Raw genomic sequence first — 45,693 nt, forward strand, 5'->3', positions numbered from 1 at the left:
GGATTATTTTAAAACTCATTTAATACCCCTTGTTAATAATGTTGCCGTTACTATCTCTTTGGTAAGTTTTTTTATTTACTTGTTGGCATAAATAATAATGAGGGGAGCCTATACCACTTATCTTACCCGCTGCTATTAATGCGCAATTTTCTACAATTTTCTTTACGTTGGTTATTTTTTGTGGCTTGGTAATTGCCATTGTTATGTTCTGCTTATTCTCAGATAAAATAAAATAATTATTTAGCTTAATTTTAATTTTGCGCACTGCGATTAAATCTGAGAATGCTTCCACTTCCAATAATGCATTACTCATTTGTTTATACCCTCTTTCTAAATCCTGTCTACCATATTTAAATAATTTAAATCTAGGATCGCCAAACTCATTGAGTTTTGTCACTAATTTCAATTTACCGTGAATAGATATTCCAAGATCGGCAAAATCATAAGCCACGTCGCCCACCTCAGGACCGAAGCCTATTACTTGCGCCATAGATTTATAGCCCTCACGGGTGAAGCCGTCAACACTTAAACTACGCTGGCCGTTATCTAACGCGTTCATTATGCCGTTACCTATCCCCGTTGCACCTTCATAAATATTATTAGCGCCATGAGCGATCAGAAAACCACCAAGTATACAGCCTCCAACAGAGCCACATAGGGCAAAACCGCCCATTATCTGTCCAACACCCCCAAATATAGATAAGCCATTAGATAGCCACTGTAGAGATTGTTCAGCAAGACTATCTTTTTCTTTCTTAATGTCTTGCTTACCTTTTTCATAGCTAATGCTACCATTTTCGACCCGTTTAACAAGGCTATCTGTGAAGTGCTCTACTTCACGCCGAAACTCTTGGCTAATATTGGGATAATATAAATGTTTTTCGCGAAGTTTATCGGCATAATTTATTAGGTCCTGTGCGTCTTGCTTAATATCCTTTCTTTGCTTATCGGTTAATTTCTCAGCACGACCGGATAGGGAAAAAGAGGTTCTGGAAATACAGCAATTTGGCGCATCAATATAAATATCACTAAAGGCGATGATTCTATTACTGCCAATCGGGCAGCCACAGGCAACAACACAGCCATCATAAGCCGCTTTTTTACCGTCTAAAATAAAATTATCTGCACCAGTGACGATAACGCCTTTACCCTCTTCACATTTTGGGCATGAAACCAGATCACCGACTACCGCGATCCCTTTTTGCCCATCAAAACTCATTGCCGAGGCTTGAATAATACGCCCGCCTGTAGTGGTAGCATTTCCTAATACTGCTACGGCTTTCGTCATGCTCTTTCCCCTTTATTTTTTCTAGTTTATACAAACAACACACTATAGTTAATCGTTAGCGTTAATTTATTTATTAGCGCTTAAAGCATGCGCGTAGTCAAGAATATTTTTTTAACTATTTATTGGGGTCTATTGTTGTATACTTTGCAGCAAAATTTTTTAGTTATACGATTGTTTATACAGATTTAATTTTCCCAAAATTTGATTTTAATAAAATCAATTGGGTGCGTTTTTCAATTAACCACTGCATAGGCGGTTTGGTGTGGGTACTTTTTTTGCTAAATTAGCAAAGTCAAAGTGAATTTTTTAAAATTATTTCATTTTGAATTGCATTATGTGTACATATTCGAGTACATTTAATTTAAATACTTAAATTAAAATGTAATTTATTCAAATACTTATCTATAGAGGTTTCATTATTGAATAGATAAAATTTAGTTTAATCATCATTCTATGTCTATCAAGGGGTACAAATAAATGTTTGAATCAGTCGAATTTTATGCGGGTGACCCGATATTGTCATTAGTTGAGGCGTTTAATACCGATAGTCGTCATGATAAAACTAATCTCAGTATTGGTTTATATTATGATGAACAAGGGATGGTGCCGAAGTTATCGGCGGTGAAATATGCAGAACAGCAATTACAACAATTACCCGACCAAGCACCGCTTTATTTACCGATGGAAGGATTGTTATCTTATCGGCAAGCTATTGCTAAATTGCTATTGGGTGAAGATCATCCTATATTACAGCAGCAACGGATTGCAACAATACAAACCTTAGGGGGATCTGGCGCGCTAAAAGTGGGGGCAGATTTCTTAAAGTCCCATTTTCCTGATTCAGAGGTATGGGTTAGTGATCCAACTTGGGAAAATCATATCGCTATTTTTAATGGTGCTGGTTTTAATGTTCACTACTATCCTTATTTTAATTGGCAAACTAGAGACATTGATTTTGAGGGGATGTTGGACTGCCTAGCACAATTACCACCAAAGAGTATTGTTCTTCTTCATCCTTGTTGCCACAATCCTACGGGTTGTGATTTAACGCGCGCGCAATGGGATCAATTAATTCCATTGTTAGTTAAACGTGAGCTCATCCCATTTTTAGATCTGGCTTATCAAGGCTTTGGCGAAGGGATTGACGACGATGCTTATGCGATTCGTGCTATGGCAAAGGCTAATTTACCTTGTTTGATCAGCAACTCTTTTTCAAAAATATTTTCACTTTATGGTGAGCGCGTTGGTGGTCTTTCTATTATTTGTGCGAACACGAAACAGACCAAACATGTCTTAAGTCAATTGCAAGCCACAATTCGCCGTAACTACTCAAGTCCACCAAGCTATGGGGCTAAGTTGGTGAGTACTATCTTAACCGATCCCACCTTATATCAATTATGGGTAAAAGAATTAAATGCAATGCGGGAGCGTATCTGTTTAATGAGAACCTTACTCACTGAATCACTCAATGAAAAACAGCCACAATACGATTTTGATTATTTAATCAAACAACGCGGAATGTTTAGTTACACTGGTTTTAGTCCTGAGCAGGTTGATGCATTACGTAAACAATATGGCATTTATTTGGTAGAGAATGGACGTATGTGTGTCGCTGGACTTAATCATAATAATATAAATAGGGTAGCAAATGCATTTGCTGCTTGTTAAATGGATATAAGAATAACAAAGGAGACGATAGATAAGTCTCCTTTTAGATCAACTATGCTGTAATCACTATATGATGTTTTCTGCTGGCGATCAAAAGCATAAATAGAAATGTAAGCATTGCTTATTTACTCTTTTTATTATACCGAGATGGCCAGATTTCAGAGGGATGTACGCCTATTGTATCGGCAATGATTTTTTCAGCTTTTGGCCAAGAATGGCTAAATGCATTACTTAAGGTTGATGGAGCATAACCCGTTGTCCTTGAAACTTCTGAAAGTGTCGTTCCTTTCTTTTTAATAGCGGCAATGATATCGGCACGGTGCCAGTCTTTTTTTTTCATATTTACCTCCGGTTAATGTTTAAGATATAACGATATTGGTTATCCATAAAAATAATAACATAAAATTCATAAATTGTGACTTATAGTCTGTGGTTTGATAAGCAACTAAACGTAATACTTATCAGATGAAAAACGCAAATAACATTCAGTATAAATTTGGCCAACAGGTAAAGTTGTTGAGAAAGAAGACAAATATGTCCCAAGAAGCATTTGCTGATAAGTGCGGTTTAGATCGTACTTATATTAGTGGTATTGAAAGAGGTGTGAGAAATCCCACTTTACAGATAATTAATACCATAGCTAAAAATTTAGATGTCGAATTAAGCACATTGTTTGATTTTGATAATAAATAAAGGTCAATTTTTTAATGTCATTCATATTAATAAAGATGGTTTATAACAATGCTTTTAATGTAAAGAATTACAGCTTTGTCCTAGGGTTTAATAAGAAAAAGTAAAACTGTTCTCAAAAGATGTAAAATAGAATTTTCCCCATTGAAATTGTTCATTTTTTTGTCGTATTATATTTAAAGACGATAACTAGTTTAACTTAGTTAGATTGGTTACGTCTGCAGGTTATAAAATGGATTTTTTATGGAAATAACCTGGTACAGGGACGTAGGAAATAGACTAAATGAGTTCGAATAAATTTAGTTAACCACTTAGCTTTTTGTTATTGTAGAGTCATAGAGTAGACTCATAATTTTATGGATGAAAATGCAATAATAAAAGTTTAATTATATGACTAGCTCAGAATTTATTGCAGTAAATAAGGATATTTCTGTAGTGAATTTTGAGCTATTATCCCAAATTTTCTTAAGCTGCTTACGCACTTTCATAAAAAGCTAATTGTTTTATCACGCATAAGCGTTAAGTCTATTATATTCATCTGACTGTACCTAAATCATCGCTTATTTAGTTGATAAGGATGCGTGTTATCGCTAATAATGAATTTCATTATGCCATAGATTAAATATTGCCGATTAAATCAGAATAAATGCCTTCCCGATTGTCAAAACCCTAAGGATATTTTCTATAAATATTCACTCAGGGTTTTAACGAATAAGTGTTTTTTAATTGTTTGTTGGCGCAAAACGGTTTTAATTATAATGTTATAGATAGATTGTTAATATCATCATTGTCTAGATTAATGGTAAACTAGTAGGATAAAAATAGGCAGTAACTATGCACATTCTCTAATGATAGAATGTCATAATGATATGAACGCATTATCATAGCGAATAAATTATTTTAAGATCGATATAAATAATTTAAATAAGGATTTATCTATGTTTTCTCATTTTACTCCATCCGTCACCAATCGTGTGACCAAAGCCGTGATTCCAGTAGCGGGACTAGGCACACGTATGTTACCTGCCACTAAAGCGATTCCCAAGGAGATGTTGCCCTTGGTTGATAAACCGCTGATACAATATGTTGTGAATGAATGTATTTCCGCTGGGATCACTGAAATCATCTTTGTTACCCATTCGTCAAAAAACTCTATTGAAAATCATTTTGATACCAGTTTTGAATTAGAAGCAATGCTGGAAAAACGCGTTAAGCGACAATTATTGGCAGAAGTACAATCAATTTGTCCTAAACATGTCACTATCTCTAGTGTACGTCAAGGTTTAGCCAAAGGACTTGGGCATGCAATATTATGTGCTTATCCCATGATTGGTAATGAACCTTTTGCGGTGGTATTGCCAGATGTTATTTTAGATGAATATAAGAGTAATTTAGAAAAAGATAATTTAGCGGCCATGATTCACAATTATCATGAAACCAAACATAGCCAAATTATGGTTGAGCCTGTACCGAAAGATAAAGTCTCCGCTTATGGCATTGTCGATTGCCAAGGACAGCGCTTATCGGCTGGGGAAAATACACGTATGTTTGGTGTTATTGAAAAACCCACTATCGACGAAGCCCCCTCTAATTTATCGATTGTGGGTCGCTATGTTTTATCTGAATATATTTGGCCATTATTAGCGAAAACGCCACCTGGTGCTGGCGATGAAATTCAATTAACAGATGGCATTGCCATGTTAATGAATTATAAAGACGTCGATGCTTACTGCATTAAAGGCGTAAGCCACGATTGCGGTAACAAATTAGGGTATGTTCAAGCATTTATTGAATATGCTGTGCGCCATGAGCACCTTGGTAACGATGTAGCTGCTTGGCTAAAACAATTAACATTGTAAAACCAATAAAATCGGTATCATTCATTTTTTTTAAAATCCTGATCGTTTTGATTATGGTAAAAACGATCAGGATATATTTAAGGTGGCGACAGCGGTAACGCAGAAGCGTGATGAATCAAATGTAATAATAATGTTACGTGGGCAGCTGAATTATTAAGGGCTGAGATATAATAAAAATCCGTACCACCAGACTGTATAAATTTTTCACGATTAAACGTTGCTATTTCTTCTAATGTTTCAACACAATCTACGGCAAACCCAGGACAAACCACCGCTACATGATGATTTCCCTTAGCTGCAAGCTCGGTTAACATTGTTGTCGTATCTGGTTTCGACCATTCCCCTTTGCCAAATTGTGACTGATAACTGTGCATTATCTCTAAATGATACCCATATTGCTGTAATTGCTGTTTAAGGATATGGGTTGTTAGCTCACAACGTGTTAAATAACTATCTTGCCTTTTTCTAATATACTTAATAGGTATACCGTGATAAGAGAGTAACAGGGTATCTGGTATACCATGCTGCTTAACATGAGCGACTATCGTATCGGTTAAGGCGGTGATATACAGTGATTCATTAGCATAATCAGGGATATATTCAATGTAAGGCGGATTCACCCAATTTGCTGTTATTTGTTTAATTTTGTTTAAAATAGGTAGCGTAGTGGTGGTCGAATATTGGGGAAACAGAGGAATAATTCTTATTCGGTCACAATATTTTAAGCATTCTATTTGTTCCATTAAGTTTGGTTGACCATATGTCATGGCAAGTTTACATGAAATATCAGGTAGTTGTGCGGCAACAGTTTGCGTCAGTTGTTGGCTGTAAACCCATAATGGCGATCCTTCCGATAGCCAAATTTTTTTGTAATTATTGATGGTGTTAGGGATTCGGCGTGGCAAAATAATTTTTGTTAGCAATGGCTTCCAAAACAACGCGGGTAAATCCACCACATGACGATCAAGTAAGAACTCGGTCAAGAATTGCGTGACAGCTGAGTAGGATAAGTTTTCTGGCGTGCCAAGGTTAACCAATAACACGCCAAATTGATGCGCCTTATTCATGAGGGATATAACGCCCAATTAATTCAAGTAATCGATTTAAGGCACCTTGATTTTGTTTTAAGATCTGATAGGCATTTTTACCCATCGCAATCGCATGATCTCTATTATCCAATAAGTGGGTGACTTGCTTAGCGAGTTCTTGAGGTTGATCGGAGACGATACAGAGCCCGCCTGCTTTTGCAAGTTGCTGGCTAATTGTACGGAAATTAAATGTATGTTGCCCCACTATAATGGGTAATTGATGTAATGCGGGTTCTAATGGATTGTGACCACCATGTTCAACCAAACTTCCCCCCACAAAAGCAATATCAGCTAAGGCATAAAGTTGCAATAATTCCCCCATCGTATCACCTATAATGACTTGAGTGTGTGGTGAAGGGGGCTGATTTTGGCTACGCAGTTGATAGCGTAACCCCATTGTGGCAACTAATTTTTCTACCTTTTTAAATCGTTCAGGATGACGAGGCACTAAAATCAATAATAGATCAGGATGGGTAACACAGATATGTTGATAAGCCTGTAGTAAGATTTCATCCTCGCCATGATGGGTACTCGCGGCAATCCATACGGGGCGGGTAAGTTGCCATTCACGCTTTAACTGCTCGATATGAGTGAGTTGCGAATCGGTAAGTGAAATATCAAATTTAATACTGCCCGTTACCGCCAAATGTGATGCAGGTAATCCAAGTTGAACAAAACGATTGCCATCTTGTTGGTTTTGCGCGGCAATTAAAGTAATTTTTTCTAGAATAGCTTGGGTAAACTTGCCAAATTTTGCATAACCTTTGGCAGAACGTTCCGATAACCGCGCATTAGCAATAATCAGTGGAATACTGTTTTTATGTAGTCCAGTAATAAAATTTGGCCATAATTCGGTTTCCATCACAATAGCAAGCTTAGGTTTTACTGTGCGTAAGAAACGATGAATGGCGCCCGGCAAATCATAGGGTAAATAAACATGACTAACGGAATCGCCTAATAAGGTTGTCACGCGTTCAGACCCTGTAGGGGTCATGGTTGTTACGGTGATCGGATAATCTGGATAACGTTGCTGCAATGCTTTAATTAAAGGGATAGCTGCAATCGTTTCACCAACCGATACCGAATGGATTAATATCCCATTCGGTATTACCTTATTATGACAAAAACCATAGCGTTCTAACCAACGTTGACGGTAATTGGGCGCTTTTAAACTACGCAATAATAAACGTAACCAAATTAAAGGCTGTATGATATAAAGTAATAAAGTATAAATCGTGAGCATAAAGAGTTTATTCTTGAATAAAATGTTGACGATAGTAAGCTAATTCAGCAATCGAATCTTTAATATCATCTAAGGCTTGATGGGTAGCGTGTTTAGTCAAACCCGTTAAGATTTCTGGTTTCCAGCGTTTAGCTAACTCTTTTAACGTGCTTACATCAAGGTATCGATAGTGAAAATAGGCCTCAAGCTTTGGCATATAGCGGTATAGAAAACGTCGATCTTGACCAATACTATTGCCACAAATTGGCGAACAATTTTCTGGTACCCACTGTTTTAAAAAATCGATCGTGTGTTGTTCTGCCTGCTGTTCGGTTACGGTACTTGCTCTGACTCTTTCTATCAGACCGGTACGCGTATGCGTATTGATATTCCAATCATCCATTAATGATAATTGCTGTTCTGATTGATTAATCGCAAAAACAGGGCCTTCTGCTAAAATATTAAGATTGGAATCGGTGACGATTGTGGCAATTTCAATGATCCGATCCTGCTCTGGTGAAAGTCCTGTCATTTCTAAATCAATCCAGATAAGATTGTTTTTACTATTAGAAGATAAGTTTGTCATAATTAACCGCTGTAGAAATTATCTTTTTTGTTGCAAGTAGTGTAGCATATCTACCACACAGTTTTAACATTTAACGTTGCCAAACCAACAGGATATTGTGAGTAAAAATAAATTATCAAAAAATCAGAAACGGCGAGTTCAAGCCAATCATGAACAGCGTAGAAAATTAACGTCTCAAGCATTACATAAAGAGCTAGCAGAGAAGGACGTCGCACCACCTGACACCTTATTTGGTGATGCCCATGAAGGATTAGTGATCAGCCGCTATGGCAAATTGGCGGATGTTGAAGATCGATTAGGACATATCCACCGGTGTAATATTCGCCGGACACTCCCTTCATTAGTGACCGGTGATCGAGTCGTGTGGCGCCCGAGTCTAGATGGTCACACCAATGGTATCATTGAGGCAGTTCAAGAACGTAAAACTGAATTTATGCGCCCAGACTTTTATGATGGCGTAAAAACTGTTGCGGCTAATGTTGATCAAATCATTATTGTTTCAGCAGTCGTTCCTGAGTTATCTCTCAATATTATTGATCGTTATCTGGTTGCATGTGAAACAATGCGTATTAAACCGATCATTGTTTTAAATAAAGTGGATCTTCTCTCCACCGATCAACGACAACGCATGGCGGATAAATTGGCTATTTATCAAGATATTGGCTACCAAACTTTATTCGTTTCAAAGCAAACTGGAGAAGGTATTGCAGAACTAAGAACACGACTCCAAGACCATGTTTCGATTTTTGTTGGGCAATCGGGGGTGGGTAAATCAAGCTTGATCAATTTATTCCTACCTGAACGGTTACAACCTGCCAATATTGGCGAAATTTCACAAGCATCGCGATTGGGTCAACATACTACCACTACGGCTAAATTATATCATCTAGTTGAAGGGGGAAGTATCATTGATTCTCCGGGGGTACGTGAGTTTGGTCTATGGCATTTAGAGCCAGCACAAATAAGTCAGGGATTTATTGAATTTGCCCCTTATTTAGGTACGTGTCAGTTTCGCGACTGTACTCACCAATACGATCCAGGTTGTGCGTTACAACAGGCTGTGGGACAAAATAAAATTAGTGCTACTCGCTTTGAAAATTACCATCGTATTTTACAATCGATGGCAGAAATCTTAGCTAAAAGTCATCGTCATTATAATAAATAGCGATCGTTTTTCAGGCTAGTATCACAATCAAGTAAACAGAGCGGAAATGAGTTATCCGCTTTGTTTTTTTATGTTCTCAATGTGACATCAGGCGTTGAGTGGATTTAAGCGCAATACCAATACTAATATAAGCCCAACCTTGAAAAATTAAATCTAGGCCCAAAAACAGACCTAAAACCCATACACTATTACTTGGCCATTCTACCACGATTAATAGTCCTAGAATAAAGGTAATAATACCAGAGCACAGTAACCATCCCCATTGCGGGATATGACGATTATGTAGCGCTCCCATAATTTGTACTGTCCCTCCCACTAAGAGCAATATAGCCATCATTAAGGTCAGCGCTGAAGACGCAAGGATTGGATTGTAAATGGCGACCACTCCTGTGACGATATAAAGTATGCCCATTATCGCCCAAAGTGCGGTTTGACCGAATCCTTTAATTTGAAAAGAGTGGACCACTTGGGTAATACCAGCAAAGATAAGTAAAAGCGCAATATAATAAACAGAAAATACCGTCGCAAAAAATTGATAAATCAGTGCAAAGAAGCCAAGGCATAATAAAATAGCCCCAATGACAATAAACCATCCCCACTTATTACCAAATGCTTCTGGCAACGTATCTTTTGTTAACGTAGTTCCTTTCATAACACATATTTCCTTATCAGTGTCCCTTTATCCATGATGAATCCATTTTACACCTATAAAAACAAAAAAAATGTTTTACTCTAAAAATTAAATGATAATTATTTGAAAACTAACGGTGATAAAAGCGTGACGTAAAAAACAGAGAAACGTATAAAAAATCACTTTTCACCTATTAATAGATAAGCAAAACAAATTTTGCATTCGTTATCCTAGGCTGGGATAAAATAAGTTGATGACGTTCATTAAATCAACAAAAAAGAGAATAAATAACCGAATACATCATTATAAGGTCTAGGATTAGCGAAAAATATCGCATTATTTATTGTCATATTAGAATTAATTTGTGATGATATCCAACAACTAAACTTAATTATTGATATTAATAAAATTAAGATACTTATTGGAAATATTAAAATAACTGATATTTGTTATGTACTTTAGCGTATGAGTTATTATAATAAACACTGTTTTTTATCTCTTGTTGTTTTTGGAACTTTAAATGGAAAACCAATCTAAATTTAAGACCAGTAAAGATATTATTTCTTACCTAGCTACACAATTCCCTCAATGCTTTTCAGTTGAAGGAGAAGCAAAACCGCTCAAAATTGGTATTTTTCAAGATATCGTCGCACGCTTAGATGATGAAACGTTATTTAGTAAGGTCAGATTGCGTGCCGCTTTACGTACTTACACATTAAGCTGGCGTTATTTACACTGCATTAAAGCTGATCAAGTGCGTGTCGATTTAGATGGTAACCCATGTGGTGTGTTGACGGCTGAACATGTAGAGCATGCAAGATTAAAATTGAAAGAAGGGAAAGATAAATTAAAAGCGCAACGAATTGAACAACAAAAAGCAGAAAAAGTCGCAAATAAAGGACAACGTACTACCAAAGTAGTTAAATCCGCAGCGAATAGTTCAATAAACAAAGTTAGCAAAAAAAGTAAAACAACATCAGGAAAAGCAAAAGACGCCGTTTCAATAGAGCCTGTTGATTTAGCCACATTACATGCTGGGGATCAAGTTAAAGTTAATTTAAGTAGCAAGCCTGTTGCAGCCATATTTGTCGCTAATGAGAAAGATAATGTGCGAGTAAAACTTTTATCGGGTATGGAATTAACCGTTAAATCGGAATATATTATTAAATAAGTTCAAACTATATCGTATAAAGTTGACTTTTAACGCGAGAAATTGGATGAAAAAAAAATTATTACAGATAATCGCTGGTATTGTGGGGTTATGTTTATTTTGTAATATAAGTTTTGCTAAAGACTATACTATTGAGCAATTACCCCAGTTAACCCAAGATCCGATACATAAAATCGTTTCTCGCCGTGTTACTAATTACTTTACTCAATCCCATTATCATCATTTCATCTTGGATGAGGATTTTTCAGAACGGATTTTTGATCGCTATTTTAAACAGCTTGATTTTAGTAAGGCTTTACTGACAGCGGCGGATGTTGCGCGATTTGAACCACAAAAAACAGTGTTTGCTCGCGAGCTTAAAACGGGTAATCTTACCACGGCTTTCAATATTTACAATTTCGTATTAAAAAAACGATTTTTACGCTATCAATATGCCTTATCGTTATTAGAAAAGCCAATGGATTTTAGCGATGATCAAACCATTGATTTTGATCGCGAAAAAATGCCTTGGCCAGTTTCTGAGCAAGAATTAGATGCTTACTGGCAAAAAAGAGTAAAGTTTGATGAATTAAGTTTAGCGTTAACGGGTAAAAATGAAAAAGAAATTCGTGAGATACTTCAAAAACGCTATCGTCAAGTACTTAAAATTTTAATCCAAAATAATAGCGAAGATGCCTTTCAGGTATTTATGAATGCCTTTGCTAGAGAAATTGATCCCCATACCAGTTATTTAGCGCCACGTAAAAAACGTGATTTTGATTCAGATATGAGCCTCTCTTTTGAGGGGATCGGCGCTACACTCAATATGGAAGAAGATTATGCAACAATTGTCTCTTTCGTTACTGGGGGACCCGCTGAAAAAAGTAAGCAATTAGCCATAGGTGATAGAATTATTGGTGTTGGGCAGAAAGGGAAACCGATTGAAGATGTCATTGGATGGCGATTAGATGATATTGTTGATCTCATTCGTGGTCCAAAAGGATCGAAAGTGAGGCTTGAGATCTTATCTGCTAATAGTAATGCCAAACCTAAAACAATAGAGTTAAAACGTGATACGATTCATTTTGAAGATAAGGAAGTTAAATCCTCGATTATTGAAACATCACGCGGCAAAGTTGGTGTACTTGAGATCCCAAGCTTTTATCTTGGTTTAACCGAAAAAACGACCCATTTATTAGCTGAACTTAAGGATAAAGTGGATAGCGTTGTTATCGATTTACGATCAAACGGCGGGGGATCATTAGGGGAAGTGATTACTCTGACGGGGCTATTTATTCAATCTGGACCTGTAGTACAAGTGAGAGATAATTTGCAGCATATTACCCAATATCAGGATCGGGATAATGTGGTGTATTACAATGGTCCTTTGGTCGTCTTAGTTGATCGTTATAGTGCATCGGCCTCTGAAATATTTTCAGCTGCACTCCAAGATTATGGTCGAGCAGTGATTGTTGGTGAAACAACGTTTGGTAAAGGTACGGTACAAACATTAAGAAATATTGCTTATCCTATTGATGAAAGAATCCATCCTGATTGGCCAGCCTTAGGTGGTGTACAGTACACCATTCAGAAATTCTACCGTATTAATGGTGGCAGTACACAATTGAAAGGCGTAAGCCCTGATATTGCCATGACCAATTCAGAACTGGCTTATGAAACGGGTGAACGGTTTATGGATAATGCATTACCATGGGATAGTGTGCCAGTCGCTAGCTATCATAAAATAGGGAATATTTCTGATATATTACCTGAGATGAAATTAAAGCATGAACAGCGCATAAAAGTAAATCCAGAATTTAATTATATTGAAGAGGATATTCAACGACTTAATCAACAAAAAGCGCATCAATATATATTCTCGCTTAACCAAGCAAAGCGAGAACAAGAGCAACATGAAAATGACCAACGAGAATTGCTTAGAGTCAATGCCCGTTTAAATAAGATGTCACTGCCGCCTATTGCTAGTATAGATGAGCTACCGAAAGAGTATAAAATTCCGGATGCTTTTTTAGATGAATCCGTAGAGATTGCGCTTGATTTAACAGAACACTATAAAGAATTAAAATAGCATAAAATTTAATCATGTAGGTGTAGTGGATTTTATTTGGTTAAATGCTACACAATCGCTATAGTTATAAAAAATTTGTTATGGAGTAAAGAGTTATGAATAAAGATTTAAAATTTGCCTTAATGACTGTATCATCTTTTATCATTTTGATGATTTTATTTGGGTCTCAGGTGGTATTACATTAATTAAGACACTTGACCAACGGCTAAGGAATCATTATAGTATGCGTCCTAGCAAGTCGCCTTATGACTATATATTTAATGAAAGAATTTAGGTGAGATGTCCGAGAGGCTGAAGGAGCACGCCTGGAAAGTGTGTATACGGCAACGTATCGAGGGTTCGAATCCCTCTCTCACCGCCATGTTTAAATAGGATTCCCTACTGGGGATCCTTTTTTCTTTATGGGGTTATCCTATAAATAATGATCATCATTGATGTATTATCCAGATAATATTACTCTTACTGCATTCGATTTTAACGACTATCCATATACAACAATAATTAAATAGGTTGATTTAAATTAAATCTGTAACACTTATCCTAAATGTTGTGCTAACTTATGCATATTTTCAATTAAATTGCTATTAAGTTAACCACTTATCTCAAGAGTATAAAATTAACTATAAGTTGTTAGAATGGCAACTTATATCAATGATTAGAGGATCTGTTTTATGTATCATCATCAAATAAAGGCTGAATTAAAACAAGCCAGTGACGTTTTAGATAAATTTTTAACCGATAACCATAATATTCAAACTATCCAAGAGGCGGCTCTATTATTAGCAAATTGTTTTAAACAGGGGGGTAAAGTGCTGTCCTGTGGTAATGGTGGTTCTCATTGTGATGCAATGCATTTTGCTGAAGAGTTAACGGGACGCTATCGAGAAAATCGACCGGGTTATCCTGCCATCGCTATTTCTGATCCTAGTCATTTATCGTGTGTTGGTAACGATTTCGGCTATCAGTTTGTCTTTGCTCGTTATATTGAAGCAGTCGGCCAATCTGGCGATGTACTATTTGCGCTTTCAACTTCAGGAAATTCTGCCAATATCATTAAAGCAATAGAAGCCGCTAAAAACAAAGGGATGAAAGTCATCACATTAACAGGGAAAGATGGCGGAACCATGGCAAATCTAGCGGATGTGGAAATTAGAGTTCCTCATTTTGGTTATGCGGATCGAATCCAAGAAGTCCATATCAAAATTATTCATATTTTAATTATGTTAATTGAACAAGAGATGGTCAAAGAATAGTAAATATATTTATAGTGAAAAATGAATCAATTCTTTTTTAAAAAGTAATTTTATAATTCGGTTTTGTTTAATGAGAATTTATCCGATATTACTATAATATTTAAGCGTACTTTATTATGTTTTTTATGTAACATTTATGCTAAATACCCATTTTTTGCATGATAATAAATGATACGCTTTTTTTACGTTAGCACTTAATTATTGTATCTAATTTGATATTTAAGCCGCTATGTTGGCTTATTCATTGCCTGTTAATAAATGGTGAACAATTATGATAATATAATTTTTGATTAAGAGTAATCGTAAAATGATGGGATATAAAAGGAAAAACTAATTTTATATCGGTATATCATTGCGTAATCTATATAACTCAAATACCATTTAATCATAGTAGATAAAAACTATTATTGACGATAGATAATAAAAAAAGACACCGAAGTGTCTTTTTTATTATCTAAATATACAAGGATATCTAAATTAGAATTGGTAGATTAAACCTAAACCAACAGTGTCTTTAGTATTCGCTTTACCAAAATCATCTTCATCTAACAAGTTGATTTTATAATCAACAATTGCAGTGATATTTTTGCTGAAGTCATAAGATGCACCAACTTCTATATATTTAACTAAATCAAAGCTCTCATCAACTTTAGCTTTGTGTTGTACATAAGCAATAGAAGGAGTTAAACGACCAACTTCAAAGTCCAGACCATATTGAGCAACAACTTCAAAACCACGATATTTTAGTTTGTAAGACTCATTATCTTCTTCGTCAATTAATTTATTTCTACCATCTACGTAAATAGCGGCAACATATAGGTCGTTAGCATCATATTTTAAACCCGCCCCCCAAGTTCTGTCATCGCCACCTCTAGCTTGAGCATATGCACCCGCAAATGATAAACCTGTATCTAAGATTTTATAATCAAAATTTGCACCGTATGCTTCTTGAATTCTAGCATCCGTTTCTTTCCAACTTACAATACCATTATCATCTTCATTAAGTCCGTATTTACCAGACGATTTTCCATCGGCATATTGTAAAGCGAAGTCGAAACCATCGACTAAACCAAATAAGTTACTATTGCGGTAAGTAACAACTCCACTTGTACGTTCTGAAAGTAAATATTGTTTACCAGAAGCATCACCACCAAATTCTGGTAATACGTCAGTATAAGAAGTAATTGCTTTAACAATACCGTCATTTTTACCGTAGTCGATAGAACCGATATCACCGAAGTTTAAACCAACAAAAGCGTAACGAGTTTCAACACTACCACCGTTCGCTTTAGTATTCCATTCAGCACGACCATAACCAGATACGGAATCAGTGATTTGAGTTTCACCCGTAAAACCTAAACGTGCTTCAGTTTTGTCACCTTCGCCATCAATCTTATTATCTCTATCAGTAATATGGTTTACAGCTTTTACACGACCGTTGATGTTTAATTTGTTACCGTCTTTGTTCCATACTTCGATAGAAGCGTTTGCCGCACCCGCTACTAAAAGAGCAGGGATAGCGATAGCTAATAAATTACGTTTCATTTTATACCCTCGTTAATGTTTATTTAAGACACCTGCCACTGCTCTAATTGCGAGTTTGGTGTCTGTTATAAGTAGGCAATAACCAAAATTTATTCTGAGTTACTGCCATTTAGTTTCAGTGCTACACGTTATATTGATTTTACATTAAAATCAAGAGAACTTTTCTAAAAAACCGTTGTCTAATACTAAAGTGAGTATATTTTGTCTATTTTTTAGACACAAATTAGGAGTTTAGCGTTAAAAGTTGGCATTGCGTGGCGTTCTTGGGAATGGAATAACATCCCGAACATTTTGTATTCCTGTGACATAAGCAATAAGCCGTTCAAAACCTAAGCCAAATCCTGAATGTGGCACGGTGCCATAGCGACGTAAGTCACGGTACCACCAATAATCTTCTTTATTTAGCCCCATTTCAAGCATACGCTGATCAAGTTGTTCTAAACGTTCTTCACGTTGTGAGCCCCCAATAATTTCGCCTATACCTGGGGCTAACACGTCCATCGCGGCTACGGTTTTACCATCATCATTCATACGCATATAAAACGCTTTGATATCTTTTGGATAATTTTTTACGACCACTGGTGCTTTAAAATGCTGTTCTGCCAGATAGCGTTCATGTTCAGAAGCGAGATCAATTCCCCAACTAACAGGGTTTTCGAAAGGATGACCACTGGCTAATAAAATTTCAATGGCATCGGTATAATCAACTTGAGCGAAATCGGAGGTAATAAATTGCTCTAATCGAGTAATGGCTTGTTTATCAACGTGCTGTGCAAAAAATTGCATATCATCAGCGCGCTGTTCTAACACCGCTTTAAATACAAATTTCAGCATTTTTTCGGCTAATTCAGCAATGCCACTTAAATCGGTAAAGGCAACTTCTGGCTCGACCATCCAGAATTCAGCTAAATGACGGCTGGTATTGGAGTTTTCAGCACGGAAAGTCGGACCGAAGGTGTAGACTTTAGATAGCGCACAAGCATACGTTTCGGCATTTAACTGACCTGATACGGTTAAGAACGCTTCTTTGCCAAAAAAGTCTTGATCAAAATCGATCTCGCCAGCTTGGTTTTTGGGTAAGTTTAGCAGATCTAATGTTGATACGCGGAACATTTCACCCGCGCCTTCGGTATCCGATGCGGTAATCAGTGGTGTTGAAAGCCAGAAAAATCCTTGCTGATCAAAGAATTGATGAATAGCTTGGGCTAATGTGTGTCTTACACGTGACATCGCACCGATAATATTGGTTCGGGCGCGTAAGTGAGCAACATCACGGAGGTATTCGATGGAATGGCGTTTGGCTGCCATTGGGTAGCTATCAGGATCATCCACCCAACCTACAACTTCAACCACTGATGCTTGTAATTCAACTTGTTGACCTTGACCTAATGATTCTACAATCTTGCCGGTGACTTTAACAGAACAACCGGCAGTTAAACGTAAAACGTCATGTTGATAATTGCTTAACTTGTCTTCAATTACTGCTTGGATAGGGTTAAAACATGATCCGTCATAAACACTAAGGAACGATAATCCTGCTTTTGAATCACGGCGAGTTCTTACCCAGCCTTGTACGGTGACGGTACTTCCTACCGCTATTTTTCCCTGTAATACATCAATTACTGTTGCAATAGACATAGAAAACTCTCTTTTTAATTATGGATAAACATTAATTTAATAAAATAGTTGTTAGTGCGGTATTACCTGAAATGCTTTTTTTAGTGCATTAATAAAAGCAACATCCTGCGAAATAGTTTTACCTGGACTATCGGATAATTTTGCCACAGGTTTGCCATTACATTCAACGAGCTTAATAACGATATTGAGTGTTTTAGTATTAGCGTTTTCAGTAAGGGGAAGATCGCAAGTCAAATGACCGCCAATACCAAAAGCCAATTTAACGCGCTTATGGAAATGGCGATAAATGGTTAACGCTTTTGTTAAATTTAAGCTATCGGAAAAAACCAAGGTTTTTTCCGTTGGATCAATACCTAAATTAAGATAGTGTTGAATGGCACTTTCTCCCCACGCAATCGGATCGCCAGAATCGTGGCGCAGACCTTGATAATGAGTAGCAAATGGCATATCAAAGTCTCGTAAAAATGCTTGCATAGTAATACAATCGGTTAAGGCTATGCTGAGATGATGGGCATACTCATCTTGCCAAACTTGCAGGGCTTGACGTTGACAATTGCCTAAATGTTGACTGATTTGTTGATGAGCCTGAAACCACTCATGCGCTTGAGTACCTACCGCTTGTAAGCCTAGCGTATGGGCTAAATGATAATTACTCGTACTATTGAAATTAGGGAAATGTTGTTTTAAATAATCAATTACAGCCTGTTGAACCTTAAATGAGTAGCGACGTCTTGTTCCAAAGTCCATCACATTAAAGCCAGATAAATCGAGATCTGTGCTCTGGCTATGAAATAATTTAAGTTTATTTTCTAAGTGTGCGACTGCCTCATTCACTCCTATGTCTGGGGTACGATCTTTATGTACCACTTCACTAATCACCGCAAGTAAGGGCACTTCCCATAAAATCACCTCTTTCCAGCGTCCTTCAATACGGATATGCAATTGATCATTGATACTTTGAATATTAACCAGACGGGGATTATAACGATAAGATTTCAGCCAATTTAGATAGTCTTGTTTGAAATATGGGAGTGAAGATAAATAGTCATATTCCTCATCAGTTAACCTAAGCGATTGCATTAAATTCACTTGTTGTTGAATTTCTTGCACATAACTGCCAAGTAAATCATCGCTACGACAACGAAATTCAGCAGCGACCGTCACATCAGGATAATGATGATAGACCGCTTGTTGCATATGTAATTTATATGCATCAGTATCTAAAATTGATGTTAATATCGGAACGGATAAGTTCTTTTTATTATTGATAAACATGAGTAATTTATTAAAAAAACAGGATCGTTTATTGATTATAGCAGAATTAATTTTTTCGCGTATATTTATCACTTATTCTAAACATTTTTAGCTATAATTAAATAATTCGTCGTTCAATAACTGAAAAATGAGTGTGCAACATGAACCATAATTTAACCCCAGCCAAGTATCGATTAGACTATACGCCACCAGATTTTACCATTACCGATATTGATTTAGATTTTAATCTAGCGCCAGAAGTGACTACGGTGATAGCCCGAAGTCGCGTGATCCGAAATAGCCCTCAAGCGCAAGATCTGATCTTAGATGGGCAGGCGCTAACGTTACTTTCGGTCAATATTGATGAGCAGCCTTGGCATGACTATCAACTAACGCCGAATCAACTGATTATTAAAGATGTCCCTGACACCTTTACATTAACGATTGTTAATGAGATCCAACCTATTAATAATACCGCTCTTGAAGGATTATATGTCTCTGGTGAGGCACTCTGTACGCAATGTGAAGCCGAAGGGTTTCGACATATCACTTACTATTTAGATCGCCCCGATGTATTAGCCCGTTTTACAACGCGAATTACAGCCAATAAACATCACTATCCTTATTTACTTTCCAATGGCAATCGTATTGCGAGTGGTGAATTAGATAATGATAGGCACTGGGTACAATGGCAAGACCCCTTTCCAAAACCAAGTTATCTTTTTGCTTTAGTCGCTGGCGATTTTGATATTTTACGCGATACATTTACCACGCATAGTGGGCGCGACATTGATTTGGAAATTTATGTAGATAAAGGTAATCTTGATCGTACTTATTGGGCGATGCAAAGCTTAAAAAATGCCATGAAATGGGACGAGCAGCGTTTTGGCTTGGAATATGATCTCGATATTTTTATGATTGTGGCGGTGGATTTCTTTAATATGGGCGCCATGGAAAATAAAGGCTTAAATATTTTTAATTCTAAATTTGTGTTGGCGAAAGCAGAAACCGCTACCGATGAGGATTATTTAGGCATTGAGTCGGTGATTGGTCATGAATATTTCCACAATTGGACCGGTAATCGTGTTACATGCCGTGATTGGTTTCAATTAAGTTTAAAAGAGGGGCTAACGGTTTTCCGTGATCAAGAATTTAGTTCTGATCTCGGCTCACGAGCGGTGAATCGTATTAATAATGTCCGTATTATACGTGGTCCCCAATTTGCCGAAGATGCCAGCCCTATGGCCCATCCAATAAGACCGGACAAAGTCATCGAAATGAATAATTTTTACACGGTGACTGTCTACGAAAAAGGATCAGAAGTGATCCGTATGATGCATACGCTATTGGGTGAACACGCTTTCCAAGCTGGTATGAAACTTTATTTTCAACGGCATGATGGCACGGCTGCTACTTGTGATGATTTTGTGCAAGCCATGGAAGATGCTTCTGGTATAAATCTAACCCAATTCCGCCGTTGGTATAGCCAATCGGGTACGCCTGAATTATTTGTTACAACCAAATATGATGCCGAATTACAACACTATCACTTAACGGTTAAGCAACTGACTAAGCCCACCCCCGATCAAACGCAAAAGCAAGCGTTGCATATTCCTTTAGACATAGAGTTATACGATGATCATGGTCAACCTATTGCTCTGCAATTCCAAGGTCAGTCAATCGATTCTATTCTTAATATTACTGAAACTGAGCAAACATTTATCTTTGATCAGATTCCAACTCAGCCAGTTATCGCTTTATTACGTGAGTTCTCAGCGCCAGTTAAACTGCATTATGACTACAACGTCAAGGAATTAATCTTTTTACTTCAACATGCAACGAATGCCTTTACTCGCTATGATGCCGCACAAAGATTGTTTTATCACTCTATCGATCAAAATATTGCACACACAAAGGCTGACGGGTTTATCGCTTTAACTGAACAGATAATAGATGCATTTAGGGGGATACTACTTTCTACCCAGTTAGATCCCGCTTTAATTGCGCTGACGCTTACGCCACCATCAGAAAATGAGATTGCGAATCTGTTCGACATCGTAGATCCGGATGCTATTCATCAGGTTCGCCAAGCCTTAATTAGACAACTAGCTAATGCATTACAAGATGAGTGGTTAGCGATTTATCATACGCATAAGACGCCAGACTATCATATTCAACACGATGATATGGCTAAACGCGCGTTAAAAAATCTAAGCTTATCTTATATTGCCTATATTCCTGATATTGAACTCGCTTCAAAACTTATCTCACAGCAGTATTGGCAAGCCAATAATATGACCGATATGTTGGCTGCATTATCATCGGCAATGAAAGCGCAGCTTGACTGTGCTAATCAACTTATGGCGGATTTTGATCACAGATGGCATCACGATGGATTAGTGATGGATAAGTGGTTGGCTTTACAAGCAACCAGCCCAGCACCTGATGTACTGGCTAAAGTGAAAAGCCTCTTAACCCACCGTTCTTTTAGTTTATCCAATCCTAATCGAGTCCGCGCATTAATTGGTCAATTTGTGGCGAATAATCCTGTCGCATTTCATCATAAAGAGGGGCACGGATATCAATTTTTAGTTGAGATTTTGATGGAGTTAAATCAGAAGAATCCACAAGTTGCCGCCAGACTGATTGATCCATTAATTCGTTTCAAACGTTATGATCAAGTGCGTCAAACGTTAATGAAACAGGCATTGAACCAACTACTTGTCCTTGATCATTTATCGAATGATTTATATGAAAAAATTTCGCGTGCATTAGACGATTAAGGTAATTGCAATGGGTCATAATCAGCCAATACTATCGATGACGGTAGAACAGTTGTATCAACGCATGAACAACAACGACACGTTTTTTCTGCTTGATGTCAGAGAGTCACATGAAGTGGCTATTTGCCAGTTACCGAATTCGAAACATATTCCAATGAACTTAATTCCAACTTATATCGATACCATCCCTGATGGGATCGATATTATTGTATATTGCCACCACGGCATACGTAGTTTAGCTGTGGCAACTTATCTACAACATGCTGGATTTTGTTCTAAGCAATTATTTAATCTTGAAGGTGGTATTGATAAATGGGCGAAAATCATTGATAAATCGTTAAGTCGTTATTGATTTATCTAATAATATCAATAGATTACTATTTTTATGCTGGATTAAAAACAATAGTATTTAACTAATTTAGGGTTATACGGTAGAATGATCGGCTTTATTTAGTTAGCTATAATTATGTCTACATTCAGCCAAAAATTTACCGCAGAGATTAAAAAAATATGGTATTAATTACAGAAGCGGCGAGCAAAAATAATTTAGTTGAAATTCGTGATATGTCATTTTATCGTGGCAACCGCCCAATCTATAAAAATATGAGTTTGGAAGTGCCTAGAGGTAAAGTGGTCGCCATCATGGGACCGTCAGGAATAGGTAAAACAACACTACTGCGTTTAATTGGTGGGCAACTTAAACCACAAAGTGGGCAAATTTTATTTAATGGTGAAAATGTACCCACTTTGTCTCGTCATCGTCTTTATCAAATACGTAAAAAAATGAGCATGTTATTTCAATCTGGCGCGCTATTTACTGATTTAAACGTATTTGATAATGTGGCTTATCCGTTAAGAGAACATTATCAACTGCCAGAGCCCATCTTACATTCATTAGTATTAATGAAATTAGAAGCGGTTGGTTTACGTGGTGCGGCAAGCCTTATGCCATCAGAATTATCTGGGGGCATGGCAAGAAGAGTGGCACTAGCTCGCGCCATTGCTCTTGATCCAGACTTAATTATGTTTGATGAGCCGTTTGCTGGACAAGACCCTATCTCGATGGGCGTGATTGTCCGATTAATTTCAGAAATCAATAGTGCGCTGGGTTTAACCTGCATTGTGGTTTCACATGATGTTAACGAAGTACTATCCATCGCCGATTATGCCTATATTGTGGCAGAACAGCATATTATTGCTGGTGGCACACCAGAGGTGTTGCAAGCCAATCAAGATCAACGAGTCAAACAATTTCTTGCTGGGTTGGCTGATGGGCCCGTTCCCTTTCACTACCCTGCGACGGATTATCGTCAAGATTTATTAGCAGTTAAAAAGAGAGGAAAGTCTCAATGATAAATGGGATACAAAAACTAGGCCGCTTGACGATCCATTTTTTGTCCATGTTGGGGCGCTCAGGCATGATGCTATTTGGTGCCTTAATCGGACGTCCTAACGTGATCAAACAATTTCCGTTATTGATTAAACAACTCTATTTTGTTGGGGTGCAATCGCTGACCATTATTGCTGTTTCAGGACTATTTATTGGGATGGTACTAGGCTTACAAGGGTATTTTATTTTAACCACCTTTGGCGCTGAGGCCAGCCTTGGTATGCTCGTTGCGTTAGCGTTACTGAGAGAGTTAGGCCCCGTCGTTGCGGGATTACTCTTTGCTGGGCGAGCAGGATCCGCTTTAACCGCCGAAATTGGTTTAATGAAAGCCACCGAACAGTTATCAAGCTTGGAAATGATGGCGATTGATCCATTAAGACGTATTATTTCGCCCCGTTTTTGGGCGGGATTTTTCTGCTTACCATTTTTAACGGCGATTTTTGTTGCGGTCGGTATCTTAGGCGGTGCGATGGTTGGGGTCGATTGGAAAGGCATTGATTCTGGTTTTTTCTGGTCATCGATACAAAGCAACGTTGATTGGTGGCACGATGTGTTCAACTGTTTTATTAAAAGTTTTGTGTTTGCAATAGCCGCAACATGGATTGCGCTATTTAACGGATATGACGCAGTCCCTACTTCAGAGGGAATAAGTAAAGCAACTACCAATACTGTTGTCTATTCTTCATTAGCTATTTTAGGGTTAGATTTTATTTTAACCGCATTAATGTTTAGTTGAGGTTAATTCATGGGAAATCGAAAAATCGAAATTATTGTCGGTTTATTTATGCTTATGGTGATCAGTTCAGTGCTTTTTTTATGTTTAAGCGTTGCTGATATTTCATCTATTAAGTCTGGTTCCACTTATCGTGTCTATGCGGTATTTGATAATATTGGGGGATTAAAGGCCCGCTCGCCAATTAAAATTGGTGGGGTAGTGGTTGGACGAATTAAAGATATTGTATTGACCTCATCAACAAACGAAAATTATAAACCTTATGTCATTATGGATATTGATCAACGTTATAATCAAATACCAAGTAGTAGTGCCTTGACGATAAAAACCTCTGGTTTACTGGGTGAACAATTTATTGCCATTGATTTAGGTGTTAAAAAAGACGTTGTAGATGAAATTGATGAAATCGATGCGCTCGAAGCAGGTTACACCGTCGATCAGCTTAATAATTCGGATAAAATACCAGAATATTTTCAAGAAGGTTTCGTGATCCACAATACTAAACCAGCGATGGCGCTGGAAGATTTAATTGGTCAGTTTTTATATAGTTCTGATAATAAAACATCAGAACAACCTGATTCACAAACAAAGGAATAGATTATGTTAAAACGTTTATTTATCGTTATCATGTTGTTTTTCGCCCCTTTCGCGATGGCAAAATCCGTTGCTAACAACCCTTATGCCCAGATGAACGTCGCTGCGGATCAGCTATTTAGTTCATTTAATACGGAAAAACAGCATATTGCCAAAAATCCAGACAGGTTAAAGGATTTAGTAAAACAAAATTTATTGCCCTATATACAGGTCAAATATGCAGCGGCATTAATTCTAGGAGGGGAATATGGAAAAGCGACCAAAGAACAACGCGACGCTTATTTTATTGCCTTCGAAAACTATCTTGTTCAAGCCTTTGCCCAAGCACTATCGATGTACAATGGGCAAACTTATCAAATAGAAAGCGAAAAAGATTTAACCAATAAAAATATTGTCTCAATTCGGGTAACATTAGTCAGTGCCGATAAAAACCAGCCGCCTATCCGTTTAGATTTTCAGTGGCGTAAAAACACCAAGACTGGTGAGTGGAAAGCTTATGATATGATTGCTGAAGGGGTGAGTATGATTTCAACTAAACAAAATGAGTGGGCAACAATTTTGCGTCAAGGTGGAATTACGGCATTAACCGAGCAATTACAAAAACTAGCTAGCCAGCCAATTAAGCCTGAAAGTAAAGCATAGAGAATCGCTTATGTCATTAATTTACTGGCAACAACAAGATGATGTTTTATATTTAAAAGGGGTCCTAGATCGATCCACGTTAAACCAAATTTGGCAGCAAGATAGCACTTTATTCGATACCATCGCTAATATTGATGTCACCGAATTAACCCGTGTTGATTCGGCGGGATTAGCTTTATTGGTCAATTATTGCCTTAATTTTAATCTTCAGCTTATAGGTATCAATGCGCAATTGCGTACCTTAATTCAACTTTATAATTTAGAGAAAGTGATAACCTAAAAATGATAAGTCATGACGAAATTATTAAAAAATTACATTCTGCTTTAACCTTAGATGAGGTAAGAGTTTATAGCGAGGATGGCAGCCATTTCCAGATTATTGCCGTTAGTGATCAATTTGACACAATGTCACGTGTAAAAAGGCAGCAAGCAATCTATGCGCCATTGGCGGAGGATATAGCCAATAATCGTATCCATGCGCTATCTATAAAAACCTACAATGTTGCACAATGGCAACGTGAAAAGAAATTGTTAGGTTGATAATTATTGCGTTAAAAATGATGTATTGCTTTATTTTAGTAGAGTTTTTACTAGAATAAAGCATTTTCATTATTTATTGATAACGCATTAATGTTTATAATCTGCATTATCATGAAGATAACGCATTGACTAAATTAACAATCAGTCTTACTGATAATATTAACTAATTAAGATCCATAAAGTTTTATATGGAAAATAGGCATATAAACTGGTATCAAAAATTATTTTTTGATAGTGACAATGAGATAAGATAAGCGGTAATGACACCGGCGTTTTGTTAGTGTATCGATTCAGTATTTTTCATTGATGGATTTATGACAATAAGGAATGACTATAGTGGATAAATTTTTGGTTAAAGGTGGTTTAACATTAAGCGGTGAAGTAACTATATCCGGTGCCAAAAACGCCGCCTTGCCTATTTTATTTGCCTCTTTATTGGCGCAAGAACCTGTAATTTTAAAAAATGTCCCTAAACTAAAAGATATTGATACGACATTAGAATTATTGTCACGTTTAGGTGTCAATATCAAACGTAATGGATTAGTGCAGATTGATGCCAGTCAAATAAATAATTATTGTGCGCCTTATGAATTAGTCAAAACCATGCGCGCTTCGATTTGGGCATTGGGGCCACTCGTGGCGCGTTTTGGTGAAGGGCAAGTTGCTTTACCCGGTGGTTGTGCAATTGGTGCACGACCGGTCGATTTACATATTAGTGGCTTAGAAAAATTAGGCGCTAATATAACCCTCGAAGAAGGGTATGTTAAAGCTCACGTTGATGGTCGTTTAAAGGCTGCTCATATTTTTATGGACAAAGTGAGTGTAGGCGCAACCGTAACCATTATGAGCGCGGCGACATTAGCTGAGGGAACAACCATTATTGAGAATGCCGCTTGTGAACCAGAAATTATTGATACCGCTGAATTTCTTAATACCTTAGGTGCAAAAATTACTGGCGCAGGAACCGATCGTATTACGATTGAAGGAGTAGAGGCATTAAAAGGTGGCGAGCACACCATATTGCCTGATCGTATTGAAACTGGATCATTTTTAATTGCTGCTGCTGTGTCCAAAGGTCATATAATCTGTCGTAATACCTGTCCCGATTTTCTTGATGCGGTTTTAGCAAAGTTAGAAGAAGCGGGAGCGGTTATCAAAACAGGTGATGATTGGATTAGTTTAGATATGCAAGGTAAGCGACCAAAAGCGGTTAACATCCATACCGCCCCTTACCCTGGATTTCCAACCGATATGCAAGCTCAGTTCTCTTTATTAAATATGGTAGCAGACGGAACGGGGATTATTAAAGAAACGATTTTTGAAAATCGTTTTATGCATGTGCCAGAATTGGTACGTATGGGCGCGAAAGCTGAAATAGAAGGGAATACATTAATTACTTATGGCGTAGAAAACTTAGCCGGTGCTGAAGTAATGGCAACCGATTTAAGAGCATCTGCCAGCCTCGTTATTGCAGGTTGTATTGCCAGTGGAACAACTATCGTTGATCAAATTTATCATATTGATCGCGGTTATGAACAGATCGAGCACAAATTAATGGGATTAGGTGCAGATATTAAAAGGATTTAAATCAACATGAAAAAAGTAATAACATACGGAACATTTGACCTCTTACATTGGGGTCATATTAGACTATTACAGCGAGCAAAAGCGTTAGGTGATTACTTAATCGTTGCCCTATCATCAGATAATTTTAATCAAATTAAATCTAAAAAATCTTATCATAGCTATGATGAAAGAAAAATGATGTTAGAGTCTATCCGTTATGTTGATCTCGTGATCCCAGAAGAAACCTGGGATCAAAAAGCTGATGATATCAAAGAATTTAAAGTTGATACGTTTGTCATGGGTGATGATTGGATTGGGCAGTTTGATTATTTACACCCCTTATGCTCTGTCGTTTATTTACCAAGAACTGAAGGAATATCGACAACTAAAATTAAAACTGAATTAGGTCGTTAATCAAACGCTAAGTGCACTATTAATGGCCTCTTTAAAGAAAAATATTTTGTCCTTGTTTTTGGTACAAATTTTTCATTATATTATACCATTGCTCCAATTACCTTATCTTAGCCGCGTATTAGGTATTGAACTATTTGGGGTAATGGCCTTTATGTTAGCATTAATTCAATTTATTAATGTACTAACTGACTATGGTTTTAATCTATATATACCGCAAATTGTGGCAGGTGGTCGTAATAGTCATCAACAAGTAAGTATTCTCTCCTCAAATATATTCACACTTAAGCTAGGCTTCTCACTCGTTGGCTATATACTGTTTTGGGCGATTATCCTTTTCAATTCCAGTTATGCGGCCTATTATGATTATGCATTGATTGTCTCATTATCGATTATAGGTAACGCTCTTTTTCCTATCTGTATTTATCAAGGGCTAGAAAAGCTGACGACCATCAGTAAAATGATTATTTCGTGTAAATTCTTAGCACTGTTATTGGTTCTTATATTGGTCAAAAGTCCTGCTGATTTTATCTCTATTGCGATTATTAATACGTCACAAATTATCTTATTAACGCTTATTGCCTTTATTGGATTATATAAACAAAAAATAATCCTAAAAATGTCTTTTATTCACAAAATAGAATTGATCCAATTACTGATTAACGCTTTCCCATTCTTTATTTCAAGGCTTTCTGTCTCTTTATATACTGTTGGTGCTGGCGTATTTTTAGGTATGTTTAGCACACCGATTCAGGTTGCCTATTACAACGTTGCGGAACAATTATATAAAGCAAGTCAGCAAGTGTTTACACCATTGTATCAAGCGTTGTATCCCTACATGATTAGGACTAAGGATTATCAGGTATTTTTTAAAGTTTTATTTGTTGCGATTGTGATCGCTATCATCGGTGCGATGATGGGTTTTGTTTGGGGTAAACCTATTTTAGTTTTTATTTTTGGTGAAAATTTTGCTCAAGCAAAATCAATATTAGATGTTTTTATGGCGACGATTGTATTTAATACTCTGGCAGTCATGATGGGATATACGGCCTTATCGCCATTAGGCTTAGCGAAATATGCTAATCGCAGTGTAATATTATCAGGGATGGTACAGTTATGTTTATTAGTGTTCATTTTATGTTTTATCCATAACATAACCGGCGTTATTGTGGCCAGCTCTATTCTTATCTGCGAACTATTTACCTGCCTATATCGAGGGCGTAAGTTTGTCAATTATTTTAAGGCACATAATGAAACAGCAAAAACGTAACCTTTTACAACGATCGCTTATTATTAAGTTAGGCTTTATGTTAGCTTGGCCTATTGCGATGTTATCAAAATTCGTGCCTAAAAAAGATATCGCGCTGTTTTCATCTCGAAGTGGTTATCAGATTGCGGATAATGCCAAATATTTATATCAAAATTATAACGGAAATAAAATTTGGATAACCAAAAATAAAGCGTTAGTGAATACGCAACAGCAGATTATTTACGCCTATTCATTAGCTGGTATTTACTATCAACTGATAGCTAAACATGTCTATTTTACCCATGGTATTTATGATTTTGTTCCTTTTTTAATTTGGGGGGCAGATAAAATCAATTTATGGCATGGTGTACCGCTTAAAGAAATTGGACCAAAGGCAGATGATATCGCCAGCCCCCAGTATAAAATAAAGATAAAAAGGTTATTCTATTTTATATTCCCTTATATGTATTATATGGCGTGTGATAAAGTCATTTGTCCTGACGAAAAGCGAACAAGCGATTATCAACGCTATTTTTCGGTAGCTAAACCTGAATTAATTTTTAGCAAGCAACCAAGAAATCAATATGCAATCCAACATCAAAAACAGAAGAAAATATTAATTTCACCTACTTATAGAAAGTGGGATACGCTTTTTATAAATAAATATTTAGCCTCCTTATGTTCGCAAGATCTTGCGCAGCTGTTAAGTGAAAAAGGCTATTCACTTGTTTTAAGACCTCACCCGTTGGATGTTCCTTTTATACATCAGCATGCTTTACCAGATTATGTGCAGTTAGATACCACAATTGATTTGTATGAAAGTATTACTGGTTACGATCTTGTTATTACTGATTATTCAAGTATTTACTATGATTGTATGGAATTAGCGATTCCTTGTTATATTTTTGCCCCTGATTTAGCACTGTATCAACAACAGGTAGGGTTAGGCACGGTTTATTTCACCGAAATTCAACATAAATTAATTAGTAAAATAGAAGATGTAATCAATTAATAGCGTAAATGAGTAAAAAATAATGGATGTTTTAATGGTATGTGCAGAGCCTCCGTATCCGGCTAATCACGGGGGAAGAATGGATGTAATGCAAAAAATAGTTGCTTTTAGCCAATTAGGTTATCATATTGATATAATTTATGTGAGCAATGACCGTGATGATCAAGAATGCGAACAATATTTATCTCAATACGTGGATAATATTTATAAAGTCCAACGAAAAAAAGGGATAACATCGTTTTTAATGGCATTATTGACATTATACCCTTATCAGATGGTATCCCGACGCCAGTTAAAAAATATTAATATTGATAAGCACTATGATATTCTGGTCTTGGAATCAGAACATGTCTTTTCCGCACTATCTAATCCGACTATTTGTGCCACGAAAAAAATCTTAAGAATTCATAATGATGAATATAAATATTTTAAAGCCTTAATGCGTTCGACAAAAGGGATCAGCAGATACTATTATTGGATTGAAAGTTATCTGCTACAGTTAAGAAAAAAATCAACGTATAATGCTTGTGATGGATTATGGTTTATTTCTAAAGATGAATGTACTTCTGACTATCAGCATGGAGAGTGGCTACCACCTAATATGCCAATTAATCAGCCATTTAATAGTGATAAATACCAACAAAATCCAGCTAAATTATTATTTGTTGGCAATTTATTTACGCCAAATAATTTAGAAGCCATTATATGGTTTTTAGAACAGGTATATCCATCACTAATTGCAGATGATGCAACACTACACCTAACTATTGCAGGCAGCTGTAGAGAAAAGGTCAATAACCGCTTATTGGATACGATAGCCAACTATGATACAAAGAATGTGACACTGATAACGAATCCTTCTGATCATGAATTAAATAAGATTTATCAACAACATACTATTTTTGTCAATTCCATGTTGAACGGGGCTGGCGTTAAATTAAAAACCATTGATGCGATGCGTAACTCAATGGCGGTAGTTTCTACATCTATCGGCGTTGAAGGGACAGGCTTAATTGCCGATCAGCATTATAAACTTGCTGATACCGAGCATGAATTTTATAGCCAAATTGCCTCACTTATAAAAAATATGCCAGAAGCAAAACAGTTAGCTCAACACGCTTATCAGTTTGTTGCGGACAATTTTGATATCAAAAATAGAATAGATCAGTTAACTAAAATAGAAAAATAGAGAAATAAATGAATAAAATCAATAAGATGTTGTTTTTGTGTTTTTGTGTATTTATTCCTTTCGAAAATACACGATTAAGTGCAATCGGTGGGGTATTAACTGCCTCACCAGCCATCATTTTTTTGTTTTTAGGTCTATTAGGGTGTTTACTTTCCATCAAGAAGGTCAATACGAAATTTTTTATACTTTTTATCATTTTACATATCCTTTCGATAGGGTATTTACTCTATTGGTCTATGATATTTCCTACGCTTGATATAGGATTTATTTTTGATAGGGGAGTTCGTTTTTTTGCTATTATAATGTTCTATTTTGGTGCGATTTACTATTCAATGCGTCAATCTGAAGCGTTGCTGATTATGGGCGGAAAAGCAATAAGCATAGTTATTCTTTTCTCTTTACTTTGTAATATCTTTTTTCCTTCACTTATCTATAATCCAAGTTTTCTTCATGCCAATGAATATTTTAGTATTAATCGATTCAGAGGGTTTGCTTTTGAATCGAGTTCATTTGGTTTTCAGATTATCTGTGCTGTTTTTATTATTGCTATCGTGTATAAACTCAATTTAGTATTTACTGTTCTAACCGCTACAGCATTAGGTATTCTCTCAACATCTAAAGGGGCGGTAGTCGTATTATTGCTAAGTTTAGTTATCGTTTTTCTATTGATAAAACGTATCGCTATTATTTATAAATTAATTCTTATTATCTTAAGTTTAATTATCGGTTCGTTTATTGTGAAAACGTTTTTGCTAAGTTCATTTGTGGGGGATATTGAAAATTACACCTCTGTTGCTACACGCTTAACGGTATTCTTATTAGGATTTAAAACATTAATATCTTATCCCCTAGGCGTGAGCTATTTTGGTTTCTTACCCTATTTTTATGAAAATGGTAAAGACATGATGTATTTTATTCAACAACATTCACCTTTCCTATTAATCTTTTCTGAGGTAGACGAATATTTCCAAATTGGCGCATTTAAATCAATTGGCACCAAATCAACCATATTGGATTTAGTGGTATTTTTTGGCTGGTTTTTTGTTATTGGTCTGAGTGTTTTTGTTAAAAAGATTTTTTCACAGTTGAGAAAAAAAGGGAATTATATTTTATTAATTTTGAGTGTATTCACGCTATTAGCCAATATCTTTTTTATCTCCTCCTTAACACTATATTTAACGCCATTTTTAATTGGATTTATTACTAAATTATCGCAACAAGAATAATTTTTATTATATAAATAGTAGCTGATTTAGGCGTGAGCTATTTTGGTTTGTTACCTTTATGAACATGGTAAAGACATGATGTATTTTATTCAACAACCGTCGCCTCTCCTATTAATCTTCTAAGGTAGAAGAAAAGTTCCAAATTGGAGCATCTAAATCAATTGACACCAAATCAACCATATTAGATTTAGTCGTATTTTTGGGCTGGTTTTTTTTATTGGTCTGAGTGATTTGGTTAAAAAGATTTTTACTCCATTGAGAAAAAAGCCATTATATTTTAATTAATTTTGAGTGTATTTACACTATTAGCGAATAGCTTTTTTAGCTTCTCCTTAACACGATATTTAACGCCATTCTTAATCGAATTTATTACTAAATTATCGCAACAAGACGCGTTTTTATTATATAACTATTAGCTGCCTATAATGACAAAAGGAAAAACAATGAAAATATTACATGTTGCTGAAACGATTAAAGGGGGAGTAGCATCGGTGATAAATACGCTTATCGTGTTTCAGGCGAAAAAAGATACGGTTTGTGTATTAATACCGGATAGTCAAGCTAATGAATTAAATAAAATCGCTAATTGTCAGCAATATTATTTTCGGCGTACAGGCAGAAATATAGGTTCGTTTTTATCCCTATTAAAACAATTTTTCTCTTTTGTTATTAAAGAAAAACCAGATGTCGTGCATATTCACAGTAGTTTTGCTGGTGTTATTGCACGTTTTGCCTTAATGGTTCTCTATCCGATAAGAAGACCTATTGTCATTTACTGCCCACATGCTTTTTCTTTTATTATGCCTAATTCAAATATTAAACGGCAAGGTTACATATGGATCGAACGCTTATTACAGCCAATCACAGATAAAATCATTTGTACTAGCCAGTTTGAACTTCAGCAAGCCATCGCATGTGGCATGAATAAGCATAAATTACAGGTCATTTACAATGGGATTGATTTGGTTAATATGACCACTCCCTCTCCTTATCTAAATAATCAAAAGATCCACCTATTATTTGTGGGTCGGTTCGATCGACAAAAGGGGTATGACTTATTACTTCAATTAATCAAAAAGCTAGATAAACAACGCTTCGATTTAACCATTATTGGCGCCCCTGTGCACGATAATGTTGAAAAATTAACCCAAAGTAATGTGGTTTATAAAGGTTGGTTAACGTATAAAGAGATTATTCCTTATTTTCAGCATGCCGCAGTATTACTAATGCCAAGTCGATGGGAATCATTTGGCCTAGTGGCGGTTGAAGCACAAAGTTTCGGTTTGCCTGTTGTGGCTAATCATTGTAGTTCATTGCCTGAGGTAATTTTAGATAAGAAAACGGGTTATTTAGTTAATTTTGAAAAAGATATTGATAATATCGTTGAACTATTAAATAACATGACTATAGTTGAATGGCAGCAAATGAAATCGGACTGTATCCAATTTGTTACATCCTATTTTTCTGCTGAAAAGATGAATGAAGCTATTGATGATTTGTATAATAATTTGAACGATGGAAAAAAGCAGTATGAATAAAGTTTATCCTACCATAATGGCAGGTGGCACTGGAAGCCGTCTATGGCCTTTATCTCGCGAAACCTACCCAAAACAATTTATCCGTTTGTGTGGTCAATATTCGATGTTACAAGATACCATTAATCGATTGCATGCTATTGATAATCTGGGATCGCCATTAATTATCAGTAATGAAGAGTACCGCTTTGTGGTCGCCGAACAATTACGTGAAATTAATCAATTATCGAATAATATTATTTTAGAACCACTAGGTCGCAATACGGCGCCGGCGATAGCACTTGCAGCATTACAAATTATTAAACACGATCCCAATGGTATTTTATTGGTATTGGCTGCTGATCATATCATTAATGATGATGCCGCTTTTTGTTCTACTGTTAATCAAGCTGTCACCTATGCAGAACAGGAAAAATTAGTTACGTTTGGTGTTGAACCGACTTACCCAGAAACAGGATATGGATACATTAAAAAAGGTCAACAGACTGGCGATAAGGGTTTTATTGTTGAGAAATTTGTAGAAAAACCGAATCAGAAACTGGCGCAAGAGTACTTAAATACCAAAGATTATCTATGGAATAGTGGTATCTTTCTATTTAAAGCTTCTGTTTATCTTGAACAATTAAAGTTACATCGGCCTAATATTTTTGAAAAATGTCAACAGGCAATGCATAACACTGAGCAAGATAAAGATTTTATTCGTATTGATAAAGAGATTTTTTCACAATGTAAAGCTGAATCGGTCGATTACGCGGTTATGGAACAGACCAATGATGCGATAGTCGTTCCGTTAAACAGTGATTGGAGTGATGTAGGTAGTTGGTCCTCTCTATGGCAGATTAGTGAAAAAGGGGAAAATAATAATGTTATTTGTGGTGATGTGATTGCCATTGATTCAAAGGATAATTATTTACGTTCTGAAGATAAATTAATTGCTACGGTAGGGGTCAATAATTTAGCCATAATTGAAACCAAAGATGCAGTATTAGTAATGGATAAAGCACAGAGCCAGAATGTTAAAAAAGTTGTTGATGAATTAAAACGTTCAAATCGAAAAGAATATGTTATTCACCGTCAAGTATTCCGTCCTTGGGGATCTTATGACTCTCTCGATAAAGGTCAGCGATATCATGTCAAAAATATTCGGGTAAAACCAGGTGAAAAATTGTCCTTACAAATGCATTATCATCGTGCTGAGCACTGGATAGTAGTATCGGGTACGGCTGAAGTCGTGATAGATGATAAAGTACAATATATCACTGAAAATCAATCGGTCTATATTCCATTAGGAGCAAAACATTCCCTCGCTAATCCTGGAAAAATAGATTTAGAGATTATTGAAGTACAATCCGGCAGTTATTTAGAAGAAGATGATATTGTTCGATTTCAAGATCGATATGGAAGAATAGAAAATGAGCATAAATAAAGCACAATTGCACTGTTTTAAAGCCTATGATATCAGAGGTAAATTAGGCGAAGAGTTGAATGAAGATATTGCTTATCGTATTGGACGGGCTTATGCGCAATATTTTCGACCTCATCAAGTGGCTATTGGTTCTGACGTGAGATTAACCAGTGAATCCTTAAAGAAAGCTGTTACTCAAGGATTGCTGGATTGTGGGGTAAATGTGATTGACATCGGTTTAAGTGGCACCGAAGAGATCTACTTCACTACCTTTTATTATCAATTAGATGGCGGAATCGAAATTACAGCCAGTCATAATCCGATAGATTATAACGGTATGAAATTGGTTAGCCAGCATGCTAAACCGATTGATAGCCAGCAATTATTGGCGATTAAACGATTAGCTGAAGCAAACGACGTGATGCCGGCGCTTCCAGAAAAAAAGGGACAATATAAGCAGCTTAACATTATTCATGATTATGTGACCCATCTATTAAACTATATCAATTTCCAGAATATCAAAAGACCACTAAAATTGGTCATTAATTCTGGCAATGGGGCGGCTGGCCATGTAATAGATGCCATTGAAAAACAATTTAAATTAGCTAATTTACCGATAGAAATAATTAAGGTCCATCATGAACCTAATGGTCATTTTCCACATGGCATACCTAACCCATTGCTACCTGAATGTCGCGATGATACACGCCAGGCGGTAATTGAACATAAGGCTGATATGGGGATAGCTTTTGATGGTGATTTTGACCGCTGTTTCTTTTTTGATGAACAGGGTAATTTTATCGAAGGTTATTATATTGTTGGACTACTCGCCGAATCCTTTTTACTCAAATATCCAGGGGCGAATATCATTCATGACCCTCGACTAATTTGGAATACCATTGATATTGTTAAAAAGCAAGGCGGCCAAGCTATTCAGTCAAAAACAGGCCATGCTTTTATTAAACAGAGCATGCGTGAACACGATGCCGTGTATGGCGGTGAGATGAGTGCACATCACTATTTTAAAGAGTTTGCTTACTGTGATAGTGGTATGATTCCATGGCTATTGGTTACGGAGCTGTTATGCTTAAAAGGGTTGCCTTTAAGCCAATTAGTAAAAGAACGTATTCATGCTTATCCGGTCTCTGGTGAGATAAATCGTATGGTTACCAACCCTCAACAAATCATAAATAGAGTTAAGCAACACTTTTTATCGCATGCTATCACCGTTGATATGACAGATGGTTTAAGTATGCATTTTGATCATTGGCGTTTTAATTTACGACTATCTAATACCGAACCGTTAATACGTCTGAATGTGGAAGCCATTGCTGATAAAGATCTAATGCAAGATAAAACGGCATTATTATTAAGTTTATTTGAAGAAAAAAACGGTAATGTTGAGCAAGGCTGATTTTTGAAACTGCTAAACTTTTTAATTAATCATTTGCTACCTGGGAAAGAGTACTAAAAGTTATACTTTAATATGGATTTGTTTTAAGATTATGATTAAGAGCAAAATTACCCATTCAGCGATACGTCCAGCTGTTCCCCCTTTTGTTATTCTTCAGCTAATATTTGATCTACTTACCATCATTGTTAGTGCGTTTTTAGCGGATAAATTATTAAATCGAGAGATTATTTTAGATTGTTATCAAATTTTAATCGTCATTGTCTGTTTTTTATTTTCCGCTATTGTTAGAAACATGTATCAATCCATATTTACTCCTAGTACTCATCTATTATTTATAGAATTACTTAAAGTTTGGGTAATAGGGTTTGGTAGTGGTGTGATAATTCATGGATTAATAAGCTCTTTCAAGCTTTCATGGCTATTTCTCTTACTTTGGTTTGTTTTTACTGTGGTTCTATTTTATCTATTTTATAAAACCGCTCAATATATTGCCAAACGCTTATTACGGCAAAAGGAAATCAATATCGCTTTTATTGATAACCAACTACAAATCAAATTTTTGGCGAAAGATTTAAAAAATATACCTTGGAAAAAATACAATATTGTGGGTTTTTACAGTAGCGACGACAATCAATACAACGAAATGATCTACAAAGGAAATATTGAACAACTATTAGCCGATGCCAAAAAGGGGCTAGTTGATGAAATTTATGTCGCAGACAGCCAGATGATGCGTAAGAAAATTGAATATATTATTCAAAAACTTGCCGATACAACTTGTTCAGTAATGTTATTACCGAATGTTTTTACCTTTAATTTATTGCGTTCACGTATCTATACCATTAATGATAGACCGGTTATTTCTATTTATGACACCCCTTTCCAAGGACTCAATGCTTGGATAAAACGTGTTGAAGATATTATTGGTGCTTCAATTATTTTAATGATAATCTCTCCGCTATTATTATTGATTGCTATCATCATCAAATTGACCTCTAAAGGTCCGATTTTGTTTAAACAAGATCGATATGGTATCAATGGTAAAATTATAAAAGTATGGAAGTTCCGCTCAATGAAAGTTATGGAAAATGGCGATAATGTTAAACAAGTCACCAAAGGTGATGCTCGCTTAACGCCTGTAGGTGCTTTTTTACGACGGACCTCACTTGATGAATTACCTCAATTTTTAAACGTATTATGGGGCGATATGTCGATTGTTGGACCTAGACCACATGCGATTGTACATAATGAATACTATCGAACCATGATCATGGGTTATATGTTACGTCATAAAGTTAAACCTGGTATTACTGGTTGGGCGCAAATAAATGGTTATCGCGGTGAAACGGATACGATAGATAAAATGCAAAAACGCATTGAATATGATTTAGAATATATTCACAATTGGAGTATAAGTTTCGATATTAAAATTATCTTATTAACGATAGTGAAAGGATTTATTAGTAAAACCGCTTATTAAACTACATAATAACAATTTTGACTGATTGTGGAGAAAATATGACTAAATGTGCATTAGTGTTGTTAGCTGATGGTTGCGAAGAAACAGAAGCAGTAACAACAATAGATTTGCTCACCAGAGCCGGTGTAGCGGTGACGATTGCTAGTATCAACGAACAAGATAAAGTACAGTGTTCACGAGGGGTTATCCTACAGGTTCAAAAAATATTTTCGCAAATTAAGGATCAACCTTTTGACGTTGTGATCTTACCTGGTGGCTTGAAAGGGGCGGAAAACTTCCGCGATTCACCACAAGTCATTGAAAAGCTTAAGCAGACACATCAGCAAGGTCATATTGTAGCCGCGATTTGTGCTTCGCCAGCGATGGTATTACAACACCATAACTTATTTCCGACTGCCTATATGACTGGCTATCCGTCAACGAAAACAGCATTCAAATTATGGAAAGATGAACGCGCCTATTATGATCAACATAGCAAAGTGATTACTAGCCAAGGTCCTGCTACATCGATTGATTTTGCATTAAAAATTATTGCCACTCTATGTGGCACTGAAAAAGCAAAACACGTGGCGGCTGAATTAGTTTTACCTAAAGGGATTGATAATTATTCAGATCAATAATCCCATAATAAAAAGGCACCAGCTATGATGTTGGCGCCTTTTGTTTTCTTAACTCAAGTCAATAATGACGATTATCTATAAACTCATTAATTAATGTCTAAATACTTTAACATTATTAAAGTTTTGTTCCTTTAGATACAGTGCTTGTAATTTACTCATTACGCCACGCTCACAATAGAGTAAATATTGCTTATCCTGAGCCAAATCACCAAATTGAGAGGCTAACTTGTAAAAAGGAATATGAATTACCTGAATTTTTTCTACATTGAGTGGCGCATTTTCTTCCTCTTCTGGGGAACGAATATCAATAATGATATCATCCTTAGAAAATGCATTCACTGTTTCAACTTCCGTAATCTTATTTGATGTCTGTTTAGCGATCTCGCGAATATCGATATTTTCTGCTTCAGCTACCGCTTTATCTAAAATAGCAAAATTAAAATGGGCTTCTTCTGCTTCAATTTTCTCTTTTACTGCTTTTACAGTAGGATTCTTAGAGATAACGCCACAAAATTCCGGCATGGTTTTGGCGATATCTTCTGTGCCTATTTTTCGGGCTAAATGGATAATCGTCTCTTTATCGTGGGTGATTAAAGGACGTAAAATAAGCGTATCACTCACATTATCGATTAGGCGGAGATTGGTTAAAGTTTGACTTGAAACTTGCCCTAATGCTTCACCGGTTACTAGCGCTTCAACATGATAACGTTGGGCGATGGTTGAGGCGGCGCGAATCATCATACGTTTAAGTACAACCCCCATTTGACCATCATCCACTTTTTCGAGTATTTCACCGACAACCTCAGCAAAATTGATGGTAATAAAACGAACTTTATGCGAACTACCAAAGCGACTCCATAAATAGTGCGCCATCTGTTTTACCCCAATCTCATGCGCAGCGCCACCTAAATTGAAAAAACAGTAATGAACGCGGCTACCTCGACGCATTAACATATAACTAGAAACACCAGAGTCAAATCCCCCTGAAATTAAGGAAATCACATCCTCTTGGGTACCGGTAGGAAAGCCCCCAATCCCTTCGTAACGCTGTTTAACCAGTAATAATTTATCATGTTCAATTTCGAGATGAACCGTCACATCAGGTTTAGTTAATTTTACTTTAGCTGATTCAATATGTTGATTTAAGCCACCACCAACATAGCGTTCAACCTCAATAGAGGTAAAGTCATGTTTACCGCGACGTTTGACTCTAACACAAAAACTTTTATTTTCAATTAAAGGTCCATAGTAAGGTAAAGCTAATTCAAAAATATGGTGCATATCGGTAAACGGCAATTCGTCTACGGCTAAAATATGATGAATACCTGGAATACGCGTTAATAGCTCTGCTACCCTAGTTTCGGTTTCTGGTTTTCGTGGGCGAACCTCAATAAAATCCCAATGACGAACAACAGCCACTTCTTCTACATGTTGTTTTAATATATTGCGGATATTACTAGTCAAAATTTTAATAAAACGCAAACGGACCGAATCACTTTTAATCGTGATTTCTGGAAATAACTTAATAATAAATTTCATAAAATATTAACGAAATAATTTGAAAACGGGCGTCATTATACTTATTTAATGGTGAATTGATAGTACATTTTTTGCTAAATTAACCGCGTTTTTAGCCAAAAAAACAAAATATACTTGCTTGTTGGCGCCAGTTTAGATAAGATCCGCCATCAATAATTTTCTTCTTTTAAAAAGAACAGGAAATACGTTATTATTTTCTGCATAACATAACAGTTTGTAGGTTAAAATGTACGAAACTATTTTACTTGTTGTATTTTTAGTGATCTCTGTAGCCATTATCGGTTTAGTATTGGTTCAGAATGGCAAAGGTGCCGATATGGGTGCATCTTTTGGTGCTGGTGCATCAGCAACACTATTTGGATCAAGTGGTACTGGTAATTTTTTAACCCGCACAACAAGCATTCTTGGTTTGTTGTTTTTTGTTATTAGTATTTTATTGGTCAATTTAAGTAGTGCCACGAAAGCTGATAAAAGCGAATTCTCTAATTTAGGGGATGATGTTGCTATTGAGCAGGCTACTGCGCCAGTAAAATCGGTTGAATCAACACCTGAACAAGGAAATAATTCAACATCTGAAATTCCAGAATAAAGGGGATTTCTCCTTAAATTGCCGTGGTGGTGAAATTGGTAGACACGCTACCTTGAGGTGGTAGTGCTCGAAAGGGCTTACGGGTTCAAGTCCCGTCCTCGGCACCAAATCTTTTTATTATGTACTCTAAATTGAAGTTGCATTTTTTACAATAAGGTGTATACTTCAATCTTATCGGACGGACGCGGGGTGGAGCAGCTTGGTAGCTCGTCGGGCTCATAACCCGAAGGTCGTTGGTTCAAATCCAGCCCCCGCAACCACTTTTATTGATTGGTCCACTAAAGGCTCAAAGATTTTATGCCTCGCTAGTCGGGGTTTTTTAATGCATGGGATTTGAGTTAAGCGAATGGACTATTCAGATTAACAAAATGTTGGGCGTTAGCCCTTTTTTTATTTCTGGGGGAATTGCTTGAGTAATTTAGAACAGCAATTAACAGCTATTATCCAAGAGCCCGTAAATGCACTTGGTTTTGAATTAGTTGGTATTGAGTTTATTCGTAGTCGTCATCCGGTACTGCGTATTTATATTGATAGCGAAAATGGGATTACTGTTGATGATTGTGCGGATGTAAGTCGACAAGTGAGTGCAGTATTAGATGTTGAGGACCCAATAACGACGGCCTATAATCTTGAAGTTTCCTCGCCAGGGCTTGATCGTCCCTTATTCACACTTGAACATTATCAACGTTTTTTAGGACAAGAAGTAATGATCAATTTGCGTATAGCGATGTTTAATCGTCGTAAATGGCAGGGTGTCATTAAGCAGATTGAAGATGAAATGATTACATTAACCGTTGATGGAAAAGATGAAACATTCGCATTTAGTAACATTCAAAAAGCGAATATTGTGCCTAGATTTTAAATTGAATGGTGATAAAGGATGAACAAAGAGATCTTAGCTGTTGTTGAAGCAGTGTCAAACGAAAAAGCGCTATCCCGAGATAAAATTTTTGAAGCACTGGAGAGTGCATTAGCCACAGCGACAAAGAAAAAACAGAATTTAGATATTGATGTAGTAGTAAAAATCGATCACAAAACAGGTGACTATGATACCTTTCGTCGTTGGTTAGTGGTAGATACTGTCACTCAGCCAGCACGTGAAATCACTTTTGAAGCTGCTCAATATGAAGATGATCAAGTAAAATTAGGGGATTATGTTCAAGAGCAAATTGAATCAATTGCTTTTGACCGTATTACCACACAAACCGCTAAACAGGTGATCGTACAAAAAGTACGTGAAGCGGAAAGAACCATGATTATTGATCAATTCCGTAGTCGCGTTGGTGACATTGTTACGGGTATTGTTAAAAAAACAACGCGTGAAAGTGTCGTCTTAGACTTAGGTAATAATGCTGAAGCGCTTATGAACCGTGATGATATGTTACCGCGTGAAAACTTCCGGATTGGGGATCGCATTCGTGGGATTTTATATCTGGTTGAACCAGAAAATAAACCAGCTCAACTCTGCGTTAGCCGCACCAGCCCACATATGATGGAAGAGTTATTCCGAATTGAAGTGCCAGAAATCGGTGAAGAGATGATCGATATCAAAGGGGTGGCTCGTGATCCAGGTTCGCGTGCCAAGATTGCGGTAAAAAGTAATGACCGTCGAATCGATCCTGTAGGCGCTTGTGTCGGAATGCGCGGAGCGCGGGTGCAAGCGGTATCAAATGAATTTGGCGGCGAACGTATTGACATTGTATTATGGGATGATAATCCAGCACAATATGTGATTAATGCCATGGCACCAGCTGATGTGGTCTCGATTGTTGTCGACGAAGATAAACACACGATGGATATCGCGGTGGAAGCAGAAAATTTACCACAAGCTATCGGACGTAATGGACAAAATATTCGTTTAGCATCCCAATTGACGGGTTGGACACTAAATGTGATGAAAGTAGAAGATTTACAGCAGAAACATCATGCTGAATCTTTTGCTGCCATTAAAAATTTCATGAAACATTTAGATATTGAAGAAGATTTAGCTCAATTATTAGTTGAGGAAGGTTTTACTTCGCTAGAAGAGTTGGCTTACGTACCAGTAAATGAATTGCTAGAAATTGAAGAACTTAATGAAGAGTTAGTCAATACCTTAAGAGCAAGAGCAAAAGAAGCATTGACCATTATGGCTCTCGCCTACAGCGGTGAAAAACAAATTGCTCAGGCGATACTTGATATACCGGGTATGACACGTGAAATAGCGTATAAATTAGCCGACCATGGTGTAACGACGCTGGAAGAATTAGCTGAACAAGGGATTGATGACTTAGCTGAAATTGAAGAACTTGATGCTGAAAGAGCAGGAAAACTGATCATGGCTGCTCGCAACATCTGTTGGTTTGGAGAAGAGTAATTAAGGTAACAGGAAGGAATAATATGACAAAAGTTTCAATTCAAGCACTGTCTGAAGAAATGAAAACGCCAATGGATCGCCTGTTGCAACATTTTGCGGATGTTGGAATAACCAAGAACGCATCCGATGATGTGAGCGCTGATGAAAAGGCGGCATTGCTTGCCCATCTTAACTCACAACAAGTGCCAACCAAATTAACCTTACAGCGAAAAAAACATTCTACCCTGAATGTGCAAGGAACAGGCGGCAAAAATAAAGAGATCAAAATTGAAGTGCGTAAAAAGCGCACTTTCGTTAAACGCGAAACCGAAGAAGAGCTAGCTGAACGCTTACGTCGTGAAGCGGAAGAAAAAGCTCGTCAGGAAGCAGAAGAGAAAGCGAAACAAGAGGCTGCCGAGCAGGCAAGATTGGAAGCAGAAGCGAAAGCAAAACAAGAAGCGGAAGAACAAGCTCGTAAAGCCCAAGAAGCAGTACTCGCTGCTGAAAAAGCAAAACAAGCTGAATTGGCGAAGAAAATCGCCGAAGAAGCGAAGAAAAACCAAGAAGCGAAACCAAATAAAGAAATGAATTCAGAAAAAGCACGTTTAGAAGCCGAAGCAGCGGCATTAAAACGCAAGGTTGAAGAAGAGAACCGCCAAAAAATCGAAGCTGAGGCAAAACGAGTCGCAGAAGAAGCGCGTAAATTAGCTGATAAATATAATGCTGAACCGGTGACGACTACCTCACAAGGTGATGATGAAGATTATCATCTTACGACATCACGTTATGCGCGTGCGGCAGAGGATGAATCGGATCGCGAGGTAGAAAGTAATCGTGGTCGAGGTAATCGTAACAATAAAACGACCAAACAGAAAAAAGGCAGCAAACTGTCAGAAGGCAAAGCGGAGCGTGAAGAAGCGCGCGTCATTAATCGCGGCAGTAAGAAAAAGGTAAAAAGTGCTTTACAACAAGGTTTTAACAAACCTGTACAAGCCGTTAACCGTGATGTTGTCATTGGTGAAACGATTACGGTTGCCGAATTAGCGAATAAAATGGCTGTTAAAGGTTCAGAAGTAATCAAAACCATGATGAAAATGGGCGCAATGGCGACCATTAACCAAGTCATTGATCAGGAAACGGCACAGTTAGTGGCAGAAGAGATGGGACATAAAGTCATTTTACGTCGTGAAAATGAACTTGAAGAGTCGCTAATGAGTGATCGTGATACAGGTGCTGAGCGTGTAGCACGTGCACCAGTGGTAACGATTATGGGTCACGTTGACCATGGTAAAACCTCACTACTTGATTATATTCGTAAAACGAAAATTGCCTCAGGTGAAGCGGGAGGGATTACTCAACATATTGGTGCTTATCACGTTAAAACCGCAAATGGTATGATTACCTTTTTAGATACACCAGGACATGCGGCGTTTACCTCAATGCGTGCGCGTGGTGCGAAAGCGACCGATATCGTCGTGTTAGTGGTGGCCGCTGATGATGGTGTCATGCCACAAACGGTTGAAGCGATTCAACATGCGAAAGCGGCTAATGTGCCTATCGTGGTGGCCGTCAATAAAATGGATAAACCAGAGGCGGATCCTGATCGCGTTAAAAATGAATTAGCCCAACGTGGTGTGATTCCTGAAGATTGGGGTGGTGATACTCAATTTGTACACGTATCGGCCAGAGCGGGGACGGGTATTGATGAATTGCTAGAAGCGATTTTACTTCAATCTGAAGTCTTAGAATTAACCGCAATTGAGTCAGGTATGGCAAGTGGTGTGGTTATTGAATCTTTCCTTGATAAAGGACGCGGTCCAGTTGCAACCATCTTAGTTCAATCAGGAACATTACTTCGTGGCGATATCGTACTTTGCGGTTTCGAATATGGTCGTGTCCGTGCGATGCGTAACGAACTGGGTAAAAATATTGATAAAGCCGGTCCATCTATTCCCGTTGAAATTTTAGGTCTTTCTGGTGTCCCTGCTGCGGGTGATGAGGTCACCGTAGTACGTGATGAGAAAAAAGCGCGTGAAGTTGCGCTTTACCGTCAAGGCAAATTCCGTGAAGTGAAATTAGCGCGTCAACAGAAAGCTAAATTAGAAAACATGTTCACGAATATGACAGAAGGTGATGTCTCTGAACTCAATATCGTATTAAAAGCCGATGTACAAGGGTCAGTTGAAGCCATTAGTGATGCATTACTCAAACTATCGACGGATGAAGTGAAGGTAAAAATCATTGGTTCTGGTGTCGGTGGAATTACCGAAACCGATGCCACGTTAGCGGCGGCGTCAAATGCTATTATCCTTGGC

At 36.9% G+C, this 45,693-nt stretch carries 40 protein-coding genes and 3 tRNA genes; 33 read left to right on the top strand and 10 right to left on the bottom strand.

The window, feature by feature from the left end; translation table 11 throughout:
- Positions 1-19: 19 nt before the first annotated feature.
- A complete protein-coding gene (locus O970_RS08260) occupies positions 20-1,288 on the bottom strand; it encodes a PAAR domain-containing protein (RefSeq protein WP_024496640.1) in 1,269 nt (422 codons plus the stop codon).
- A gap of 477 nt (positions 1,289-1,765) precedes the next feature.
- Here O970_RS08260 and O970_RS08265 point away from each other — a divergent pair, with 477 nt between their 5' ends.
- On the top strand, positions 1,766-2,956 hold the full coding sequence (locus tag O970_RS08265) for an amino acid aminotransferase (protein ID WP_024496641.1): 1,191 nt from the start codon (positions 1,766-1,768) through the stop codon (positions 2,954-2,956).
- 121 nt (positions 2,957-3,077) lie between these two features.
- On the opposite strand, the gene O970_RS08270 is transcribed toward O970_RS08265, so the two are convergent.
- A complete protein-coding gene (locus tag O970_RS08270) occupies positions 3,078-3,296 on the bottom strand; it encodes a helix-turn-helix domain-containing protein (protein WP_024496642.1) in 219 nt (72 codons plus the stop codon).
- Positions 3,297-3,490: 194 nt separating this feature from the next.
- On the opposite strand from O970_RS08270, the gene O970_RS08275 reads away from it, so the two are divergent.
- Both O970_RS08275 and galU read left to right on the top strand, forming a co-directional pair.
- Positions 3,491-3,649: a helix-turn-helix domain-containing protein gene (locus tag O970_RS08275; RefSeq protein ID WP_036563126.1), complete on the top strand. Its 159-nt coding sequence runs from the start codon at positions 3,491-3,493 to the stop codon at positions 3,647-3,649.
- A 935-nt stretch (positions 3,650-4,584) separates the two neighbouring features.
- The gene (gene galU, locus O970_RS08280) at positions 4,585-5,505 is read left to right on the top strand and encodes a UTP--glucose-1-phosphate uridylyltransferase GalU (RefSeq protein WP_036563127.1); all 921 of its coding nucleotides are present in this window, start codon (positions 4,585-4,587) and stop codon (positions 5,503-5,505) included.
- A 77-nt stretch (positions 5,506-5,582) separates the two neighbouring features.
- Here galU and hemH read toward each other — a convergent pair whose 3' ends face one another.
- From hemH to orn, 3 genes are read right to left on the bottom strand one after another with little or no spacing between them, the layout of a single operon-like run.
- Complete coding sequence (hemH, locus tag O970_RS08285) at positions 5,583-6,572, bottom strand: ferrochelatase (protein WP_024496644.1); 990 nt, start codon at positions 6,570-6,572, stop codon at positions 5,583-5,585.
- Positions 6,565-7,836, bottom strand: coding sequence for a lipid IV(A) 3-deoxy-D-manno-octulosonic acid transferase (waaA, locus tag O970_RS08290; RefSeq protein ID WP_024496645.1), 1,272 nt, complete (start codon positions 7,834-7,836; stop codon positions 6,565-6,567). Before waaA ends, hemH begins: the two co-directional genes overlap by 8 nt.
- Before the next feature lie 7 nt (positions 7,837-7,843).
- Positions 7,844-8,401 carry an oligoribonuclease gene (gene orn, locus O970_RS08295; protein WP_024496646.1) on the bottom strand — a complete coding sequence of 186 codons (558 nt, stop codon included), beginning with the start codon at positions 8,399-8,401 and terminating at the stop codon, positions 7,844-7,846.
- Positions 8,402-8,498: 97 nt separating this feature from the next.
- On the opposite strand from orn, the gene rsgA reads away from it, so the two are divergent.
- Positions 8,499-9,566 carry a small ribosomal subunit biogenesis GTPase RsgA gene (rsgA, locus tag O970_RS08300; protein WP_024496647.1) on the top strand — a complete coding sequence of 356 codons (1,068 nt, stop codon included), beginning with the start codon at positions 8,499-8,501 and terminating at the stop codon, positions 9,564-9,566.
- Positions 9,567-9,642: 76 nt separating this feature from the next.
- Here the strand turns inward: rsgA and O970_RS08305 are convergent, their stop codons facing one another.
- Positions 9,643-10,218 carry an HdeD family acid-resistance protein gene (locus O970_RS08305; protein WP_024496648.1) on the bottom strand — a complete coding sequence of 192 codons (576 nt, stop codon included), beginning with the start codon at positions 10,216-10,218 and terminating at the stop codon, positions 9,643-9,645.
- 499 nt (positions 10,219-10,717) lie between these two features.
- Between O970_RS08305 and proQ the strand changes: the two genes are divergently transcribed.
- The 4 genes from proQ (at position 10,718) to lpcA (ending at position 14,689) form a co-directional block, all read left to right on the top strand.
- Positions 10,718-11,368 (top strand): RNA chaperone ProQ, encoded by a 651-nt coding sequence (gene proQ, locus O970_RS08310; RefSeq protein ID WP_024496649.1) that lies wholly within the window; start codon positions 10,718-10,720, stop codon positions 11,366-11,368.
- Positions 11,369-11,414: 46 nt separating this feature from the next.
- Positions 11,415-13,436 carry a carboxy terminal-processing peptidase gene (gene prc, locus O970_RS08315; RefSeq protein WP_024496650.1) on the top strand — a complete coding sequence of 674 codons (2,022 nt, stop codon included), beginning with the start codon at positions 11,415-11,417 and terminating at the stop codon, positions 13,434-13,436.
- A gap of 273 nt (positions 13,437-13,709) precedes the next feature.
- Positions 13,710-13,797 (top strand) — tRNA-Ser (locus tag O970_RS08320).
- Positions 13,798-14,107: 310 nt separating this feature from the next.
- The gene (gene lpcA, locus O970_RS08325) at positions 14,108-14,689 is read left to right on the top strand and encodes a D-sedoheptulose 7-phosphate isomerase (protein ID WP_024496651.1); all 582 of its coding nucleotides are present in this window, start codon (positions 14,108-14,110) and stop codon (positions 14,687-14,689) included.
- Between the two features lie 477 nt (positions 14,690-15,166).
- Here lpcA and O970_RS08330 read toward each other — a convergent pair whose 3' ends face one another.
- From O970_RS08330 to pncB, 3 genes are all read right to left on the bottom strand, one after another.
- Entirely contained in the window at positions 15,167-16,234 is a 1,068-nt protein-coding gene (locus O970_RS08330; protein ID WP_024496652.1) for a porin, read from the bottom strand.
- Between the two features lie 237 nt (positions 16,235-16,471).
- Complete coding sequence (gene asnS / locus O970_RS08335) at positions 16,472-17,872, bottom strand: asparagine--tRNA ligase (protein ID WP_024496653.1); 1,401 nt, start codon at positions 17,870-17,872, stop codon at positions 16,472-16,474.
- 51 nt (positions 17,873-17,923) lie between these two features.
- Positions 17,924-19,147 carry a nicotinate phosphoribosyltransferase gene (gene pncB / locus O970_RS08340; protein ID WP_024496654.1) on the bottom strand — a complete coding sequence of 408 codons (1,224 nt, stop codon included), beginning with the start codon at positions 19,145-19,147 and terminating at the stop codon, positions 17,924-17,926.
- 140 nt (positions 19,148-19,287) lie between these two features.
- Here pncB and pepN point away from each other — a divergent pair, with 140 nt between their 5' ends.
- The 19 genes from pepN to O970_RS08435 all read left to right on the top strand — a co-directional run bounded on the left by pepN (position 19,288) and on the right by O970_RS08435 (position 38,915).
- Positions 19,288-21,909: an aminopeptidase N gene (gene pepN / locus O970_RS08345; protein ID WP_024496655.1), complete on the top strand. Its 2,622-nt coding sequence runs from the start codon at positions 19,288-19,290 to the stop codon at positions 21,907-21,909.
- A 10-nt stretch (positions 21,910-21,919) separates the two neighbouring features.
- Positions 21,920-22,261, top strand: coding sequence for a rhodanese-like domain-containing protein (locus tag O970_RS08350; protein WP_081685298.1), 342 nt, complete (start codon positions 21,920-21,922; stop codon positions 22,259-22,261).
- 158 nt (positions 22,262-22,419) lie between these two features.
- Complete coding sequence (gene mlaF / locus O970_RS08355; RefSeq protein ID WP_036563133.1) at positions 22,420-23,262, top strand: phospholipid ABC transporter ATP-binding protein MlaF; 843 nt, start codon at positions 22,420-22,422, stop codon at positions 23,260-23,262.
- On the top strand, positions 23,259-24,035 hold the full coding sequence (gene mlaE, locus O970_RS08360; protein ID WP_024496658.1) for a lipid asymmetry maintenance ABC transporter permease subunit MlaE: 777 nt from the start codon (positions 23,259-23,261) through the stop codon (positions 24,033-24,035). The genes mlaF and mlaE overlap by 4 nt, the downstream gene beginning before the upstream one ends.
- Before the next feature lie 9 nt (positions 24,036-24,044).
- Complete coding sequence (gene mlaD / locus O970_RS08365) at positions 24,045-24,629, top strand: outer membrane lipid asymmetry maintenance protein MlaD (RefSeq protein ID WP_036563134.1); 585 nt, start codon at positions 24,045-24,047, stop codon at positions 24,627-24,629.
- Between the two features lie 3 nt (positions 24,630-24,632).
- Positions 24,633-25,268: a phospholipid-binding protein MlaC gene (gene mlaC, locus O970_RS08370; RefSeq protein ID WP_024496659.1), complete on the top strand. Its 636-nt coding sequence runs from the start codon at positions 24,633-24,635 to the stop codon at positions 25,266-25,268.
- A gap of 10 nt (positions 25,269-25,278) precedes the next feature.
- Entirely contained in the window at positions 25,279-25,548 is a 270-nt protein-coding gene (locus O970_RS08375) for an STAS domain-containing protein (protein WP_024496660.1), read from the top strand.
- 5 nt (positions 25,549-25,553) lie between these two features.
- A complete protein-coding gene (locus tag O970_RS08380) occupies positions 25,554-25,808 on the top strand; it encodes a BolA family protein (RefSeq protein ID WP_024496661.1) in 255 nt (84 codons plus the stop codon).
- A 336-nt stretch (positions 25,809-26,144) separates the two neighbouring features.
- The gene (gene murA, locus O970_RS08385; protein WP_024496662.1) at positions 26,145-27,395 is read left to right on the top strand and encodes a UDP-N-acetylglucosamine 1-carboxyvinyltransferase; all 1,251 of its coding nucleotides are present in this window, start codon (positions 26,145-26,147) and stop codon (positions 27,393-27,395) included.
- A gap of 6 nt (positions 27,396-27,401) precedes the next feature.
- Positions 27,402-27,788: a glycerol-3-phosphate cytidylyltransferase gene (tagD, locus tag O970_RS08390; protein WP_024496663.1), complete on the top strand. Its 387-nt coding sequence runs from the start codon at positions 27,402-27,404 to the stop codon at positions 27,786-27,788.
- A gap of 22 nt (positions 27,789-27,810) precedes the next feature.
- Entirely contained in the window at positions 27,811-29,055 is a 1,245-nt protein-coding gene (locus tag O970_RS08395; protein ID WP_024496664.1) for an oligosaccharide flippase family protein, read from the top strand.
- Complete coding sequence (locus O970_RS08400) at positions 29,036-30,046, top strand: CDP-glycerol glycerophosphotransferase family protein (protein WP_024496665.1); 1,011 nt, start codon at positions 29,036-29,038, stop codon at positions 30,044-30,046. The genes O970_RS08395 and O970_RS08400 overlap by 20 nt, the downstream gene beginning before the upstream one ends.
- Before the next feature lie 34 nt (positions 30,047-30,080).
- Positions 30,081-31,235 (top strand): glycosyltransferase, encoded by a 1,155-nt coding sequence (locus tag O970_RS08405; RefSeq protein WP_166667099.1) that lies wholly within the window; start codon positions 30,081-30,083, stop codon positions 31,233-31,235.
- A gap of 8 nt (positions 31,236-31,243) precedes the next feature.
- Positions 31,244-32,461, top strand: coding sequence for a hypothetical protein (locus O970_RS08410; protein ID WP_024496667.1), 1,218 nt, complete (start codon positions 31,244-31,246; stop codon positions 32,459-32,461).
- A 443-nt stretch (positions 32,462-32,904) separates the two neighbouring features.
- The gene (locus O970_RS08415; RefSeq protein ID WP_024496668.1) at positions 32,905-33,999 is read left to right on the top strand and encodes a glycosyltransferase; all 1,095 of its coding nucleotides are present in this window, start codon (positions 32,905-32,907) and stop codon (positions 33,997-33,999) included.
- A complete protein-coding gene (locus O970_RS08420; RefSeq protein WP_024496669.1) occupies positions 33,992-35,422 on the top strand; it encodes a mannose-1-phosphate guanylyltransferase/mannose-6-phosphate isomerase in 1,431 nt (476 codons plus the stop codon). The genes O970_RS08415 and O970_RS08420 overlap by 8 nt, the downstream gene beginning before the upstream one ends.
- Positions 35,409-36,815: a phosphohexomutase domain-containing protein gene (locus tag O970_RS08425; RefSeq protein ID WP_024496670.1), complete on the top strand. Its 1,407-nt coding sequence runs from the start codon at positions 35,409-35,411 to the stop codon at positions 36,813-36,815. Before O970_RS08420 ends, O970_RS08425 begins: the two co-directional genes overlap by 14 nt.
- 91 nt (positions 36,816-36,906) lie before the next feature.
- Complete coding sequence (locus O970_RS08430; protein WP_024496671.1) at positions 36,907-38,295, top strand: undecaprenyl-phosphate glucose phosphotransferase; 1,389 nt, start codon at positions 36,907-36,909, stop codon at positions 38,293-38,295.
- A gap of 38 nt (positions 38,296-38,333) precedes the next feature.
- Positions 38,334-38,915: a DJ-1 family glyoxalase III gene (locus O970_RS08435; protein WP_024496672.1), complete on the top strand. Its 582-nt coding sequence runs from the start codon at positions 38,334-38,336 to the stop codon at positions 38,913-38,915.
- A 90-nt stretch (positions 38,916-39,005) separates the two neighbouring features.
- Here the strand turns inward: O970_RS08435 and thiI are convergent, their stop codons facing one another.
- A complete protein-coding gene (gene thiI / locus O970_RS08440) occupies positions 39,006-40,454 on the bottom strand; it encodes a tRNA uracil 4-sulfurtransferase ThiI (protein ID WP_024496673.1) in 1,449 nt (482 codons plus the stop codon).
- A gap of 226 nt (positions 40,455-40,680) precedes the next feature.
- On the opposite strand from thiI, the gene secG reads away from it, so the two are divergent.
- From secG to infB, 6 genes are all read left to right on the top strand, one after another.
- The gene (gene secG, locus O970_RS08445; RefSeq protein ID WP_024496674.1) at positions 40,681-41,043 is read left to right on the top strand and encodes a preprotein translocase subunit SecG; all 363 of its coding nucleotides are present in this window, start codon (positions 40,681-40,683) and stop codon (positions 41,041-41,043) included.
- A gap of 20 nt (positions 41,044-41,063) precedes the next feature.
- Positions 41,064-41,150: transfer RNA gene (locus O970_RS08450), tRNA-Leu, on the top strand.
- Positions 41,151-41,226: 76 nt separating this feature from the next.
- A tRNA-Met gene (locus O970_RS08455) sits at positions 41,227-41,303 on the top strand.
- Positions 41,304-41,452: 149 nt separating this feature from the next.
- Entirely contained in the window at positions 41,453-41,905 is a 453-nt protein-coding gene (rimP, locus tag O970_RS08460; RefSeq protein WP_024496675.1) for a ribosome maturation factor RimP, read from the top strand.
- Between the two features lie 18 nt (positions 41,906-41,923).
- Positions 41,924-43,399: a transcription termination factor NusA gene (nusA, locus tag O970_RS08465; RefSeq protein ID WP_024496676.1), complete on the top strand. Its 1,476-nt coding sequence runs from the start codon at positions 41,924-41,926 to the stop codon at positions 43,397-43,399.
- 23 nt (positions 43,400-43,422) lie between these two features.
- Positions 43,423-45,693: translation initiation factor IF-2 (gene infB / locus O970_RS08470; protein WP_024496677.1), on the top strand; the 2,271-nt coding region annotated here is incomplete at its 3' end.

This window comes from Candidatus Schmidhempelia bombi str. Bimp, from assembly GCF_000471645.3.
GTDB classification, from domain to species: Bacteria; Pseudomonadota; Gammaproteobacteria; order Enterobacterales; family Orbaceae; genus Utexia; species Utexia bombi.

Excerpts from the sequence above, each read along its gene's own strand:
- O970_RS08260 (WP_024496640.1), bottom strand. The coding sequence starts at position 1,288 with ATGACGAAAGCCGTAGCAGTATTAGGAAATGCTACCACTACAGGCGGG.
- O970_RS08265 (WP_024496641.1), top strand. The coding sequence starts at position 1,766 with ATGTTTGAATCAGTCGAATTTTATGCGGGTGACCCGATATTGTCATTA.
- O970_RS08270 (WP_024496642.1), bottom strand. The coding sequence starts at position 3,296 with ATGAAAAAAAAAGACTGGCACCGTGCCGATATCATTGCCGCTATTAAA.
- O970_RS08275 (WP_036563126.1), top strand. The coding sequence starts at position 3,491 with ATGTCCCAAGAAGCATTTGCTGATAAGTGCGGTTTAGATCGTACTTAT.
- galU (WP_036563127.1), top strand. The coding sequence starts at position 4,585 with ATGTTTTCTCATTTTACTCCATCCGTCACCAATCGTGTGACCAAAGCC.
- hemH (WP_024496644.1), bottom strand. The coding sequence starts at position 6,572 with ATGAATAAGGCGCATCAATTTGGCGTGTTATTGGTTAACCTTGGCACG.
- waaA (WP_024496645.1), bottom strand. The coding sequence starts at position 7,836 with ATGCTCACGATTTATACTTTATTACTTTATATCATACAGCCTTTAATT.
- orn (WP_024496646.1), bottom strand. The coding sequence starts at position 8,401 with ATGACAAACTTATCTTCTAATAGTAAAAACAATCTTATCTGGATTGAT.
- O970_RS08305 (WP_024496648.1), bottom strand. The coding sequence starts at position 10,218 with ATGAAAGGAACTACGTTAACAAAAGATACGTTGCCAGAAGCATTTGGT.
- proQ (WP_024496649.1), top strand. The coding sequence starts at position 10,718 with ATGGAAAACCAATCTAAATTTAAGACCAGTAAAGATATTATTTCTTAC.
- prc (WP_024496650.1), top strand. The coding sequence starts at position 11,415 with ATGAAAAAAAAATTATTACAGATAATCGCTGGTATTGTGGGGTTATGT.
- lpcA (WP_024496651.1), top strand. The coding sequence starts at position 14,108 with ATGTATCATCATCAAATAAAGGCTGAATTAAAACAAGCCAGTGACGTT.
- O970_RS08330 (WP_024496652.1), bottom strand. The coding sequence starts at position 16,234 with ATGAAACGTAATTTATTAGCTATCGCTATCCCTGCTCTTTTAGTAGCG.
- asnS (WP_024496653.1), bottom strand. The coding sequence starts at position 17,872 with ATGTCTATTGCAACAGTAATTGATGTATTACAGGGAAAAATAGCGGTA.
- pncB (WP_024496654.1), bottom strand. The coding sequence starts at position 19,147 with ATGTTTATCAATAATAAAAAGAACTTATCCGTTCCGATATTAACATCA.
- pepN (WP_024496655.1), top strand. The coding sequence starts at position 19,288 with ATGAACCATAATTTAACCCCAGCCAAGTATCGATTAGACTATACGCCA.
- O970_RS08350 (WP_081685298.1), top strand. The coding sequence starts at position 21,920 with ATGGGTCATAATCAGCCAATACTATCGATGACGGTAGAACAGTTGTAT.
- mlaF (WP_036563133.1), top strand. The coding sequence starts at position 22,420 with ATGGTATTAATTACAGAAGCGGCGAGCAAAAATAATTTAGTTGAAATT.
- mlaE (WP_024496658.1), top strand. The coding sequence starts at position 23,259 with ATGATAAATGGGATACAAAAACTAGGCCGCTTGACGATCCATTTTTTG.
- mlaD (WP_036563134.1), top strand. The coding sequence starts at position 24,045 with ATGGGAAATCGAAAAATCGAAATTATTGTCGGTTTATTTATGCTTATG.
- mlaC (WP_024496659.1), top strand. The coding sequence starts at position 24,633 with ATGTTAAAACGTTTATTTATCGTTATCATGTTGTTTTTCGCCCCTTTC.
- O970_RS08375 (WP_024496660.1), top strand. The coding sequence starts at position 25,279 with ATGTCATTAATTTACTGGCAACAACAAGATGATGTTTTATATTTAAAA.
- tagD (WP_024496663.1), top strand. The coding sequence starts at position 27,402 with ATGAAAAAAGTAATAACATACGGAACATTTGACCTCTTACATTGGGGT.
- O970_RS08395 (WP_024496664.1), top strand. The coding sequence starts at position 27,811 with ATGGCCTCTTTAAAGAAAAATATTTTGTCCTTGTTTTTGGTACAAATT.
- O970_RS08400 (WP_024496665.1), top strand. The coding sequence starts at position 29,036 with ATGAAACAGCAAAAACGTAACCTTTTACAACGATCGCTTATTATTAAG.
- O970_RS08405 (WP_166667099.1), top strand. The coding sequence starts at position 30,081 with ATGGTATGTGCAGAGCCTCCGTATCCGGCTAATCACGGGGGAAGAATG.
- O970_RS08410 (WP_024496667.1), top strand. The coding sequence starts at position 31,244 with ATGAATAAAATCAATAAGATGTTGTTTTTGTGTTTTTGTGTATTTATT.
- O970_RS08415 (WP_024496668.1), top strand. The coding sequence starts at position 32,905 with ATGAAAATATTACATGTTGCTGAAACGATTAAAGGGGGAGTAGCATCG.
- O970_RS08420 (WP_024496669.1), top strand. The coding sequence starts at position 33,992 with ATGAATAAAGTTTATCCTACCATAATGGCAGGTGGCACTGGAAGCCGT.
- O970_RS08425 (WP_024496670.1), top strand. The coding sequence starts at position 35,409 with ATGAGCATAAATAAAGCACAATTGCACTGTTTTAAAGCCTATGATATC.
- O970_RS08430 (WP_024496671.1), top strand. The coding sequence starts at position 36,907 with ATGATTAAGAGCAAAATTACCCATTCAGCGATACGTCCAGCTGTTCCC.
- O970_RS08435 (WP_024496672.1), top strand. The coding sequence starts at position 38,334 with ATGACTAAATGTGCATTAGTGTTGTTAGCTGATGGTTGCGAAGAAACA.
- thiI (WP_024496673.1), bottom strand. The coding sequence starts at position 40,454 with ATGAAATTTATTATTAAGTTATTTCCAGAAATCACGATTAAAAGTGAT.
- secG (WP_024496674.1), top strand. The coding sequence starts at position 40,681 with ATGTACGAAACTATTTTACTTGTTGTATTTTTAGTGATCTCTGTAGCC.
- nusA (WP_024496676.1), top strand. The coding sequence starts at position 41,924 with ATGAACAAAGAGATCTTAGCTGTTGTTGAAGCAGTGTCAAACGAAAAA.